The 57,671-nt window shown below is 62.0% G+C and carries 45 protein-coding genes and 4 pseudogenes (1 of these 49 only partly in view); 27 read left to right on the top strand and 22 right to left on the bottom strand.

Annotated elements, in window-relative coordinates; translation table 11 throughout:
* Positions 1-971: the 5' portion of an XdhC family protein gene (locus KEM60_RS12370; protein WP_255574573.1), read on the bottom strand. The gene continues 196 nt to the left of window position 1, outside the view; 971 of the gene's 1,167 nt are visible here — the first part of the coding sequence; its start codon is at positions 969-971; the stop codon falls past the left edge of the window.
* Between the two features lie 86 nt (positions 972-1,057).
* Here KEM60_RS12370 and KEM60_RS12365 point away from each other — a divergent pair, with 86 nt between their 5' ends.
* The 3 genes and pseudogenes from KEM60_RS12365 to KEM60_RS17000 all read left to right on the top strand — a co-directional run.
* Complete coding sequence (locus KEM60_RS12365; protein ID WP_219107906.1) at positions 1,058-1,777, top strand: RHS repeat domain-containing protein; 720 nt, start codon at positions 1,058-1,060, stop codon at positions 1,775-1,777.
* A gap of 57 nt (positions 1,778-1,834) precedes the next feature.
* The gene (locus KEM60_RS12360) at positions 1,835-2,149 is read left to right on the top strand and encodes a transposase (RefSeq protein WP_219107905.1); all 315 of its coding nucleotides are present in this window, start codon (positions 1,835-1,837) and stop codon (positions 2,147-2,149) included.
* Positions 2,146-2,694, top strand: a pseudogene (locus KEM60_RS17000) (IS3 family transposase); the annotation flags it as partial. The gene KEM60_RS12360 and the pseudogene KEM60_RS17000, both read left to right, overlap by 4 nt.
* Positions 2,695-2,761: 67 nt before the next feature.
* On the opposite strand, the gene KEM60_RS12350 reads toward KEM60_RS17000, so the two are convergent.
* Positions 2,762-4,138 (bottom strand): IS30 family transposase, encoded by a 1,377-nt coding sequence (locus KEM60_RS12350; protein ID WP_219107904.1) that lies wholly within the window; start codon positions 4,136-4,138, stop codon positions 2,762-2,764.
* 61 nt (positions 4,139-4,199) lie between these two features.
* Here KEM60_RS12350 and KEM60_RS12345 point away from each other — a divergent pair.
* Positions 4,200-4,517: pseudogene (locus tag KEM60_RS12345) on the top strand (integrase core domain-containing protein); the annotation flags it as partial.
* 270 nt (positions 4,518-4,787) lie between these two features.
* On the opposite strand, the gene leuS reads toward KEM60_RS12345, so the two are convergent.
* From leuS to KEM60_RS12310, 7 genes and pseudogenes are all read right to left on the bottom strand, one after another.
* Positions 4,788-7,187 (bottom strand): leucine--tRNA ligase, encoded by a 2,400-nt coding sequence (gene leuS, locus KEM60_RS12340; protein WP_219107903.1) that lies wholly within the window; start codon positions 7,185-7,187, stop codon positions 4,788-4,790.
* Positions 7,188-7,229: 42 nt separating this feature from the next.
* Positions 7,230-7,427: pseudogene (locus KEM60_RS12335) on the bottom strand (ISL3 family transposase); the annotation flags it as partial.
* A 213-nt stretch (positions 7,428-7,640) separates the two neighbouring features.
* The gene (locus KEM60_RS12330) at positions 7,641-8,150 is read right to left on the bottom strand and encodes an adenylyl-sulfate kinase (protein WP_255574662.1); all 510 of its coding nucleotides are present in this window, start codon (positions 8,148-8,150) and stop codon (positions 7,641-7,643) included.
* A 221-nt stretch (positions 8,151-8,371) separates the two neighbouring features.
* A complete protein-coding gene (locus KEM60_RS12325) occupies positions 8,372-9,589 on the bottom strand; it encodes an acetyl-CoA carboxylase biotin carboxylase subunit family protein (RefSeq protein WP_219107901.1) in 1,218 nt (405 codons plus the stop codon).
* A gap of 101 nt (positions 9,590-9,690) precedes the next feature.
* Entirely contained in the window at positions 9,691-10,935 is a 1,245-nt protein-coding gene (locus KEM60_RS12320; protein WP_219107900.1) for an MFS transporter, read from the bottom strand.
* Positions 10,932-11,771 carry a sulfotransferase domain-containing protein gene (locus KEM60_RS16995; RefSeq protein WP_219107899.1) on the bottom strand — a complete coding sequence of 280 codons (840 nt, stop codon included), beginning with the start codon at positions 11,769-11,771 and terminating at the stop codon, positions 10,932-10,934. Before KEM60_RS16995 ends, KEM60_RS12320 begins: the two co-directional genes overlap by 4 nt.
* On the bottom strand, positions 11,768-12,982 hold the full coding sequence (locus tag KEM60_RS12310) for an acetyl-CoA carboxylase biotin carboxylase subunit family protein (RefSeq protein WP_219107898.1): 1,215 nt from the start codon (positions 12,980-12,982) through the stop codon (positions 11,768-11,770). Before KEM60_RS12310 ends, KEM60_RS16995 begins: the two co-directional genes overlap by 4 nt.
* Before the next feature lie 134 nt (positions 12,983-13,116).
* Here KEM60_RS12310 and KEM60_RS16990 point away from each other — a divergent pair, with 134 nt between their 5' ends.
* Entirely contained in the window at positions 13,117-13,935 is an 819-nt protein-coding gene (locus tag KEM60_RS16990) for an NAD(+) diphosphatase (RefSeq protein ID WP_370626364.1), read from the top strand.
* A 1,239-nt stretch (positions 13,936-15,174) separates the two neighbouring features.
* On the opposite strand, the gene KEM60_RS16985 is transcribed toward KEM60_RS16990, so the two are convergent.
* The 6 genes from KEM60_RS16985 to KEM60_RS12275 form a co-directional block, all read right to left on the bottom strand.
* On the bottom strand, positions 15,175-15,999 hold the full coding sequence (locus tag KEM60_RS16985) for an inositol monophosphatase family protein (RefSeq protein WP_219107896.1): 825 nt from the start codon (positions 15,997-15,999) through the stop codon (positions 15,175-15,177).
* Positions 15,984-17,276 (bottom strand): pyridoxal phosphate-dependent aminotransferase, encoded by a 1,293-nt coding sequence (locus tag KEM60_RS12295; RefSeq protein WP_219107895.1) that lies wholly within the window; start codon positions 17,274-17,276, stop codon positions 15,984-15,986. Before KEM60_RS12295 ends, KEM60_RS16985 begins: the two co-directional genes overlap by 16 nt.
* 247 nt (positions 17,277-17,523) lie before the next feature.
* A complete protein-coding gene (locus KEM60_RS16980) occupies positions 17,524-18,324 on the bottom strand; it encodes a phosphocholine cytidylyltransferase family protein (protein WP_219107894.1) in 801 nt (266 codons plus the stop codon).
* A gap of 10 nt (positions 18,325-18,334) precedes the next feature.
* Positions 18,335-18,829, bottom strand: coding sequence for a gamma-glutamyl-gamma-aminobutyrate hydrolase family protein (locus KEM60_RS16975; RefSeq protein ID WP_219107893.1), 495 nt, complete (start codon positions 18,827-18,829; stop codon positions 18,335-18,337).
* A 110-nt stretch (positions 18,830-18,939) separates the two neighbouring features.
* The gene (locus KEM60_RS12280; RefSeq protein WP_219107892.1) at positions 18,940-21,252 is read right to left on the bottom strand and encodes a PEP/pyruvate-binding domain-containing protein; all 2,313 of its coding nucleotides are present in this window, start codon (positions 21,250-21,252) and stop codon (positions 18,940-18,942) included.
* A gap of 37 nt (positions 21,253-21,289) precedes the next feature.
* Complete coding sequence (locus KEM60_RS12275; RefSeq protein WP_255574568.1) at positions 21,290-22,072, bottom strand: class I SAM-dependent methyltransferase; 783 nt, start codon at positions 22,070-22,072, stop codon at positions 21,290-21,292.
* 136 nt (positions 22,073-22,208) lie between these two features.
* On the opposite strand from KEM60_RS12275, the pseudogene KEM60_RS16620 reads away from it, so the two are divergent.
* Positions 22,209-22,622 (top strand): annotated as a pseudogene (locus tag KEM60_RS16620) (ISL3 family transposase); the annotation flags it as partial.
* On the opposite strand, the gene KEM60_RS12265 reads toward KEM60_RS16620, so the two are convergent.
* Positions 22,525-23,619, bottom strand: a complete 1,095-nt coding sequence (locus KEM60_RS12265; RefSeq protein ID WP_255574661.1) for a M13 family metallopeptidase N-terminal domain-containing protein — start codon at positions 23,617-23,619, stop codon at positions 22,525-22,527. The pseudogene KEM60_RS16620 and the gene KEM60_RS12265 overlap by 98 nt on opposite strands.
* A gap of 340 nt (positions 23,620-23,959) precedes the next feature.
* Positions 23,960-24,961, bottom strand: coding sequence for an IS481 family transposase (locus KEM60_RS12260; RefSeq protein WP_219107888.1), 1,002 nt, complete (start codon positions 24,959-24,961; stop codon positions 23,960-23,962).
* Positions 24,962-25,204: 243 nt separating this feature from the next.
* On the opposite strand from KEM60_RS12260, the gene KEM60_RS12255 reads away from it, so the two are divergent.
* A complete protein-coding gene (locus KEM60_RS12255; protein WP_219107887.1) occupies positions 25,205-25,558 on the top strand; it encodes an Imm8 family immunity protein in 354 nt (117 codons plus the stop codon).
* Between the two features lie 744 nt (positions 25,559-26,302).
* The gene (locus tag KEM60_RS12250; RefSeq protein ID WP_255574567.1) at positions 26,303-27,277 is read left to right on the top strand and encodes an MFS transporter; all 975 of its coding nucleotides are present in this window, start codon (positions 26,303-26,305) and stop codon (positions 27,275-27,277) included.
* Positions 27,278-27,559: 282 nt separating this feature from the next.
* Here KEM60_RS12250 and KEM60_RS12245 read toward each other — a convergent pair whose 3' ends face one another.
* The 3 genes from KEM60_RS12245 to KEM60_RS12235 form a co-directional block, all read right to left on the bottom strand.
* A complete protein-coding gene (locus KEM60_RS12245) occupies positions 27,560-28,603 on the bottom strand; it encodes a dihydroorotate dehydrogenase-like protein (RefSeq protein WP_219107885.1) in 1,044 nt (347 codons plus the stop codon).
* A complete protein-coding gene (gene nifJ / locus KEM60_RS12240; protein ID WP_219107884.1) occupies positions 28,600-32,244 on the bottom strand; it encodes a pyruvate:ferredoxin (flavodoxin) oxidoreductase in 3,645 nt (1,214 codons plus the stop codon). The genes KEM60_RS12245 and nifJ overlap by 4 nt, the downstream gene beginning before the upstream one ends.
* Positions 32,245-32,329: 85 nt before the next feature.
* Entirely contained in the window at positions 32,330-33,217 is an 888-nt protein-coding gene (locus tag KEM60_RS12235) for a putative RNA methyltransferase (RefSeq protein WP_219107883.1), read from the bottom strand.
* 127 nt (positions 33,218-33,344) lie between these two features.
* On the opposite strand from KEM60_RS12235, the gene thrS reads away from it, so the two are divergent.
* The 4 genes from thrS (at position 33,345) to KEM60_RS12215 (ending at position 37,026) form a co-directional block, all read left to right on the top strand.
* The gene (gene thrS / locus KEM60_RS12230; RefSeq protein ID WP_219107882.1) at positions 33,345-35,369 is read left to right on the top strand and encodes a threonine--tRNA ligase; all 2,025 of its coding nucleotides are present in this window, start codon (positions 33,345-33,347) and stop codon (positions 35,367-35,369) included.
* Positions 35,370-35,496: 127 nt separating this feature from the next.
* Positions 35,497-35,958 carry a GNAT family N-acetyltransferase gene (locus tag KEM60_RS12225; protein ID WP_219107881.1) on the top strand — a complete coding sequence of 154 codons (462 nt, stop codon included), beginning with the start codon at positions 35,497-35,499 and terminating at the stop codon, positions 35,956-35,958.
* A gap of 82 nt (positions 35,959-36,040) precedes the next feature.
* Positions 36,041-36,604, top strand: a complete 564-nt coding sequence (locus tag KEM60_RS12220; protein WP_219107880.1) for an HIT domain-containing protein — start codon at positions 36,041-36,043, stop codon at positions 36,602-36,604.
* 5 nt (positions 36,605-36,609) lie between these two features.
* Positions 36,610-37,026, top strand: coding sequence for a thiol-disulfide oxidoreductase DCC family protein (locus tag KEM60_RS12215; RefSeq protein ID WP_219107879.1), 417 nt, complete (start codon positions 36,610-36,612; stop codon positions 37,024-37,026).
* A gap of 141 nt (positions 37,027-37,167) precedes the next feature.
* Here the strand turns inward: KEM60_RS12215 and KEM60_RS12210 are convergent, their stop codons facing one another.
* Positions 37,168-39,276: an elongation factor G-like protein EF-G2 gene (locus KEM60_RS12210; protein ID WP_219107878.1), complete on the bottom strand. Its 2,109-nt coding sequence runs from the start codon at positions 39,274-39,276 to the stop codon at positions 37,168-37,170.
* A gap of 182 nt (positions 39,277-39,458) precedes the next feature.
* Between KEM60_RS12210 and pgsA the strand changes: the two genes are divergently transcribed.
* The 15 genes from pgsA (at position 39,459) to KEM60_RS12135 (ending at position 56,226) form a co-directional block, all read left to right on the top strand.
* Complete coding sequence (gene pgsA / locus KEM60_RS12205; RefSeq protein ID WP_219107877.1) at positions 39,459-40,076, top strand: phosphatidylinositol phosphate synthase; 618 nt, start codon at positions 39,459-39,461, stop codon at positions 40,074-40,076.
* Positions 40,073-41,068 (top strand): phosphatidylinositol mannoside acyltransferase, encoded by a 996-nt coding sequence (locus KEM60_RS12200; RefSeq protein ID WP_219107876.1) that lies wholly within the window; start codon positions 40,073-40,075, stop codon positions 41,066-41,068. Before pgsA ends, KEM60_RS12200 begins: the two co-directional genes overlap by 4 nt.
* Positions 41,068-42,252 (top strand): glycosyltransferase family 4 protein, encoded by a 1,185-nt coding sequence (locus tag KEM60_RS12195; protein WP_219107875.1) that lies wholly within the window; start codon positions 41,068-41,070, stop codon positions 42,250-42,252. The genes KEM60_RS12200 and KEM60_RS12195 overlap by 1 nt, the downstream gene beginning before the upstream one ends.
* Complete coding sequence (locus KEM60_RS12190; RefSeq protein ID WP_219107874.1) at positions 42,249-42,857, top strand: hypothetical protein; 609 nt, start codon at positions 42,249-42,251, stop codon at positions 42,855-42,857. The genes KEM60_RS12195 and KEM60_RS12190 overlap by 4 nt, the downstream gene beginning before the upstream one ends.
* Before the next feature lie 187 nt (positions 42,858-43,044).
* A complete protein-coding gene (pdxS, locus tag KEM60_RS12185; RefSeq protein WP_219107873.1) occupies positions 43,045-43,941 on the top strand; it encodes a pyridoxal 5'-phosphate synthase lyase subunit PdxS in 897 nt (298 codons plus the stop codon).
* A gap of 179 nt (positions 43,942-44,120) precedes the next feature.
* On the top strand, positions 44,121-45,617 hold the full coding sequence (locus KEM60_RS12180; protein ID WP_219107872.1) for an amino acid permease: 1,497 nt from the start codon (positions 44,121-44,123) through the stop codon (positions 45,615-45,617).
* Between the two features lie 175 nt (positions 45,618-45,792).
* Complete coding sequence (gene pdxT / locus KEM60_RS12175) at positions 45,793-46,413, top strand: pyridoxal 5'-phosphate synthase glutaminase subunit PdxT (protein WP_219107871.1); 621 nt, start codon at positions 45,793-45,795, stop codon at positions 46,411-46,413.
* A 70-nt stretch (positions 46,414-46,483) separates the two neighbouring features.
* Positions 46,484-47,254: a YebC/PmpR family DNA-binding transcriptional regulator gene (locus KEM60_RS12170; protein WP_219107870.1), complete on the top strand. Its 771-nt coding sequence runs from the start codon at positions 46,484-46,486 to the stop codon at positions 47,252-47,254.
* A 161-nt stretch (positions 47,255-47,415) separates the two neighbouring features.
* Entirely contained in the window at positions 47,416-47,994 is a 579-nt protein-coding gene (ruvC, locus tag KEM60_RS12165; RefSeq protein WP_219107869.1) for a crossover junction endodeoxyribonuclease RuvC, read from the top strand.
* The gene (gene ruvA / locus KEM60_RS12160) at positions 47,991-48,593 is read left to right on the top strand and encodes a Holliday junction branch migration protein RuvA (protein ID WP_219107868.1); all 603 of its coding nucleotides are present in this window, start codon (positions 47,991-47,993) and stop codon (positions 48,591-48,593) included. Before ruvC ends, ruvA begins: the two co-directional genes overlap by 4 nt.
* A complete protein-coding gene (gene ruvB, locus KEM60_RS12155; RefSeq protein ID WP_219107867.1) occupies positions 48,590-49,669 on the top strand; it encodes a Holliday junction branch migration DNA helicase RuvB in 1,080 nt (359 codons plus the stop codon). Before ruvA ends, ruvB begins: the two co-directional genes overlap by 4 nt.
* Positions 49,670-49,930: 261 nt before the next feature.
* Positions 49,931-51,973 (top strand): protein translocase subunit SecD, encoded by a 2,043-nt coding sequence (secD, locus tag KEM60_RS12150; RefSeq protein ID WP_255574566.1) that lies wholly within the window; start codon positions 49,931-49,933, stop codon positions 51,971-51,973.
* A complete protein-coding gene (gene secF, locus KEM60_RS12145; RefSeq protein ID WP_219107866.1) occupies positions 51,970-53,232 on the top strand; it encodes a protein translocase subunit SecF in 1,263 nt (420 codons plus the stop codon). The genes secD and secF overlap by 4 nt, the downstream gene beginning before the upstream one ends.
* On the top strand, positions 53,229-53,780 hold the full coding sequence (locus KEM60_RS12140) for an adenine phosphoribosyltransferase (protein ID WP_219107865.1): 552 nt from the start codon (positions 53,229-53,231) through the stop codon (positions 53,778-53,780). The genes secF and KEM60_RS12140 overlap by 4 nt, the downstream gene beginning before the upstream one ends.
* Positions 53,781-53,952: 172 nt before the next feature.
* Positions 53,953-56,226 (top strand): bifunctional (p)ppGpp synthetase/guanosine-3',5'-bis(diphosphate) 3'-pyrophosphohydrolase, encoded by a 2,274-nt coding sequence (locus KEM60_RS12135; RefSeq protein WP_219107864.1) that lies wholly within the window; start codon positions 53,953-53,955, stop codon positions 56,224-56,226.
* 117 nt (positions 56,227-56,343) lie between these two features.
* On the opposite strand, the gene KEM60_RS12130 is transcribed toward KEM60_RS12135, so the two are convergent.
* Positions 56,344-57,671 (bottom strand): DUF349 domain-containing protein (locus KEM60_RS12130; protein ID WP_370626363.1); only part of this gene is annotated, 1,328 nt, incomplete at its 5' end.

The following is a 57,671-nucleotide window of genomic DNA, read 5'->3' as shown; positions in this document are numbered from 1 at the left end:
TCGGCGTGCGTACGGCGGCTTCCCATGGCTCCGATATAGCGGGCAGGTCGACGTAACGCCTTGACCAGCAATGGAATGTCGAATTTGGGGTCATGGGTGAGGACGCATAGGACGGTGCGTTCATCGAGGGTGACCTGATCAAGGTGTACATGTGGCCACGCCACGACGACCTCGTCAGCATCTGGGAAACGTTGAGGGGTGGCAAAAACGGCGCGGGCGTCACAGACGGTGACGTGGTATCCGAGGAATGAGCCAAGGCGGGCGAGGGCTGCGGCGAAATCGATGGCCCCGAAAATAATCATCCGCGGTGGGGGAACGTAGGCCTCGACAAAAACAGTGACGTCGGTCAGACAGTGTGGCCCTTCGCCGCCGAGTTGGATTTGGGCGCTACGGCCAGCAGCGAGTTGCCCTTGGGTGGCGGCGCGTACGGCGTGCTCCAGTTCGCCTGTCAGCCCAGTGTCCGCAGGTGGGCCGGAGGTGGTGGGGTCGGTGATCAGGAGGCGGGCGCCCTGATGGGGGCCGGTGATGAGAGTGGCGACGGCAGCAGCGTGACCGTGGTCGATGGCGTCAGTGAGGGCCGTGATGAGGCTGCGGAGGTTGTCGTCGACGCGGGTGACGAACAATTCGATGGTGCCGCCGCAGGTCAAGCCCACGGTGAAGGCTGATTCGTTGGCGACGCCGTAACGGACGCGGCGGGGTTGGCCGTCGCTGAGAACGTCGCGGGCGACGTCAATGACGGCCCCTTCGACGCACCCGCCGGAGACGCTGCCGATGACGTCCCCGTCAGTGGACAGGGCGAGGGCAGCTCCGAGTGGGCGGGGGGCGGACTGCCAGGTCTCGACGACGGTGGCGAGGGCAAATTCGGTGCCTTCAGTGCACCACTGCCTCAGGTCGCTGATGATGTCTTTCATGACCGGCTCCTCTTCCTGCGCTCCGGCCCATGACGAGATGACCGGGGTAGTGCGTGTCACGGCGACTCAGGCACCGCCGGTGACTCTCCGTAAAGTATCGGAGAGATCAGCTGATGTGAATGGGGGTTCAGTGGAGCTGGTGGGGCGTGGGTCAACACGTGCGATACGGCTATGACCCCAGCGGGTTACTCACTTGGAGCGAAGACCAAGACGCCACAGGAACAGCCGGGGTACGGCGGGAGTTCACGTACGACCCGACCGGGCGACTCCTAAACGCCACGATCGGTGATCACGCCCCCGGATCACTGACCATCACGCGTGACGTGCTGGGACAGGTCACCCACGAATCATGGATCACCCCGGGAGCATCCACTCCAGCCCCTGGCAGGTCCGACACGACAGCAGCAGTCATCAACGTTTCTTCCTCCTACGACCGGGCAGGCCGACTCGTGCGGCAGGTCACCCCAACAGGCCGCGTCACGACCTGGGGATATGACGACAGCGGCGTGATGACACGAGTCGTGGCAGGCCGATACGCGATCAACATCGACATTGACACCGCAGGCCAGGAAACCTCCCGACACGTGGTGGCAGCACCCGAACCAGCCCAGCCCACAACGGTTTTCCCTTCCGGACTGAACATGGGCCCCACCATCGCTCCCACCCAGGCTGCCCCACCAGCTCAAACCCCACCAGGGATGGGTTTATCCATCACCTCAACCTGGTCCGCTGCCGGACGCCGACTCTCCCACCACGCCGTAACATCACCCCCAGACAACCCCGCAGGGCGGGCTTCTCCCACCGATGCGCTACCAGCCATCGCCGGAGCGTCATACCAGTGGAATCACACCGGTGACTGGGGTTGACCCCGTTCGGCGGACATCCGGACTGGCCAGGATGACCTGGCGGGAGAGGATGTTGTCATGGGTGCAGCCAGGAAGAAGTTCACGCCGCAGTACCGGCGTGATGCCGCGCATCTGGTGATCGACACAGGCCGCACGATTCGTGCGGTGGCACAGGAGATCGGCGTGGGCGAGCAGTTGCTGGGCCGCTGGGTCGCCGCGGAACGGGCCCGGATGGAGGACCCGCCTGCGGCTGTCGACATCAACGAGCGCGCCGAGTTGGAGCGGCTGCGTGCGGAGAATGCGCAGTTGCGGATGGATCGGGAGTTCCTGAAAAAAGCAGCGGCCTTCTTCGCGACGGAGAACGCGTCGAGCCCGACGTCGCGTTCGCAGTGATCCACGAGGAGAAGGCCCAACCTGCCGCGAAGCGTCCCAGCGTGGCGCGGATGTGTGAACTGCTGGGTGTGTCCCGTTCGGGGTACTACGACTGGGCCGCTCGTCAGGGCGCCGAGCCGGGGCCGCGGGCGAAGCGTTACCTCGAGGTCCGTGCCCTGGTAGTCGCTGCGCACGAGGAGTCTGACGGGGTCTATGGCGCCCCGCGGATCACTGCTCAGCTGCGCGCTGACGGGGAGAAGGTGGCCACCAAGACGGTGGCCAAAGCGATGCGCGAAGAGGGGATCGCGGGTGTCAGCCCACGGCCGTGGCGACCAGTAACCACGATCAGTGACCCGTCTCCGCACGCGATCCCGGACCTGGTCAGCCGACGTTTCGACATCGGCGAACTCAACACGGTGTGGACCTCGGACATCACCTACCTGCCCACTGGGGAGGGGTGGCTGTACCTGTGTGCGGTCCGCGACGGCTGCTCCCGGCGCGTGCTGGGATACGCCTTCAGTGACAGCCTGCACACCGATCTGGTGGAGCGGGCAGTGCGGCGTGCCGTGACGTTCCGTGAGAGCTTCGCCCCGGGCGTGATCCTGCATGCCGATCGCGGCTGCCAGGGCGGATTCAACGGGTCGTCGCAACACCGGCTTGTTTGGTCAACAGTAGATGTTCGTTCATTGCTTCGGCTGGTGTCTTCCAGCGGAGTGCTTTTCGTGGTCTGGTGTTCAGCGTGTGAGCGACGGCGTCGAGGTCTTCGGCGGCCCAGCGCGAGAGATCTGTGCCTTTGGGGAAGTACTGACGTAGGAGCCCGTTGGTGTTCTCGTTCGTGCCTCGCTGCCAAGGGCTGTGGGGGTCGGCGAAGTAGACCGCGATTCCGGTCTCGACGGTGAACGCAGCGTGGGCGGACAGTTCCTTGCCGCGATCCCAAGTCAGTGAGCGGCGCAGCTGGGCGGGCATGGTGCTCATCGTTGATGCCAGTGCTCTGTTCATCGAGACGGCGCCGTAACCGCCCAGCGCTGGCCCGTTCTTGACCCGCTCGGTGATCCCGTAGCCCTCTTCGCGGGGCAGGTGGACCAGCATCGTGAACTTGGTCTGACGCTCCACGACGGTGCCGATCGCGGAACGCTGCAGGCCGATGATCAAGTCGCCTTCCCAGTGCCCGGGCACTGCTCGATCCTCAACCTCGGCGGGCCGTTCGCTGATCATCACGTCACTGGTGACGTGCGCTCCGGGCTTGTTGCGGGTACGGGCTCGCGGCACCCGAAGGGCCCGACCCGTCCGCAGACAGGCGACCAGTTCACGCTTGAGCGCGCCGCGACCCTCGATGAACAGCGCCTGATAGATCGCCTCATGGCTGATCCGCATGGACTCATCATCCGGGAAGTCGATTGGAAGCCGGTTCGCGATCTGCTCGGGGCTCCACGCCAACGACCAGCGGCGGTCTTGTCGCCGCGGCTTGTTCCGGCCCTTCCAAGGACCCGTGAGCGGCCCGGTGACCACTGAACCATCCGCCCGACGAACCCGCCCGGACAGCCGCTCCTGGACGTACTCGTGGAGCTGTGGATTGAGGACCAGCTTGGCCGTCTTCGGCCGACGGGCTGCAAGCTCGGCCTTCCATTGCGCGACCCCGGCCCGATACTTCAACTTCCCGCTGCGAGTGGCTGCATTGCGCCGCAGCTCGCGCGAAATGGTTGACGGTGCCCGGCCGAGCCGGCGAGAGATCTCCCGCACGCCATGATCCTGGGCTTTCAGCAGCGCGATCTCTTCGCGCTCAGCGAAGGACAGGTAGCGACCCGAGAGCGCATCAAGACTGATCGAGGGCATGCCGCCACGCTCTCGAAACCACCTCGACCCCACCGGACCCGACACGCCGACCGCCACCGCGGCCTCCTCGCTAGAGAGGCCATCAGCGACCTTGCGCCAGAATGCCTGCTCAATCTCGCGACGAATCGGTGGATGCCCCGGGGACCGCATCGCCGGTCGCCCAGTCAGAGTCACCATCCAGCCTGCTTGTCGTCCCACACACACCTCCATCGTCGGGGTGTTGCTTCGACGGGTTGAACCCGGTCAATACACGAGTATCCGGTTGACCGAGCATTTGGAGACCGCGCAGATCGCGGCCTCGATCGGGTCCGTCGGGGACGCGTACGACAACGCTCTCATGGAAAGTGGGAACGGGCTCTACAAGACCGAGTGCATCCGCACGACGATCTTCCATCAGGGCCCGTACAAGACCATCGCCGATGTCGAGTTCGCCACCGCCGCCTGGGTCGAGTGGTACAACAACCGCCGCCTGCACTCATCGATCGGTAACATCACGCCCGTACAGGCCGAACAGGCCTACTACGCTGCCCTGGCCCTCCAGGGCCAGCCACTATAGGAGCGGCGGACAACCGGGGCCGATTCATTCCGAACGAACACCACCAGGCGACCCTACCCACACCCCGGGGTGTGTCACCTCGCGCACCCACGAGGCCCTGAACAGCAACAACGTCCACCCGAAGGCGAAAACCAGCTCAAGTGGCACGAGTCAGGCTGGCCACGCACGATCTTGAAAAAGTGGCGCACTTCGCCCGCCCACAAAGCTTGAGTGAGAATTGGCCGTGATCGAATCGGAGAGACAATCCCCGGAAGGAAGGTGGGACGCGGATTACTCCGTAACTACAAGATTCACAATCTTGCCGGGTACGTAAATGAGGTCGCTGATATTCCTGTCGCCCACAACCCGCGTGATCGCCGGATTATCGTCGATGAGCGCGCGGATCTGAGCCTTGCTCTCGTGTCCCTTGACGTGTAAGCGTGCCCGAATCCGGCCATTAACCTGTACGGGGATTTCTCGCGCCGCAGGGGCGGGGATTAGGTGCTCGTTGTGTTGCGGCCAGCGCTGAGAATGAATCGAATCGGCGTGACCAAATGTTTCCCAGAGTTCCTCAGAAAGATACGGCAGGAACGGCGCAAGGAGGAGGCAATAGACATCCCTTGCCTGACTCCATTCCTCACAGGACATCGAGTCGCGACTGCTTTGCAGCCAGTTGCGTAGTGACATCAGTTCAGCGATGGCAGTATTGAATTTCAAGTTCTCGATACTGGTGCCTACTTTTGTGATCGCGCGGTCGAGGGTGCTCATATCAATGCTGCCGCCTACGGCCGATGGGCTTGGCCCACTGAGCAGGTTCCATACGCGATCTGTAAACCGCACCATTCCGGATAGTGCCTTGTCGCTAAAGTCTCCCCCTACTTCCCAAGGGCCGCAAAAAAGCAGGTATCCCCGCAAGTTATCGGCCCCCACTCGATCAAGATATTCATCTGGGTTGATGACGTTCCCGCGACTTTTGCTCATCTTAGCGCCGTCTTTAATGACCGTACCGTGGAGTCGCAGTTTAGTGAATGGCTCTGGAAATTCCAGATAACCCAGTTCGTAGAGTGCGCGAGTAATAAATCGAGCATAGAGATGGTGTCTAGTAGAATGCTCGCGGCCGCCGCTGTACATATCAACCGGAAGCATATGGCGAGTATTCTCACTTGACCATGGCTCGTTGGCGCACCTGATGGAAGGATATCTCAGGAAGTACCAAGATGACTCCACGAATGTATCTAGAACGTCTGTTTCTCGCTGCGCGTTGCGCCCACACCGCGGGCACTCCGTCTCAACGAAATCCTTCACAGTGGCAAGAGGTGAACGGCCATCTCGGTTCTGATCAACGCAGTGAAAGCTGGGGAGGGTGATGGGAAGATCCGCCTCAGGGACGGGGACTTCCCCGCATGATGGGCAATAGACGATAGGGATGGGTGAGCCCCAGTATCGCTGGCGGGACACAAGCCAATCATGGAGTCGATAGTGGGTCGCAGGACGTCCTTGAGATGCACGGATCAAGTCGTCAGCGATCTGTCGCTGGGCCTCCTTTAGGCGCATACCTGAGTATCGTGCGGAGTTAACTAGGATTTCACTGTCCTCAACGAGCTCCAGCACCTTTGGGCCAGGAATACCAAGGCTGTCGGCCACTCGCGCGTCCCGCTCATCGTGCGCGGGGACACCCATCACTGCCCCAGTGGCATGGCTAGCAAGCACGTAATCCGCCACTATGACGGGCACTAACGCGCCTGTTAGTGGGTGCACAACGTGGGCGTCGGTCTCGACTCCTACGGGTCCGCTAGTGGCCGAAAAACGATCACTACTACTGCGGCTCTTGTAGGCCGCGACGTATGCTTCGATCTCAGACCTATTTGACGAGGCTTTGGCGATTTCGGGGACGTTGGGGTGGAGGGGGGAGAGCGCGACAAACGAGACGCCGAAGATAGTTTCGCAGCGTGTGGTGAAGACGTCGAGTGCTGTCGCGCTATCGCTGTCCTTCAACGCGAAGCGGACCTCCAGTCCTTCAGTTCGGCCGATCCAATTTCGTTGGAGTCGTTTAGCGTCGTCGGGCCAGTCGAGTGAATCGAGGCCCTCTAGGAGTTGGTCTGCGTAGTCGGTAATCTTCAGGTACCACTGGCGCATGGTCTTATTTGTGATCTGCGAATCGCAGCGCTCGCATTTATCGCCATCCACCTGCTCGAAAGCCAGGACGGTGAGGCATGACGGGCACCAAATCACCGGAGACTCTTTGCGTTCAGCGAGGCCGGCCCTGTAGAGCTGTAAGAAAATCCACTGTGTCCAGCGGTAATACTCGGGATCGTCCGTTCGAAGTTCTGTATCCCACGTCCAGTTGACTCCGATTCGTTCGAGCTGTCGCTTGTAATTCTTGGTGGCGCGGTTGGTGACGATTTCGGGGGACTCGCCCGTTTTCATTGCGTAATTCTCGGTGTGGATGCCAAAAGAGTCCCAACCTATCGGCTGAAATACCTGACGTCCATGCATGGAATGGTAGCGGCCAAGGGTGTCCGCACCGGAGTACGTGTATACGTGGCCAACATGAAGGCCCTCGGCTGAGGGGTAGGGGAACTCCACAAGGTTATAGAATTTCCGGGATGGATCTAGTACCGCACTGCGCGAAGCGGCCTTCCAGCGGCCATTCCACTTCGTTTCGACTGCTGAAAAATTGTAGGTGCCCATCGGGTCCTCCAGGTAAAGTCAGGCCGCCAGTCTAGCGCACGCGTGGGCCAACTCCCGCACCGTAGTGTCCCGCACCCGTCCTTCGCAGCCGCAGCGTCGGCACCAGCGGTCCTCGGCGACGACGCGGCAGGCCAGCACCGCCTTGTAAGGTTCCACGCGTTGCCCCACGGCCCGCAGTCCAAGGTCGTCCAAGCCGGTGAAGGTGGTCAGATCGGGGTCGGTGAAGGTAGCGTCGCGCATGTCGAGGTCTTCCAGATGGTGAGCGTCAGAACTTCCATCCTCGGGAGACCTCGACGTCTATCCCGGGACCGACGCGCCCCGCCCCATCGACCCTGCCGCAGCTCGACCTACACCCTCAACTGGGAGGAGCCAGAATACTCACTCAAGCCGGCGAGGCACGCACCGGCTGACACCGCCCAGACTCCACGCCACAACGACATACCCGTACCTCTTTCAGGGGCGGATAAATCCTCGCTCTAACAACATCTCAACAACCGTATTCCCAAGCTGATCTACAGACGCCTCCCCGCCGTTCTGAAGGACTAAGTCAGGATTAAACGGCATCTCCGGCAGAATATCACGGCCCATCACGTCTCTCGTCGTCCGATACACGCCCTGGCTGTCCCGATCACGGCGCACACCATCCGGAGCGTCAACGAGAATCTCAACATAGTTGATATTCAATGCCCTATTCGCTTTATGAACGTCATGAAACAGTGACACGGTAGAGACAACTACAATCTTTCCCTGCTTCGCCAACACTCCAGCCAGCGATGCGTAGAAGTAGGCGAGTTGCCTCCGCTCCTCACGACTAAATCCCATATGGGACGGCAGTATCTCCCGAAGCGAATCACCATCAAGGTGAATGCCCCGACCGCGAAGTCGCGCATCTGCCGCCACGCACCGACCGATTGTCGTCTTCCCCGCCCTCGGAAGACCCGTCACCCAGACCACTGTACCCATTTGACTCGACATACGAACTTCACCTCATCCGATACACGCATGCTTGTTCCTGCAATCTCGATCCTGGGAGTAGGACAATCAACCCTGTTCACCTAAACCCGAAACACATGAGCAGACAAGCGCGGACTACTTTTGACTAACCCCCCGAAAACATCGCCCCTAACCACCCACACCCGGAGTGTGCCGCACCGTCAGTTCCATGACTGCACCAGGCTCAAGAGTCACGCCTCGTCGTCTACATGAAAGCGCACCTTTGCGCGCGCCGCCTCCGCGAGCATCGCCGCCTCCCGGTGACTGCTAGCCGTCACCAGCAGAATCGCAAAGAAATTCTCCTTGTGCTGGCTCACCGCATGGTAGGGCGAGATTAGAAGCGCGTCCCGAACGCCTGGGAGTGCCAATACGTCCTCCTGAGACGAATCAATGATGACCGTACCAACCTCCTCCGCTTCGATTGTCTCCATGCGCAGAGCCAGACCATCCGCTCGACTTTCCTCTTGGGAGGGAGTGCGCAGACTTGAAGGAATCCAACAAGAGACGAGCGACGCAAGAGGGTCAATTCCAGTCGCCAGCCGAATAGCCGACATATAGACATGCCCCCCGGGCCGGACATTTATCTCAATGAGTTCAGTGTCCTCCGCTTCGCATCGGGCCTCAACGTGAAGCCACCCGCTATCGGCGCCCACGTGCTTTGTGAGAATGGAAACGACCTCGGCGACCTTGATCCCGGCCTGCTGAACCATGCTCGATGGCGGCCAGGAAACAGAAACGTCGTGAACTTCTTCTCTTCTGCCCGATTTTTCCGCAACGAAGAGAGGACGGAACCCATCCTCTGTGAGGGGGCCGTCCACAGAAAACTCTGTACCGGCAATGAAGCCCTCCAACAGGATCGTCTTTGACGGACCCAGCGTTACCGTTACACGGTCACGATATCGCAACAGATCCGTGCGTCCATGCAACACCTCCACCTCCTCAGAGGCTCCAGACCGCGACGCTGGCTTGGCAATAACTGGGAAGCGAGGAGGTGACGCCTGCGACAGCTCGGACGCCGGTAACGCCTCGAACCAAAGAGAGGACAAACCCAGTGCGGCAAGGGCTTCGCGAACCTGACTCTTATCTGCAAGACGAGTATGGCCCCACCCGGGGCCAGGCAGCCCGTAGTATTGGGTCAGTTCTACATGCCAACGCGACAGTGACTCCAAAAGGTTGAAGACCCCGATCGGCTGCAGCTTCAGCTTGGCAAGTCGCTCGAAGAGGACTTCGGGGCTCTCAGTGTCCCAGTCGATCACAACGTGCTCGTCAGCATTCGGTGCGTCCAAATCCTGCTCAAGGTTCGACAGAAGCACCAGGGGTATACCCAGGGGGCGAAGTCGATCCGCAAGCAGGCGGATACCACCTGCATGATCACGTCCCATTAAAACAAAGACTGAACCTTCCACCATGCGACTAATCCCTTCACTTGGACGGACTTAGACTTGTTCGCGACCGAGCCATAACCGCAAACTGCGAGCACTCGGGGTGATCCCTAGGAAGACGTTGCGCGCTAATGCCCCTCCGGACGCGCCGCTACATCGTCCACAAATTGCAGTCCGCGGATCGACGGGCGAGTTGACACGAGCAGGGCGCCGACACTGGCGATCACGACACCCGAGCACAATACGGCAGAGCTTCCAAACTCTTCGGCAGCCGGGGCGGCCAAACCGTAACCGAGCGGAAGCAGGGCGAAGCTAACCAGCGAATCGACTGCTCCTACGCGAGATAAGCGGTCTGACGAAATATGTTGCTGCAGGAGTGTGAACCAGAACGTCGCTGCTATAGCAAGCATGGCGCCATACAAAGCTTGGAATATGCAAAACAGCCAGCTGGGTGCCTGTAGCACGAGCGCGATCGACGAGACGGCGATCGACAAAGGGGCAGCAATCGACGTCAGCCGCAGCGGATACCGTGGACGGAAGCGGACGGCGCATGTCGAGCCGAGCAGTGCACCTACGCTAGTGCAGATAAGAGCTGCAGCCCAAGCTGCCTTTCCTCCATATACTTTATCCGAAATAAACGGCGCTAGCGCCAGGAAAGGCGCCACGACAAGGACGATTGAGATCGCGTCCCACGCAACCTGGGTCACGAGCCAGCGGTGCCGCACCAGCTCACGCCAGCCAAGCATGGCTTCCGCCAGAAACGGTTGTCGGGACTCTCCCCCCCGAGAGGGGGCCGCAATCCGGAATAAGCAGACAGCCGATGCCAGGAAGCTGACGCCGTCAGCCACAAAAGCAGATCCAGCCCCAAGCGACAACGCCAGAACTCCCGCTGCTCCCGGGCCAATAATCCCAAGGAGGTCCGTTGCCATTGCTAGCCACGCATTTCCCTGCCGGAGCAAATGTGAGGGTAGCAGATCAATGACCATCCCCATGGATGCAGGCCTAAATAGAGAGGTGGCGACTCCCGAAATGACGGCTAGAGTGCACAGATGCCATACTTCGGCGATTTCCATCCAAAGCAGCGCCCCGGTAACCAGCTGTGTCATAGCTCTGACGATGTCGCAGGCGACCATGAGCGATCTACGGCCCACGAGGTCTGCGAGCGTTCCTCCTACCAGCAGACCCACGAGTTGTGCCGCCGTCTGAGCTGCCAGGACTTGCCCAACGGCTAGCGCGGACCCGGTGATAGCAGACACGGCCAGGACAGTCGCGAATGGAATTAGGGCATTTCCCGCCTCAGAACACACAACGGCTAACCAGTAGCGTCGAAACTCTGGAAAAGTGAGAGGCGCCCCAGCAGAGTCACCGCTCAACGTACTTCCCCCGCCACGCTACCTACGTCATAACCGAATTGCAAGGCTACGTCCCGCGCATCCGATTCCTCGAAATGCGCGGCCCTGCCGACTGTGTACCATTCCCTCCACTCGCCAGGCTGCCCTCGGCGCATGACTCGACGCGAATCGGCGCACGTGCGGTCCTCATGTCTTCTCATCGACTCAAACGAAGATTGATCGGCCGCAGCTCGTAGCACTGCTTCATCAGGGATTGGCTGTCCGAGTTTCCGCAGCATTCGGGATACGACCGCGACCGGTTCCGCTTTGAGTTCTTCAAACCGCACAACCGCCTTGGTAGGTAATTCCGTCAGGGCACACAGCCAAACCCGATGGAACTGTGCCCAGTGCTGGGCGGGGGGTAGGCCGAGTGGGTGCGGCTGGGCCATGAACTCGTCAAACTCGCGCTCCTCGCCCTCCTCTGAGAAGGCCCTGCGCCAATTGTAGTATGAAAACAACGTGTCCCGTGGGTCCCGCACAAGGAGCACGGCCGACCGCAGTTCTGGGAAGTCCTGAGGTGAAAGATGTGTCTTTACCCAGACTCCAGCGGATCTACCTTGTGCCTCTGTGCCAGCGCTGTCCTGAGCGTGGTACCCCGCTATCCGACTGCGATACAAGATCTGGTCAGGGAAGGCAGAAGTGCGACCATCACCACCCACTCGCTCGGTATAAGGATCCAAATACCCAAAACCACTGCAGATCAGGAGGTTCCCGAGATAGGCCGCGCCGGCGCCTGGATAGCTCGCGACCGCAATCGATTCCCCAGTAAAGTTGGCGAGATTCTCGCGATGACGCCTTATCGGATCAGCTGCTCTCATAGCTCACGCTCGCTTCTAACTTTAACCTCGGTATTCGCGACGAGCTCGTCAAAGAAATTCAAAACAGCGGAAGTGTCGTCGAGAGCGACATAAACCATCACCGTCTGGCCATCTCCGACGCCGATGAAATGGGACAGCCCTAGATCATAAGAGGCAGCCACGCCGGGCTGCTGCGCAAGCGAAGGAGGGAGAGACACCTGCAGCTCGTGTCCCGCTAGCTCCAGGGGAAGGCATGGTGTGAGGAGCGCTGTGCAACAGTTAGGAACTGGCGGCATCGCCTCACTCCCGCCGAGCGCCTGGTCAATAAGGAGATCGACCAAAGAGTAGCCCCACGCGTCAAGCATTGCCATTGTGCCGCCCCCCGGGCGGCCATTCACCTCGATGATCCGCGGCCCCTCGGAAGTAAGCTTAAGCTCCGTGTGTAGGACACCGTGCTTTACCCCCAAGGCCTCGGCTGCCGCCTCCACCATCCGCCAAACCTCGGCCAGACGGGAGGCGGGCAGTATGGAGGGAGCAAGGTGACCATTCTCGCGAAATCCAGCAGCAAGCGGTAGCTTGTCCATTGTCACGAGATGGGTTGGTCGGCCGCCGGTGATGGCGCTGTCCACCGAGACGTAATCGCCCAGACGGTCTTCCAACTCTCCGTACCACTGGCCTCCACCCGACAGCTGACTCTCCAGGACCATCCGGGGCTCATCCGCGTCTAGGATTGACCTATATTGGCCTGATGCGAAGCTTGTTGTGGCGTGTTCCCATGCTTCATACAACGCATCCAAAGACTTCACGGAGGATGTGAGCAGGCTCCCGCCACCGCGAGCTGGCTTGAGCACTGCCGGCAAACCAACGGCGTCGACTGCCGCAGCCAACTGACAGCCATCTGTTATCTCCACAAAGCGCGGTACCGGGATCCCCTTATCGGCGAGAGCCCGCCGTTGAGCTACCTTATCGGTCAGCAAATTAGCGACGCTTACGCTATGGCCGGGGAGGCCAAGGGCTTCGGCGATGTGGGCCGCCGCAAGCAGACGACCCTCGCTGTAGAATGCCACCGCCGCGAACGGATCGCGTTCGTGCTCTTCGACCGCGACCTCAACCGCCTCGGCGATGCTGTCAGCGTGTAGCATGATGCCTCGCGCGGACATTGCTTCGGCGTCGGCATCGCTGTACTGTTGCTTGGTGTCGCAAAGGAATGTGACATCATAGGTACCGGACATGTGCGCGACAGCGTAGGCAGCGCCAGGGCCGCCTGTACCAGGCAGCCACAGAATACGGCGGCGTTGCGTCGGCATGGTAAATCCTCTCCTCCCCCATAGGGGGACGTTCTGCGCCTAGAAGTGAAAGAGTCTTCATGATACCGGAACCACCCGGGGGACCGGTCCAGACGGTGGTGGTGAATGGCACTCACGTCTGGGCTACTCCTTCTGGACGCATCCAGTGGGTGCCAGCCACGGCGATCGACGGCGGGACTTGGTTTCGGCTAAACACACCCAGCCCGGCTGGGTGGTGCGTGCTCGTTGACACCGATCCTCGAGTGAATGGACACTGGACGCGTTTCCCGGATCTGACTGAACCGGCCTCCCACGTCGCTGCACAAGCGATAAGTCTTAGCGCATGGTGGGCCTCTAACACATTCTGCCCCCAGTGCGGACTGATTCTCGCGCCCCAGCAGGGGCGCGAGGTCCGCTGGCGCAATGGCCGCCGATGCGCCGGATGCGGCCACGTGTCGTGGCCGCGACATGACCCCGTGGTAGTGGTCCTCGTCAAGCATCGCGATTTGCAGAACCAACTGCGTATTCTGCTCGTTCGTCGCCCGGGGTGGGAGCCAGAGCGTTGGTCGCTGGTCGCCGGCCACGTCGACGCCGGAGAAAGCTTTGAGACCGCGGCGTTGCGTGAGGTAGCAGAAGAGACCGGTGTCATCTGTACAGATGTCCAATGCGTGGCCTCGCAGCCTTGGCCGGTTCCCAACGAATTGGTCATGGGACTGGTAGCCACAACCCCCGACTCGGAGGCCCCTCCACCTCACGTCGTAGCGCACGAAGAGTTGGTGGAGGCTAGGTGGTTTACAGCCGCGGAGATAAAACACAAGGACGGCGAGAGGCTCATACTGCCGGGCGAGTGTACGATGAGTCGGCAGCTCGTCGACCGGTTCCTTCGACGCGAGAAATAGTATCGCGATTGAGACTTTCACTGGCCTGGCCAAATCATTCTACACAGCTGGTCGCGCCAGGCTGCATTCTTTCTCACGCCAGCATCGAAGGTCAAACTAGGACCGACGCGCGAAACACAGACAAGCGACTCGCCGCGAACGATCACGCTCACCGGAGCGCCAATATACTTACTAAAATCAACGCGGCTGGTCACTTTGCGCCTCACACGATCGTCGACAGCGACGCGGGCACCCCAGGCTGCACACTGCACAGCCACGGCCTGCGCTGCCGCAGTGTCACGCGCCGCACACGGGACTACTATCACATCAAAGGGGCGCGTGAGAGGGGTCAGGGCAAACCCGCGATCGTCGCGTGTCTGATCGAAACAGGAAAACAACAATCGGTTCGTGCAGACGCCAGCGGTCATTACAAGCGGATGCCTTGAGACGTACTCGGTATCCCGATAAGTCGCGGGGACTTCAACCCCATCTGTGTAGTGATAGCCGACGGACAGACTCAGCCCCCGTCGCCCGTCGGGAAGCCGAATATCCCCATCTACGCTGGGGGTGGCCAGTTCGCTTGCCCCTCCTGATCCGCGGGCTTGGTGAAGCTCTACACTTGCGAGTCGAGCCACTTCAAAGAGCGCGGCATCGAAAAGGTCCAATTCCTTCTGCACTGACTCCGCCGAGATTGCACGTTCAACGAGCGATAGTGCCCCGACGAGTCTAAACTCACGCCCCGTCAACAGTGACTTCGGCCTGGACGCTTGCCGGTAAATTCGGGTGGCGAACGACTGACGCAGCGGAAGCTGATGATGAGAGATCTCGAACTCTGAGGCCAACCTCGCTATCATCATCTCGGGGGTCGAAATCAAGTGATGCCCCTCAAACACTCCCCCGAGACGACAAATCTTACTCTCGAACTGGCTGCCGACAGGTTGCCCCTGCTCGAGATCCCTGTCGGGCACGATTGCGGGTAACTGGATCTCGTAGAATCCTCGACGATCCAGCGCGTCAAGTAAAGCGCGCTCGAGTCGCTGGAGCACGGCGGTACCCACAGGTGTCCATGACAGTAGCCCCGCGCCAGCTCGTGAGCACAAAAGACCATGGTCAAGTAGCGACGCTGTCCGCGCCTCATGGTAGTGGGGCGGAGTTGTTAGAGCAGCGGAGGCAACCTGGCGCGAAAACGTGGTGATCCGGCCACGGGTCGGCGCAGGGCCATCATCAACCGCGACGCCATGTGCGCAGAATCCTGGCACCTCACTCACCGCCCCGTCTGGCTGAGAAGAAAGACGTTTCATCAGGCGGCAGGAAGTTGGGCACGAACCCGGCTGGTGCTTTCGAAGACACCCCTAGAATACCCCTCGAATCAAGCCCTGCCCGAAACGGAGCGCGATCCCAGTCAGTAACAACGCACCCGCTTCGCCTAGCGAGGTAGACCCCGGGCAGATGGTCCCACGGGCGGGCACGCCGGTAGGCGACCGCATCGACAAGCCCTGCCGTCAGGCTGGCCCAGTCAAGCGCGCAAGAGCGTGTTCCTCGGTAACGGATTCCCGAGGCTTTCAGTTGAAGCTTATGACCTTCCTCGAAATCGCCGTCTGCAATCACTATGCGTTCGCCGTTTGACGCTCCCTGAGGCTGTTTTCCCCAGAAACCTAAGGGTGACACTTCAGAGGCATCCACACCCCACGGGTAAGCGGGAAGATTAATCCAGGCGCCGATGGGGAGCCCTGCCTGGCAAAGCGCAACTTGTACCCCCCAGGTATCCTCCCCCGCAATGAAAGAGCGGGTACCGTCGATTGGGTCCACTACCCAAGTGAAGACCGACTCGTCAGTGCCCTTCAAGGCATCGCCCCAACCTAGTCCATCTTCTTCAGCTATAATGCCTGCAGTCGGCGACACGTTCTTGAGTCCGCGCAGAATCTCACGCTGGGCCCATAGGTCAGCATCCGTAACCGGCCCTTCTGTGCTTCCCTGAAGGACTTTAAACGAACCTTTCTTCTGCCTTTTCAGAAGCTCCGCTCCGACCCGGGCAATAAGTGACCGGATCGTCACGTGCTCAGCCGGACTTAGCGCGACAGACATGGATGTTCCTTGACCCACCGGACGACACGGTTCAGGCCTTCAAGAAGGAGGGGCTCCTTGAGGCAGGGACTAACTCGCATCATACCGTCTGTGTCGCCCATAGTTAGAATGCCCGGGAGTAGCGACACTCCGGCCTCATCCGCTAAACGTGTATACAGCTGATAGCTATTCATGTTGGCGGGCCGAGTAACTAAATTGATGGAATATTCAGGGGCCAGCACCGGAATCCCAGCCTGACCAAGAACTTCCACAGCAAGCTCCCGATGATGGCGTACCGTCGTGTTCAGAGACAAGCGCGTTTGTATGTAGTCATCCCGCGCGAACAGCCAGCGCGACTCTGTCACGCCGTAGTCATATCTCAAACGATCCAGGTCGGTGTCACCACCAGTACGTAAACTGATTTCGAAGAGAGCGTACATCTCGAGCAACAGATACAGAAGCGACGGAGGCCCCCCGTAGGTGGTCGATGCGTGCACATAAAACCTACGGATGAACGTATCGTCAGCGACCATCCAACCACACTTCACCCCCGGGGCCGCCCATAACTTCGAGAGACTTCTGACTGCGATGACGCGGCGGTCGGCGCGGGCAGCTGTCAGTTTCACTTCAGGCCCAAACGCATCGTGACACTCGTCCAAGAGTAGGAATGTATGAGGTGGGAGCGCTGCAATCACTCGTGCTACGTCAGCCTCACTTACCCGTTTTCCCCATGGATTGACCACAGTCTGAAGCAGTACCAGGTCCGGCTTTCGAGAGTGAATAGTCTGAATCAGACTGTCGACGCTGACCCCGTTTGAGGTGAGCTGAGTCGGTGCGAGGTGGACCCGCATCTTGCGTGCCAGGGCAGCAATGAGAGGCGGGTAATTCGGTATCGCTGCTACGGCGACGCCCTCGGGCTTGCCGGACTCCTGCGCCATTTCAAGTAGAAGGTCTGCAATAGATGCAATCGCGGCCGTTCCCCCGAGTACTACTGCAACGTTTTTCTCGGTGACCAGGGGCATGCTGCAGCTACGCATTGTCTCCAGTTGTGCAAGTGCGGCCCTTGTCGACTCACGCCCGAGGCTGTCGGAATACCCATACCAGTTTTGGTCCAGCGCGAATCTGACGCAGTCTTTGAGAGACGCCGGTAGGCCAAAGCACGCCTCATCAAAAGAGCCACTAGAAAGAACAAGTGGAGGATTGACCTGACGTGCGCCGTACAGATCCTCTCTGAAGAAGTGGTCAAAAATGAGCTTGATCACCGCCGGAACGTTTCGTTCCGAAGCAGCGTCGAACACGCTGGCGCAGGCTGTGCTGCTGGGGCATGTGGCGGCAAGCCCCCGGGTACGCCGTAGAAAGGCTTGAAACAGTACTTCCGGTCCCGCGCCCGGCGGGACAGTTGCAGCGGCTTCGGCAAGCTCCTGCAAGAAGGCGTGAGATTGAAGGGGAGGCTGGGTGCAAGCGCCAAACAACTGGGACGACGTGGTGTCGTGGGGCGAGGGGGTGAGTGAACTGAAAAGTGGGGGCTTTTGGTGGTCAATGAGATTACTGGTGCGCACGGTGGACCCTCGCCGTTGAGGCGCTGTGCGCGCTGCCTGCAAGTGAAATTTCAGCGTCAATTTTCGCTAGTGCCGTCGCCCCCAGGACAAGATCGTCAGGCCTGTCAAACTCCCACCACGGGCCTCGAACAGCGTAAGTCGCTACCCGCAACCCCGCTTGAACTGCTCTATTCAGAGCGTCGGTCATATGGCGAGGTTGGGAGGTTTGAGTCAGAGCGCAGAAGTCCATCCAGCCCTGTGGGGTGAAGCGAATTAGTCCCATGTACTGCCCCTCCACGTCCGCTATAGTCGAAGGATGGGATCCGATTTCCAAGAGATCACCTCCGCCGTCCCTCGTAAACGACTCAGCATCTGCCAGAGGGTCCGCAAACCGTTCTGACCACTGTTCTAGCCACTGTTCGTCGTAGGCGATGGTAATGGGGGCCGACGAAAGTGACAGACGGTAGGCATCTAAAGGGGCGTAGACGATGTCTCCATAGGACACGAGGCACGACTCCTCCTCTAGCCAAGATGCAGCGCACCGTAGCGAATCGACCATCGATGTTGTTGCCCAGAAAGAGTTGTGAAACTGATGCAGTGGCTTACCGGCGTCATGTAGATACGTCATCACCGAGTCGGCTTGCCACCCAGTGACGACAGCAATATCGCTCGCACCGGCCGCGCGGAGAGCAGCGATCTGGCGCTCGATAAGTGGAGCGCCAGCGAGTTCTACGAGCGCCTTTGGCCGATCGGCCGTAGCGTCTTCCAAACGGCTCCCACGGCCTGCGCAGAGAATGATGGCACGCATGTTATTCTTTCTATATCGGTTGAGGGAACCCAGAGGAAAAGATGCCTCGGAAGAGTTCCACATCGTCCAGGCGGTAGGACGACTCCCGCTCAGGGTGCCACATCATTGCCGCCCAAGGGAGAGTCTCATGGATCATCGACTCAACACAGGCGCCGTGGCGTGATGTCTCGATCCATCCGGGTCCGACGTGATTAGCCCCATACCTGTGAAAGCTGTTCACTATGCGCTCTTGGCCGTCGAGCTGATGGCGGACAGCGACATGTCCGGATACCTCATGCAGCCGAACTCCCGAGGCATGCTGGAGTACCTGCATCCCTCGACATACTCCAATGAGGGGGATCTTGAATCGGGCGGCGAGGTCGAGGAGCATCTGCTCAACGGATTCGCGCTCCGGGTCACCAGCGCCGTACGCAGAAAGGTCACCTCCTCCCGTGAGTAGAATTCCGTTAGGCTGCACGTTATGGAACAGGTTGGATACGATGCGGGGATCGTTGGGTAACGGCATGAGAGCATAGCCGCATTGTAAGACGAATTTGCGCCAGGAGACGTCTAGCCCTTCGCGGACTTCACCGTACGGGTCATTGCGCAGAAGCCTCTGAGTGGCAAAAATGATCTTCACTGCAGTATTCTCACCGTCTGAGCCCCGCAGTCCAACTCAAGACGGGCAGCGGCTCGAAGCCGGTTAAACATCTGCTCGCCGGTTCCGGTCATAGTAGGCACATGGAATTCTCGGGCACGTATAGCCATGTGGGAATTAACCCCCCCGTATGCGGTGATCAGGCCAGCGACACCGCGTGCAAATATCCAGTCATAGCCCGGGTCGGCGGAACGAATGAGAGCGATTCGGCACTCAGGGTCGGCGCCCGACTCAATATCTGCCACGTCCGCGATGACTCGCTCGCAGGTAATAAAGTTGGGTTTACTGGGCGGTAACTGCATGCACCAAACATCTGCTGAGTCCGCAACGAGTGGAGGCAGTACGATCTGCTGGGCGCGATGCCACTGTTCGCGACCCTCTGCGGCTAGTTCCGCCAGCTCCATGGCGTCAGGGTTGCGCAGTATATCATTGAGACTGAGATGGCTTGCATCGTCTATGGACAGGCCGTGATCGTGCGCGTAATATTTGATGGAAGTCAGGGCATCGCTCACATTGCGAGTAAATGCTAATTTGCTCGTCTCCCTCCCTCGCACTACCTGCTGAGCAAAGCGGACTAATGTCAGCGCATCGAAGTCAAGTCCGGCCCCACGGAGTGCCTTAGAAAGCTCATCTAGGGGGATGGGTTGCTCTGTCAAGGCGCGCAGCGTCTTCGGTGGCTCGGGCACCGCACCGCCGAAATACCTGTCGAGACCCTCGTCATAGCGGGGTGACAAAATATCATATGTTCCGGGCCGCAGGTGCCCGTAGACACGCAGAAATTCGTCCCTGTCTGACTTAAGCTGTTCGACGAGGTCGCTTGTAACTCCACCTGCGGCGCTAGCCAGCAGGCAATCACGCTCGGCCGCCGTTAGGGCGCCAACCTCAACCGCTTGGGCCAGCAGCTCCGTGGCTATAAACGCGGCGCGGGCCAGGCCGGCGAAGGGTTCAGTGCCATATTTCCGGCAGGGGTCGAGTAGCTGTTCGATTCGAGTAACGGTCCCCTCAGGCGCCTTCAGTGCGCGTCGGGTATTTCCAGGGAGGCTGCGAATGGCCTGCTGGTCAGCGCGCCATGGCTGCGTCCCATCGATCAGGTCGTTAGTCAAGGCGATAAGTGCGTTTCTGATTTCGGTTTGCTCTTTGCCCGTGAAGTCAGGCGCGAGCTGCCGTTCCATCCGCGCATTGGATGCAGGCCCCCACATCGAGTGCACAACGTCGAACTCCAGCTTGTCGTGGAGCTCAGGGTGACTACGGAGCGCAGCTATATAATGATCTGCTAGGCGTCGAGTAAGTAGAGGCGGCAGCGCTGCTGGTATTAGGGAGGCGCAGCTTGTTCGCACGTCGATATACGGCAGCCCTTGGATTTCCACTAAAAGGGGAAATCCCGTGAGGTCCTTATAGCCGTATTTCATTCGTGAATGGGCCCAGACACGATCAGTAACCAGGTTTCGGTAGAGTGATGTCGCTAGGCGGCGGGGTCGGGTGCCGATAATTTCCGCGGGGTTCCAATCTGGCATGATTCCGAGAAGCGTCGGCCCGTTCCCGGCGGGATACTGTTGGTGAGCCGGTCTATCACGTGAAGGATTCAGGTAGTACTTGACATCTCGGGCTACTGATGTCAGAAGCTGGCTAGCAGCGGGTGTGGGTTGGGTCAGACCCGCCAGAGGGCGCACCTGTAAAATAACCGTTCCCCAGCGGGGGGAAACAGCAAACTCCACCTCGAAGGGAACCTCCATTAGAGTGTTTAGGGCGTCGAGGTCAAGCAGTAGGTCATCCAGCCTGGCATCGATCCTCCGCCGCTCGGCGCCGTGCGCAATGTAATAGGTAATGACGTGTCCAGTTCCGGACGTGACAGCGGTCGTGTCGGCGCCAGCTGAGTAGTTCAATACCCAGTAAGGTCCTGAACGAACGTGATCTAAGGATGAGGCCACGCCACTTAAGAGTGCGTCGCGCACCATTGGCTGCACTAGCACCCGTTCCGAGGGGTCGCGAAGCAGGCGACGGTCATAGGATTTGAAGACCTTGTCGATTGCGTGCGTCAGCGCGCTCCGGTCACCGACTCGCAGGACGGTGTCGAAAACGCCAGCATGAGAACCCTCCAATGAGTCTTCGCTAGACGCTGAACTGCGCACCGCGTAGCCGTCGACCCACTGGCGAGCTTCGATGTCGTCAAGGCATTGTTCTGGGTCCTCATGCCACGCGGAGCGCGTAATCGTGAGATGCGGGAGAAATGCTCCCTCGCGCAGGAACGGCCGCAGAGCGGCCAACGTTGCTGCTTTGTCTCCGATCAGCAAGCTGAAGTTCAGTAGGTTGCTACGCGCAGCGGAGCCCTTAGGCGCCTTCATTGGTGCGGCTACGCGCCAGCCAGACGCGCGTGGTGTAGGGAATGGAGATGGTTTGCGGAAGACCCTCCAAGGACCGGTTAATATCGCCGATGATGTCGTCAAACGCCGCACCTGCCTGACGCTGAACAGTTGCATGTGAGCGCCAGCCATTGGCCCACCTATCGCGATCGACGAGGTGCACCTGTCGACCTTCGAGGTAAACACACTCGTCGAACAAGCCGCTTTTGCGGATCTCAGAACTTTGATCGGATCTGCGAATACCTGGGTCGTACTCTGGGATGTGCGAGCGGATTATGGACTCAATACCTGCCTGCAGTGGGTCTTGAAGGTCTCGATGGTTCCACATGCAAATAAACCAGCCCCGGGGGCGCAGCAATCGCGCAGCCTCAAGTAGGGCTAGTTGTCGTTCAGTGACGTTAAATGATGAGCCAAACGTGACTGCGTCATACGCGCCGCTTGAGAGACTCGTTTGCTCCCCGGTGCCGTTAAACCAGCGTACTGATTCTCCTGTCGCGCGGTCGCCGCCAATTCGACGCATGGCATCGTTTGGCTCGACAGCGTCGACCTTTAGGCCGCGCGCGGTGAGCGGCACCGTCAGGTGACCTGTTCCTGCCCCAACATCACACACGCGGTCCCCTCTACGAAGACCCGCGACCGCTACGACAGCATCAAGCGCTGAGTCGGAGTAACCGGGACGGTCTGCATACGAGGACGCAAGGGACGTATAGTCCCATTCTTGTCTGGTAGCTGCTTGGGATATCGCTGACACCTGTACTCAGCTCCAGTTCCTTCTCGTACGACTCGACTCGACTCGGGGGACCGCGTATCAGCCTAGACGCAGAGGAGGGATCGCGGGGGTCGCTGGGCGAAGCTTGTTCCTAACGTCGCATCTGGAAGACCTCGACATGCGCGACGCTACCTTCGCCGACCCCGATCTGACCACCTTCACCGGCTTGGACGACCTTGGACTGCAGGCCGTGGGGCAACGCGTGGAACCTTACAAGGCGGTGCTGGCCTGCCGCGTCGTCGCCGAGGACCGCTGGTGCCGACGCTGCGGCTGCGAAGGACGGGTACGGGACACTACGGTGCGGGAGTTGGCCCACGCGCCGCTGGGGTGGCGCCCGACGACCTTGCGGGTGCGGCTGCGCCGCTACCGCTGCACCGGCTGCGGGCACGTGTGGCGCCAAGACCTCTCCTGCGCGGCGTCGCCGCGGTGCAAGCTCACCAAGACGGCTCTGGCGTGGGCGCTGGAAGGGCTCGTGGTCGCCCACCTGTCCATGGCCCGCATCGCCGACGCGCTCGGGGTCGCGTGGGACACCGACGTGCGGGGTCGACGTGGGCCTGGACCCAGGCGTGGGCGAGGTCCATGGGCAGGTTCGCCTGGACCCCGGCGACGGCGCGCCGCCAAGCGGGGGTGGGCTCGGACTGCCCGGCCACGGTGCAATCCCGGAACCGTGTCGCCAGGTCGTCCAGCTCGGTGGTGAGCAGGTGGGCGCGGTCGGCGAGGACCCGCCAGCGCAGGAACGCCCGCCAGTCCTTCAGGGGCAGCTCGTCCAGGAGCCGGCCCAGGCCGGCGGCGTAGGAGGGCTGGCAGAGGTTCCACACGAACCGCGGCGTCAGGGCGACGTCGGGAACGGAAAGGCCCTGCGCGTACCCGCCGAGGTCGAGGCCGAGCGCGCAGGCCGTACTGGCCAGGTCGGTCCACGGGTGGGGGTGGTGCAGGGCCTCGTCGCTGTCACCCTCGGGATCGGCCCATGCGACGGCGACCAGGGCATCCTCCACCCGCAGGGCTGCGTCGGCGTCACCGACGGGTAGCCCTGCGGCGGCGTGCAGGGCACGAGCGTGCGTCGCGAGGTCGTCCCGGTGCCGTGCGTGCAGGCGCGGGGGCAGCGTCGTGCCGGCCTGGAAGAGCGAGACCTGCCAGCGGGTCGGGTCGTCCTCGCGGGGCAGGACGTGGACCTCGAACGGGCCGGTGACGCCGTCTCGCTGCAGGCACCCCCAAGCAATGAGCACGTCGTCCGGCCCGGCGACCGCCGCCGCGGCGTCGAGCTCGTCACGGACCGGCTCGATCCCCACCCTGTCGCGGGTGGTCGTGTCCGTCCACAGGCGGTTCAGCGTGGCGACGGCGCAAGGAGCGTCCTGGTCGCGCACGATGGCGGCGAGCTCGGCGGCGACCTGTGCCCGCTTGGCGTCCGAGAGCCCGTACCTGGCGCGGTCGGCCGGGATCGGGTCCGAGGCCGCCCAGGAGTCGTTCACCCACCCCCACAAGTCATCACGGGGCGACACTCGGGCGGACAGCTCCTCGACGGGCACCATCGGTTCCATGGCCACACCCTACGAACGCCCACACCATCAAGCCTGCTGAGACGACGCCCCCGCCCAACCTCCCGTGTTCGACAGTTGAGGGCGACCATGAACTCGGCGGCTATCTGGCTTCCGAAGGACCGTGCGTGACCAGGACCACGACTCCAGCTTCACCGTACGAGAGTGATGTCGGACACACACGACCGTCGGCGCGTGCTCAGACTGCTCAGTTTTAAGCCGTCGACATCTGCTCAGTTTTCACCCGCCGTTGACAGACCCGTGAGCAGCGGTGTTGGTTCCACAAGATCGCCAACGTGTTGAACGCGTTGCCGAAGTCGGCCCAGGCCGGCGCCTAGGTGTACTTCCCCGTGACGTTGTGAACGCGTTCTGAGGGGGTTTGGCCGTCGATGCCGGTGTGGGGTCTGTGGTGATTGTAGTGATGCAGCCAGGTCTCGTAGGCCGCGGCTCGTTCGGCTTCGCTGGTGTAGGGCTTGGCGTATGCCCATTCGGCGGCCAGAGTGCGGTTGAACCGCTCGACCTTGCCGTTGGTCTGCGGCCGGTAGGGTCTGGTCCACTTGTGCTTCACGTCCTGTCCGAGAGCGTCAACGAAGGCGTGGGATCGGTAGCAGGCGCCGTTGTCGGTCATCACCGCGGTGACCGTGACGCCCAGGCCGGCGAAGAACGCGTTTGCGCGGGTCCAGAACCCGGCCGCGGTCTCCTTGCGTTCGTCGTCGAGGATCTCCGAGTACGCCACCCTGGAGTGGTCATCGACGGCGTGGTGCAGATATCGGTACCCGCGAGAGCCTGCCGCGCCTGCCCGTGCGGTCTTGTCGCGGACCGAACCCGCGGCACGGTCCTGCGCGGACCCGCGCCCGTGGGCGCGCCAGCCGCCGCCATCGGGGATGCGGCCTTGCTTCTTGATGTCCACATGCACCAGCTGGCCCGGTGTGGCGACCTCGTACCGTTTCGGCTTCGGCTTGCGGACCGGCAGCCCGGTGGCCTGGTCGATGTTCGCAAGCTTCGCCATCCCGTACCTGGCCAGTACCCGACCAACCGTGGAGCGGGCAAGGCGCAGGTGATACGCGATCCGATGCGGACCCCACCGGCGAGTGAACCGCAACGCGACGATCCGCCGCTCGGTCTTGCGCGGCAACCGGTTCGGCGAGGTCTGCGGCTTGGAGCTGCGGTCGGTCAGCGGCAGCCCGGCTCGATACCGGTCGACCCACCGCTTGGCGGTCGCCGGCGAGCACTGGAACCGTTCCGCTGCTCGCCGCAGCGACCAGCCCCGGTCCACGACGAGAACAACAAGACGACGACGCCCCTCTGGCCTCAAAGGCGCGTTAGCGTGAGACACGAAGACCTCCGTGGTCAGGATGCGAGTGTGGTAACCCACATCCTGCCCGGAGGTTTTCGCTACCTCAGCCCTTCACAACCTGCCGGGGAAGTACAGCTAGCGATGGGAAGTGGCTTAGCAAGGATGGGCTGCGCCGATGGTGGCAGCCGAGCTATCAGCTCAGGCTGGATAAGTGGCAGTCCCACTTCGAGTCTCGCTGGGAGTCCTCATGACGAACGGGCACTTGGACATCTTGGAGATGCCGTGAGGGCGGCAGTTCGCTGGCTTGGCAGTCTTGATGTCGACGATCTCGGCACTTGGGCTCCTGAGTGCGAGAACTGGGAGGTGGGGGTGCGCATCCTGGCCGGTCCAGAGGGTGGACTGGGCGAGGAGTCGTTCGATGTAATCGTGTGCAACCTGGGCTGGTTGGCTGAGAAGGTGAGTCGTGACACGGTCGTCGACGGCCGTCATCGGCTGGTTGTCGAGCGCTTCGATTGGCCGGTGCTGAGGTCGTACATCGAGAGACATGTGCGGCAGTGCGAAGGCGCGACTTGGGTTGAGGTCGCGGAGAAACTCGCTCGGTTCGGCCATTGGGAGTTCGAGGACTACCAGCCCTGAGCTTCGTTCAGCTGGCGTTGTTGATGGCGGAGCGGACCTGACGCGGGTACTCACCCTGACCCTTCGAGACACGCACGCTCTCCTCACGTGGAAGACAACACCCACCGGCAGCGACATACCTGGCACGGTCATACCCACATGCAAGAATCAGCCCCATTCACGCGGCAACAACACCAGCTACGCCGACACCACCCCCCCATGCAACATCCGGGCTAGCACGACGCCGCTGCAACGTCCTGTAAGCCACGCTCTATGACGGCACCCTCCACCAAAGCCTCCACAAATACAGCGGATTGATCAACACCATAGGAAAACACCCAGACTACGACAGACCCCGCTACTCTCCCTTTGTGGGAACTGATGCACCTGTCCGGAAGTCAGGTGCCTTCTGGTGCCCCACTAGAAAGAGTAATCATGAGCGACAAGCAGGATGACATCCATTTCGACTGCAATGAGATTGCGGACCCGGAGATGGCCAAAAACCTGTCTTCGGAACTTGCGCTGATCCGTAGAATATGCGAGTGAGTGGCATGGAAGGTCAAAACCGCCGCTGCCCACGATCATTCAGATGAATTCCAAAGTAACACGACCCATCCTATTGGGTGCTATTCTGGCATCCTCCACATGCTACTTTATGGCAGTTCCGCTTCTGCCTCTATATCTGGCACAGATAGACCCGCGATCACCCCTGGCGGGGCCCACCCTGGCGATTTCATTCATACTTAGCGGTATATTCTCTCCCCTGTGGGGCAGACTAGCCAAAAAAATGGATCCAAATCGATGCTCATCAGATCATCATTGATGATCTGCATGGCTTACGCTCTATGTGCATACTCCACCAATGTGTCCAGTCTCTTCGCTTCCAGGTGCCTTGCTGGCGTTGCCTCCGGCTTCGTTCCGGTAGCCTCAAGTGCTCTCGCTCAAATTAGCAATCCTGAAACAAGAAATCGAGACCTCTCATGGATAACATCCTTCAGGACCGCTGGCGCCCTTTCAGGACCAGCCCTCGGAGCTGTCCTCGTCTGGAGGACCAACAGTTTCCGCTTGGCCTTCTTAGCATCGGCACTGCTCAGTCTCATCACGCTCGGCGCCGCATTAATTGCACCTAACGTCAAGGCCGAGCCTGAGCTTCAGTCAGCCGAACCGCAGGCCAGACAGTCATTCTCCACGTTGGTCTGGATCCCCATTTCCGTCATCTTTACTTTGACGATTTTCTCGATGCTCATAGGGACCTGGCTCCCCTTAACTCTGTCCCGCATTTCTGGCGCTATTTCCGCGGCGCCGGTTTTGGCAACCATATCAACCGCTGCGGCCCTTGCAACCATGATGCTGGCGCCACTCTGGGGGCGACTGGCAGATGCCAACAAAACTGGGGCAGTTCTTCTGGCCACGCTCATTGCCCCCATTCCACTCACCTTAGCGCTCAACCTTACCGGTACCCCGCTGGCGATTGGCCTCGTCATAGTAGCTATAGCCATAGTCGGAGTCGACAGTATTGGCCTCCTAAGCGGTGAGGCAACCAAGCGACTCCCAGATCAAGACATCGCCCCATTTTTCGGATGGTCAAATACGGCAACACAGTTTGGGAACGCCTTGGGTGTGGGTCTAGCTCCGATACTGATGGAATATTCCCACGCGCTACCTATTGCCGCCTCAGTCGCCCTCGACGTAATATCGGTTATTCTGATCATCGCCATGTTGAGGGGTGCGAAGGGCTAGGAGAGTCATTCGTGCCCCTCTTAAGCGGATCGTCAATTCCTTTCCGCCTGTGCTGGTAGGAAATATCTTGCCGGACCAAAACTCAGGACACTGGTCACCCATTCGATCAACTTTCAGACCTGGGCACATTCCATTTCTGAAATATTTCAGAACTCCGAGGATTACATGTATGGGGGAGAGGTGCACATTTCAAGCGAGTTGCTTCGGATTATCACTCGACTCGAACTTAATCAACTCGGCTGATAATCATCATCGCCACAAAAACCCTCGTGAATAACGCCCTCAGTTCTCTGGCGACCAGGTGGTGATGGCCTGGACGTATTGTGCGCGTTCAAATTCACCGGGGTTGTCCACCGAGGACAGGCTCATGCTGCCGCGCAGCTGTTGCACCGAGTCGTATTCTCGCTCGGCCATCCAGGACTGTAGTCCTTCCACTAATTCGGTGATTTTCTGCGGTCCGTGTTGCAATAACGTTGACGCCAGGTAGACGCTGTCAGCCCCCACGAGCAGGGTTTTGATGACGTCGGCGCTGCTGTGCACACCACCGGTCGCTGCGAGGCTGATGTGGGGCAGTTGGCTGCGCAGGATCGCTATCCACCGTGTGCGTAGCCGTAATTCTCCCGGGGTGGATAGCGCCACTCGCGGGACCACCTGGAAGTTGTCGAGGTCGAGGTCGGGGCCGAGGAAACGGTTGAACAGCACTAGTCCGTCTGCGCCGGCGTCGGTGGCTCGCGCTGCGAAATTAGATAAGGACTGGAAGTTTTGGCTGAGTTTCACCGCTAGTGGTACGTCGATCACCGATTTCACTGATTCGATGATGTGCAGGTAGCGGCTCTCCACGGTGTTGGAGTCTTCTGCTGGGTCGGTGTTGACGGCGTAGAGGTTCAGTTCGATGGCGTCGGCGCCGGCTTCGGCCATGATCGCGCCGTACCGGGCCCAGCCGCCTGGCTGGGTGCCGTTGACGCTGGCGATGACGGGGATGGACAACGCTGCTTTGGCTTCTTCGACCAAAGTGACGTGTCGTTCTGTGCCTAGTCCGGACGCGTCGACGTCGGAGAGGGGCGCGGATTCGAACTCGGCGAAGGCGTCACCGACGTCGAGGAGTTTCATCGACTCGAGTTCTTCTGCTTCGACCTCTTCCTGGAAGAGGCTGGGCAGTACCACTGCTCCTACTCCGGCCTGCTGTAGTTCGAGTAGTGAGTCGACGGTGCGGGTCAACGGGCTTGCTGAGGCTACGAGTGGGTTGTGCAGTGCGAGCCCAAGGTAGGAGGAGCTCAGGTCGGGTCCGGCGAGCGCGGTTTCGGCGGTGTCGGGGGAGGTGGTCATGATTTCCGTCCTTCCGCGGGGCCGGTGGGCAGGGTGCTGTCTGCGGTGGGTGAGGCTGTTGGTGTGGCAGCGGGGTCGCTGCGGTCGGCGGGGAGGGCTCGTTTCACGTCTGAGACTTGGCTGTAGTAGCGCCACCGTTCGTCGACGTCTTGTTGTGCGAGGGCAAACAGTTCTTCTGCGCGTTCGGGGTTGCTGCGGCGGAGCATGGCGAATCGGGCTTCTTGGCCCATGAAGTCGGCGACTGCTCCGACGGGGGCTTTGGAGTCCAGTCGCAGCGGTTGGGCGTGTTCTTCATCGCTGGGCCGGAATCGGTAGAGCGGCCAGTATCCGGTGGATACTGCGTCGGCTTGGTGGCTCATGGAGGTTTCCATGTCGATGCCGTGGGCGATGCAGGTGGAGTAGGCGATGATCAGGCTCGGCCCGTCCCAGGCCTGGGCCTCCAACAGGGCGCGGATGGTTTGTTGCTGGTTGGCGCCTAAGGCGATTTGGGCGACGTAGACGTTGCCGTAGGCCTGGGCGATCATGCCGAGGTCTTTCTTCGGCGTGCCCTTGCCGGAGGCCGCGAACTTCGCCGCCGCCCCGCGCGGGGTCGCCTTGGACGCTTGGCCGCCGGTGTTGGAGTAGACCTGGGTGTCGAGGACCAGCACGTTGACGTTGCGGCCGGAGGCGAGGACGTGGTCGAGGCCGCCGTACCCGATGTCGTAGGCCCATCCGTCGCCGCCGATGATCCACACGGATTTGTCGACGAGTTCGTCGGCGAGGCTGAGCAGTGCCACGGTGTCGGGGTCGGTGCGTCCGGCGAGGGCGGTCTTCAGCTGGTCGACGCGTCCTCGTTGTGCCTGGATGCCGCCTTCTGCGGATTGGTCGGCGTGGAGGAGGGCGTCGGCTAATCCGTCGGGCAGGCTGTCACGCAGGTGGGTCAGGTAGCGGCGGGCTTCGGAGTTTTGCTGCTCCCAGGCTAGGCGCATTCCCAGTCCGAATTCGGCGTTGTCTTCGAAAAGGCTGTTGCTCCAGGCGGGTCCGCGACCGGCGGTGTTTTTGGCGTACGGCGCAGTGGGCAGGTTGCCGCCGTAAATGGAGGAGCATCCGGTGGCGTTGGCCACGACCATGCGGTCTCCGAAGAGTTGCGTCAAGGTGCGGATGTATCCGGTTTCGCCACATCCTGAACAGGCCAGGGAGTATTCGAAAAGTGGCTGCAGTTGGGCGACGCCTTTGACTTGGTCGTGTCGCACTGCCGTCCGGTCGATTTCGGGGATGGTGAGGAAGAAGTCGAAATTAGCGCGTTCGTCCTGCAGGTGGGTGCGCCGGTCTTCCATGTTGATTGACTTGTGTTTCACTTCGGTTTTGCTGCGGGCCGGGCAGATGTCGACGCAGACTCCGCAGCCGGTGCAGTCGTCGGGGGCGACTTGCACGATCAGCTGGTGATCTTTCAAGGTGCGGTCGCGGTAGTTTTTGGAGGGCAATGTCTGGGGGGCGTCAGCCAGGGCTTCGGTGGGCATGATTTTGATGCGGATGGCAGCGTGGGGGCACACGACGGCGCATTTGCCGCAGTCGGTGCACAGGTTTGGGTCCCAGATGGGGATCTGTTCGGCGATGCCGCGTTTCTCGAATTTGCTGGTGCCAGTCGGCCAGGTCCCGTCGACCGGCAGCGCGCTCACCGGCAGGAGGTCGCCTTCGCCGCGCAGCATGGTCGCGGTGACTGTTTTAACGAAGTCGGGTGTCTCCGGTGCCATCGGTGGCATCCGGTGGATGTCGCCTCCGGCCTGAGCGGGAACGGGGAGGGCTTCGAGGGCGTCGATGGCCATGTCGATGGCTGCCCAGTTGCGTTCCACGATGGTGCGGCCGCGCTTACCGTATGTCTTGTCCACGGCTGTTTTGATGCGGGGGACTGCGTCCTCCTGGGGGACCACGCCGGAAAGGTAGAAGAAACAGGGCTGCATGACGGTGTTGATGCGTTTGCCTAGCCCGGCTTTCTGGGCGACGGCGAGCGCGTCGATGACGTACGGTTTGAGGCCGCGGTCGATGATGATGTGTTGGACTTCGATGGGCAGTTTTGCCCATGTCTCGGTCGCACCGTAGGGGGAGTTAATGAGGACGGGGGCGCCGGGTTTGGCGATGTCGAGGGTGGTCATCTGCGACATCAGGTCGAATTGGTGGATGGCGACGAAGTCGGCTTCATCGACGAGGTATGCCGAGTCGATGGGTGTGTCACCGAAACGGAGGTGAGAGACGGTGGTGGCGCCGGATTTGCGGGAGTCGTAAACGAAGTAGCCCTGGGCGTATCGGCCGTCGTCTTCACCGATGATTTTCACCGAGTTTTTTGAGGCGCCGACGGTGCCGTCTGATCCCAGGCCGTAGAACACGGCGGAGAGCGCTCCGGTGGTGGGGCGGAATGTCGAGTCGACGTCGAGGGACAGGTGGGTGACGTCGTCGGTGATGCCGACAGTAAACCTGGGTTTTGGTGTGGGGCGGGCGAGCTCGTCGTAGACGGCTTTGGCCATCGCCGGGGTGTATTCCTTGCTGGACAGTCCGTATCGGCCGCCGACGACGGTGGGCATGCCGTGGCTGAAGTGGCTGCTGTGTTCGGCGATGGCGACGAGGACATCTTGGAAGAGGGGCTCGCCGGTCGCGCCGGGTTCCTTGGTGCGGTCCATCACTGCGATACGACGGACGCTGCGGGGGAGGGCTTCGATGAGTTCAGTCACCGGGAACGGGCGGTACAACCGAATCGTGGCGACGCCGACCTTGCGGCCCTGCGCTTGCAGCGCGTCGACGGTCTGGCGGGTGGTGCCCACCCCTGATCCCATGATGATGATGACGTCTTCGGCATCGGGGGCGCCGTCGTAGTCGACGAGGTGATAGCGCCGACCGGTGCGTTCAGCGAGTTCGTCAAAACATTCCGCGACGATCTGGGGGGCAGCGTCGTAGAACGGGTTGCAGGCCTCACGGGCTTGGAAGAAGACGTCGGGGTTTTGGGCGGTGCCGCGTAGCACTGGGGCATCAGGAGTCAAGCCGCGGGCACGATGAGCGAGGACGTCCTCTTCACGGATCAAGGCGCGCATGTCGTCCTGATCCAGCAGTTGGATCTTGTTGACTTCGTGGCTGGTGCGGAAACCGTCGAAGAAGTGGACGGCGGGGACTCGGGAGCGCAGCGTCGCGGCGTGCGCGACCAGCGCCATGTCCTGAGCTTCTTGGACCGATGATGAGCAGAGCATCAGCCAGCCGGTCATCCGGGCGCTCATGACGTCTTGGTGATCACCGAAAATGCTCAATGCGTGGGTGGCCAGGGTTCGGGCGGCCACGTGGATGACCGCGGGGGTGAGTTCACCGGCGATCTTGTACATGTTGGGGAGCATCAGCAGCAGGCCTTGTGAGGCAGTGAAGGTGCTGGCCAGCACGCCTTTGGTGACGGCGCCATGCAGGGCGCCGGCGGCGCCACCTTCGGACTGCATCTCCACGACCTCTGGGACGGCGCCCCACAGGTTGGTTCTCCCGGCGGCGCTCCAGGCGTCGGCTGATTCGCCCATCGCCGAGCTAGGCGTGATCGGATACACCGCGATCACTTCGCTCAGCGCGTGCGCCACCCGAGCTGCCGCGTCATTGCCGTCCATGGTCGCCCAGCGCGTCGGTGATGTCTGCACGGGACCGCCTCCTCTGCCTTGAGATACCGGCAGTATTTCACCGTTGATGTCTTGTTGTCACAAGATAAGGTTGCCCTAACTTCAGCTAAAGTCTCGATGAAGTGCCGTGGTCTGACGGTGACATGTCTGCCCGATAGCAGGTCACCGCCACCGAGCAGGTCACCACCACCGGTGACGTCCATGAGGCCACCTGCTCTGCTAGAGCCTCCCGATTGACGTGGAATGCCGAGGGCCCCATCAACGCCAGATCGTGCACGGCCGCGCCATCCAGCAGCATCGTCCGCCGTACCACCACCGTGTTTTCCCGGACGAACCCTGACAGTGCCTCGGCGACCCGGGCCTCCTTATCCGGGTCGACCGCGAGTAAACCCAAGGGCCCCTGCAGTTGCTCCAGGTGATCTGGGCCCGGGGTCACCACCACCAAACGGCCCTCTGGCGCCAGGACCCGACGTAACTCCGCTCCGTGGCGGGGGGCAAAAACGCACGTCGCTACCGTCGCTGCCCCATCGATCAAGGGCAGCGACTCCCAGACATCCGCCACCACCGACCCCAACTGTGGATGCGCCTTGGCGGCCCGTCGCGCAGCCGCCACTGACACATCCACACTCACCCCTGACCAGCGAGGCCAGCCTGCCAACAGCTGCGCGGCATACCACCCTGGACCGCCACCCACATCGAGCAGGACACCCTGCTCGGAGACGTCTCCCAAGCAGTCACGAATAGCTGCCACCACCGGCAGATAATGTCCGCCGCTCAGGAAAGATAACCGGTGCGCCACCATCGCTGCGTCATCACCCTGATGGCGGCGACGACCCGCCAACAAACTCACATGCCCCTGCCGTGCCACATCGAACATGTGCCCGGAATCGCAACCCACCCGCGACGGCTGCACCCCACTGCCTGTGCCGCTGTGCCCCGTCATCGCGCCGTGACAGATCGGACAACGCAGCATCGGAATCACAGCAGCAAGCATCCGACCAGCCTAACCAGGGGTCGCCGTACCCGATGGAATCAATGAGGGCAGCTGAAGCCCCACGGGATACCCTGGTGCAGGTGTGCCATCCCGGCCACTTTCGCCGCCCCATCTGAGGAGAGCCGACGTGCCCAGCCAGATCACCGTCAGAATCGCCGGAGCCGAGCGAGCGGTGGCCGAGGGCACTACCTACGGCGACCTTTTCGACGGCGCCAAAGACATCATCGCAGCCAAGGTCAACGGCGAGGTCCACGACCTCTTCCGGGAAGTCCAAGACGGCGTCGACGTCACACCGGTCTTGCTTCACAGCGACGACGGCATCGACGTGCTCCGACACTCGGCCGCTCACGTCCTCGCCCAAGCCGTCCAAGAGATCAACCCCAGCGCCCGCCTCGGGATTGGCCCGCCCATTCGAGACGGCTTCTACTACGACTTCGACGTGGAGACCCCCTTCACCCCGGAAGACCTGAAGAAGCTCGAAAAAACGATGCAGCGCATCATCAACTCCGGGCAGACCTTCCGTCGCCGCGTCGTCACTGAAGACGAAGCCCGCGAACTGCTCAAGAACGAGCCCTACAAACTCGAACTGGTCGGTCTCAAAGGCGGCAACACCAACGGTGATGTCTCGGCCGTGGCCGAAGGCGCCGAAGTGGAGATCGGCGGCAACGAGCTCACCGTCTACGAAAGCATCGACCGCAAGGGCGATGTCGTCTGGTATGACCTGTGCCGTGGCCCGCACGTGCCCTCCACCAAAGTCCTCGGCAACGGCTTCAAAGTGATGCGCAGCGCCGCCGCCTACTGGCGTGGCGATCAAAAGAACGCCCAATTGCAGCGCATTTACGGCACCGCCTGGCCCAGCAAAGATGAGCTGAAGGCCTACCTAACCCGCCTGGAAGAAGCTGAGAAGCGCGACCACCGCAAACTCGGCGCCGAACTCGACCTATTCTCCTTCCCCGACGAACTAGGCTCCGGCCTGCCGCTCTTCCACCCCAAAGGCGGGGTTATCAAAAAGGAAATGGAAGACTACGTCCGCCAGCGGCACATTGACGAGGGTTTCCTCTACGTCGGGACCCCGCACATCTCCAAGGACGGGCTGTTCCACACCTCAGGACACCTGCCGTACTACTCCGACACCATGTTCCCGCCGTTGCACGTCGACGAGGAACGCGACGCCGACGGCAATATCACTCGCGCTGGATCGGACTACCGACTCAAAGCGATGAACTGCCCCATGCACAACCTCATCTTCCGGTCCAGGGGTCGCTCCTACCGCGAACTGCCCATGCGGCTCTTCGAATTCGGCACCGTCTACCGGTATGAAAAATCCGGCGTCATCCACGGCCTTACCCGTCTTCGCGGCTTCACCCAAGACGACAGCCACAGCTACTGCATGCCTGAGCAAGCAGGCGACGAAATCAAACACCTGTTGAACTTCGTGCTGTCCTTGCTGCGTGACTTCGGGATGGACGACTTCTACCTCGAGCTGTCCACCCGCGACCCACAGTCCGACAAATTCATCGGATCCGACGAGGACTGGGCCGAAGCAACCCGCATCCTCGAAGAGGCCTGCACCTCTACCGGTCTCGAGCTAGTCCCCGACCCGGGCGGCGCCGCCTACTACGGCCCCAAGGTCTCCGTTCAAGCCCGAGACGCCATCGGCCGCACCTGGCAGATGTCCACCATCCAATATGACTTCAACCAGCCGGAACGTTTCGGTCTGGAATACCAGGCACCAGACGGCACCCGCAAACGTCCCGTCATGATCCACTCCGCGAAGTTCGGCTCCATCGAGCGGTTCCTGGGTGTCCTCGTCGAGCACTACGCCGGAGCTTTCCCGGTGTGGCTGTCCCCGGTCCAGGTCACCTGCATCCCGGTCGCCGAGGAATACCAGCCATACCTTGACGAGGTAGCCACCCGACTACGCGCTGAAGGTGTGCGCGTGGACGTCGACTCCTCTGACGACCGTTTCCCCAAGAAGATCCGCAACGCCAGCAAATCCAAAGTGCCCTACGTGCTCATCGCTGGTGAAGACGACCGTTCCGCTGGAGCGGTGTCCTTCCGGTTCCGCGACGGCTCACAGGAAAACGGCGTGCCCATCGACGCCGCGGTCGCCAAGATCGTCGCAGCGATCCGCACCCGCGCGCAGGTCTGACCGGGACATCACAGGCGGCTTCTTCGAGTGACGACACGTCACTCGAAGAAGCCGCCTGCCCTGTTCACCGACGCCACACCTGTGCTTTCATGCCACTGTGGGAGCTGACCAACGCCAGCTGACCCAGGTGACGCCCGCCGAGTGCAGCGACGCCTTCGCGCTCGCTGCCCTGGAGATTCAGCGTCACCGGGAGCACGGCTGTGTCGGAGAGCCAGGTTTCCTTGACCGGTACGCCGACGCCTGGCTGGCGGAACGAGAACGGCGTCCCTCCTGGCTCGCCAAGACACTTGATGGCAGACCTGTGAGTGCCGTCATGTTGCATCTGGTGTCTCCGTTGCCGAAGCCTGGGCGGGTGGGGCGCCCCTGGGCGCACCTCACCACCCTCTACGTCAGTCGTGATGCGCGCCGTAGTGGTGTCGGGGAGAGCCTCGTGCATGCCGCTCTGGACTGGTGCAGTGACCGTCATGTCCTCTGGATTCAGTTGAGTAGCAACGTGACTGCTGCGGGCCTCTACCGGCGGGCAGGTTTCCGGCCAGTGGGCGATCGCCTGCTATATCTCGCACCCCACGAGCGCCTCACACCCCCGTGACCCTCAGGGGGGTGAGCACACGGCAAGGACGCACCCGCACGCTGCGAAGTGCCGCCCTCAGCCGCTGGTTAGGATCAAAGACATGACCACGCCGTACGAGGAGAATGCCGTCACCGATGCCGCGCCGGAAAGCGATTTCACGCGGGTCGATGATGGTTTTCAACGGTTGTGGACCCCGCACCGGATGGCATACATCTCAGGGGAACGCCCCAGCGCCGACGCGGGCGAAGGATGTCCGTTCTGTGCTGCGCCCGGTAAGGACGACGCTGACGGATTGATCGTGCACCGCGGCCGGAGCTGCTTCGTGGTGATGAATCTTTTCCCTTACAACCCCGGACATGTCTTGATCTGCCCGTATCGGCACGTGGCGTCGTACATCGACCTCACCGTGGCGGAGACAGCCGAGTTTGCGGACCTGACTCAACGTGCGGTCCGCGCATTGCAGCGTTCGTCTCGACCCCAAGGTTTCAACCTCGGCATGAATCAGGGCAGTGTCGCTGGAGCCGGCGTCGCTGCGCACCTGCACCAACACGTCGTACCTCGATGGGGTGGGGATGCTAACTTCCTGCCGATCATCGCCCAGACCAAAGCGTTGCCCACCCTCCTGGAGGACGCTCGCCGCTCTCTCGTCGAAAACTGGCGGTGAGTGCGATGTCTGCTCCGCAGGACCCATTGGGTGTCCCGCCACGAGTGCGTCCGGTGCTGGTTTACGACGGTGACTGCGGGTTTTGTACGTCGTCGGCGCGCTGGGCGGCCCGCACCTCAGGTGGACGGTATGACGTGACCCCCTGGCAGCAGGCCGATCTGAGTGCCCTCGGCCTGACCAGGCAGGAATGTCTCACCGCTGTCCGGTGGGTGGACACAGACGGGACACCTGCTGCTGGCCACCTGGCCATCGCTGCCGCGATGCGCCACGGAGACCGTTGGCTCGCACCGTGGGGGATGGTGATGGCCAGTCGACTAGTGGATCCTGTTGCGGCTGCTGTGTATCGGTGGGTGGCAGCTCACCGGCATCAGCTTCCTGGTGGTGACGGCAGCTGCGCCTTGCCGAGCGATCAGCCCACCTGATAACGCTCCTCCTGGGCATTGACGTCTTGTCAGGAGGGGCCGCGTCAGGAGGGGCACAGACGCGATGATCTCTCCGTCAAGCGTGATGGGGTCGGAACGTTGTCCCGGCCCCATCACGCCGATGCCGCACCGTCAACGCGGTCACTCTTTGGTCAGATGCTCCTTGACCAAAGTGGTGGGCATCTGTTCGTAACCGACCATCTGCCGGGTAAATGAGCCAGCCCCGTGGGACAGCGAGCGCAGGTCCACGGCGTAGCGGGAGAGTTCCAGCTGGGGGACCTCAGCTTTGATGACGGATACCCCGTCTTGATCTCCTGGTTCCGTGCCTTGAAGGCGGCCGCGGCGGCCTTGAAGGTCGGTCATCACAGCGCCGACGTAGTCATCGGAGACGGTGACAGTGAGCAGGTCGACGGGTTCGAGCAGGGTCGTCGTCCCGGTTTTAGCAGAGGCTTCCTTCAAAGCTAGAGCGCCAGCCATCTGGAATGCCGCGTCCGAGGAGTCAACGGAGTGCGCTTTGCCGTCGTACAAGGTGACCTTGACGTCCACCATCGGGTAGCCAGCGATGACACCTTTCTCGAGTTGTGCCCGGACACCTTTTTCGACGGAAGGGATGAATTGTCTTGGCACTGAACCACCGACAACTTTGTCGATGAATTCCACCCCGGCGCCGCGCTCGTTGGGTTCGACCGAGATGTCACAGACCGCGAACTGGCCGTGACCCCCTGACTGTTTGACATGGCGTCCGTGTCCGCTGGAGGAGCCGACGAAGGTTTCCCGCAAGGCGATGCGTAAGGGTTCGACGGAGACGTTGACGTTGAGTTTGTTTTTCAACCGGTCCATGACCATGTCGGCATGGGTTTGCCCCATCGTCCACAGCACGACCTGGCTGGTTTCCGCGTTGTGTTCGACCCGCAGTGAGGGGTCACCGGCGGCGAGTCGCTGCAGCGCCGACGGCAGTTTGTCCTCGTCGGAGCGGGTGGCGGCGCGTACCGCTACCGGCAGGAGCGCGTCGGGCATGTCCCAGGGCTCCATGACGAGGGGGGATTCCTTGTCGGAGAGGGTGTCAGAGGTTTGCGCGGTGGGGAGTTTGGCGACGACTGCGAGGTCTCCGGCGATGGCGGATTCTTTGGGGCGCAGGGTGTCTCCGAGGGGGGAGCTGAGTGGCCCGACTTTGACGTCCTCGTCATGGTCGTGGTGTCCCTCAATCTCGCGTCCAGACATGGATTCCATGTGTCCGGAGACGTGGATGAGAGCGTCAGGGGTGAGGGTGCCGCTGAAAACGCGGACGAGGGCGACGGCTCCGACGTAGGCGTCAGAGGTGGTTTTGACGACTTCAGCGACGAGCGGGCCGGTGGGGTCGGCGTTCAGGGTGGGGCCGTCGGCGCCTTGGACGGTGAAGACGCGGGGGAGGGGGTGGAGTGTGGGTGGGGGGAAAGCGTTTTCGATGAGGTGAAGGAGGACGTCGATGCCAGCGCCGGTGCCTACGGAGAGGGGGAGCACGGGGTGGAAGGTGCCGTGTGCGACGGCTTTGAGCAGGGCAGCTTCGATGACATCGAAGCTGATGTCTTCCCCGCCGAGGTAACGGTCGAGCAGGGTGTCGTCTTCGGCTTCTTGGATGATGCCTTCGAGCAGACCGGACTGATAAGTGTCGAAGATGTCGATGTGTTCGGGGCCGGTTTTGCGCACGAGACGTTCGGGGCCGGTGTAGTCGTGGACTTCGCCGAGGACGAGGTCGACGGTGCAGTCCAGCGAGCCGTCCTTGCCGACGAGGGGGACTGCCAGGGGCATGACGCCGTCGCCGAAAACGTCTTGGCATTCTGCGAGGACGGATTCGAAGTCGCCGCGTCCAGCGTCGAGTTTGGTGATGGCCACGGCTCGAGGCATGCCCACGGCGGCACATTCGTGCCAGAGCCGTCGGGTGCCTGCGTCGACGCCGTCTGCTGCGGAGACCACGAAGAGTGCAGCATCAGCTGCTCGTAGTCCGGCGCGCAGGTCGCCGACGAAATCGGGGTAGCCGGGGGTGTCGATGATGTTGATGACCACGTCACCATGGGCCACCGCGGCCACGGACAGTTGGGTCGACCGGTCGTCGCGTGCCGGTGGGCGATACCCGGCGGTGGTGGTGACGAGCAGATGGTCGAACAATCGTGTCTTCCCGGACCCGCTGGGTCCGACGAGCACGACATTGCGCAACTGGTCCGAGGACGTGGCGACGGGGGACGACGTGGTGGTAGATGCTCTGCCGCTCATGCCCTTACACCCTGCTACGGGTCTGCCTCCGCGACAAGGACTTCGGCGGGAAAAGGTCTGATTGACAGGTCACATCCCGTGCCACGCGCGTCGGCGTGTCGCATGGAAGTCGGGGGTGGGCGGGCAGGTTGGGGTGTGGCTCGGGCGTCCGGGACGCTGGTGATCAGTAGTCTGGGGGCACCATGTTGAACCGATTCGCTCGCGCCTTCATCACCCGACTGCTCACTCCTGTTGCCCGGCTGGCCCTGAAGTGTGGGCTGACCCCGGATGCGGTCACCATCATCGGCACCATCGGTGTCTGCTTGGGGGCGTTGGTTTTCTTCCCCCGACACCAGTTCCTAGCGGGCACGTTGGCGATTGTGGTGTTCGTGTTCTCTGACACGTTGGACGGCACAATGGCTCGGCTGTCTGGGCGGGCTAGCACGTGGGGAGCCTTCCTGGATTCCACCTTGGATCGGGTCGGTGACGGCGCGGTGTTTGGTGGGTTGCTGTTGTGCTTCGCGGCTCGGCCGGACGGGATGTTGACCGCCTGGTTTGCGTTGGCCTGCCTCGTGTTTGGTTTTGTGACCAGTTATGCGCGCGCCCGCGCAGAAGGCTTGGGGGTGTCCGCAGCGAATGTCGGGATCGCCGAGCGCGCTGACCGGTTGGTGGTTGCCTTGGTCGCGACTGGCCTGACTGGCTTGTTTGATCTGCCAGACATGGTGCTCACCGTCACCTTGGGAATCTTGGCGGTAGCTAGCGCCATCACGGTGCTGCAGCGGATGGCTGCTGTGCGGGCGCATATCGTTGCGGCCTCGTGAGGTGGGCTGAGCGGGCCTCGTTGTGGGCTTTCCGGGGGGGATGGTCGGCGGTGCGCCGGTTGCCATCTCGTACGGCGTACCGGCTTTTTGACACGATTGCTGACGCCGCTTACGCCCGGGATGTCCAGGATGTACGCCGATTACGGGCCAACTACGCGATGGTGCACCCATTGATGTCGTCCCCGGAGTTGGAGTCAGTGGTGCGTGCCGGGATGCGTTCGTACTTGAGGTATTGGTGCGAAGCCTTCCGGTTGCCGGAGTTCACGGTGGAGCAGGTGCGGGCCTCGGTCCGTGCTGTGGGGACCTCAACGGCGGAAGCTGAGCTGCAACAAGGTCGTTCGGTGGTGGCATTTTTGGCGCATATGGGCAACTGGGATCTGGCGGGAGCGTGGTCTGGGTCGTCGTTCGCTCCCGTCACCACCGTCGCAGAGCGGTTGCGCCCGGAGGAACTGTTCGAGGAATTTCTCTCGTTCCGCACCAGATTGGGTATGCATATTGTCCCATTGACCGGCGGGCCTGCACCGTTTCCGTTGCTCGTGGAGGCGGCCCGCGCCGGTGGGCGGTTGATTCCGTTGCTGGCGGACCGAGACCTGTCCGAACGGGGAGTCCCAGTGACCTTTTGCGACCGTCCAGCACGGATGGCCGCTGGACCGGCAGCGGTAGCTGTGGCTTCTGGGGCCAGGTTGTATCCGGTGTCGGTGCATTACGAACCGGTGCCGGTCGCGGTGGTTCCTTCCGGATGGCGCGCGGTAGTGACTTTCCACGACGAGGTCACCGATCCAGGGGCGGGATCAACCCGGGACCGGGTGGCTGTGATGACGCAGGAGTGCGCGTCGGTGTTCTCGGCGGTGGTGCGGGAGCACACGGCAGACTGGCACATGATGCAGCAGGTGTTCACCGGTGAGGCGGTGCTGGGAGGTCGGGATGGGATCCCCCGCGGCGCAACAGGGCCGGGCGACCAGACCGGACCGGTCCCCGACGAGGTGATGTGATGCGGGTCGGGATTGTGTGTCCATACAGTTTCGATGTCCCGGGGGGCGTGCAGTTCCACGTGCGGGACCTCGCGGAGCACCTCATTGGTGTCGGACATAACGTGGAGGTCTTGGCTCCGGCGGAGGAGGACACTCCGTTGCCGTCGTACGTGATCGGCACCGGACGGGCCGTGCCGATTCCGTATAACGGGTCGGTGGCACGGCTAGCTTTCGGCCCGAGAGCTGCGGCGAAGGTATCGCGGTGGTTGGAGCAGGGACGTTTTGACGTGGTGCACATCCACGAACCGATTGCACCAAGTTTGTCGATTCTCGCGTTGTGGGCGGTGGAGGCCCCCACGGTGGCGACTTTCCACACCAGTTATGTCCGCAGCAGGGCGATGCAGGCGGCGTACCCGATGGTGCGAGGGGCGTTTGAGAAGATCCACGGCCGAATCGCGGTGTCGGAGGCGGCACGGGAGACCGTCATCACCCACGTCGGTGGCGATGCCGTGGTCATCCCCAACGGCGTGTTCGTGGACCGATTTGCGTCGGCGCCTCCCGCACCGCAATGGCAGGGGTCACCGCATGCCCCGACCGTGGCCTTCCTAGGGCGGATCGACGAACCTCGCAAGGGGTTACCGCTGCTGTTGGAGGCGTTACCTGCTGTGGTGGCTCGTCACCCGGGGGTTCGAGTGCTGGTCGCTGGGTACGGCGACGTGACGGCCGCGCACGGTCGCGTCCCAGCGTCGGTGCGGAGCCACGTGGAGTTCCTCGGTGGGATCGACGATGCACAGAAAGCGTCGTTGCTGACTTCGGTGGACGCCTATGTGGCGCCGCACCTGGGTGGCGAAAGCTTCGGGATCGTGTTGGTGGAGGCGCTGGCAGCTGGGGCGCCGGTTGTTGCCAGCGATCTCGGTGCGTTCCATCGGGTGTTGGATTCGGGGCGGGCGGGGCGGTTGTTCCGCAGCGGTGATCCAGCCGATCTGGCACGGGTATTGGGCGACGTGCTGTGTGACACTTCGGGACGCGAGTCGCTGCGCAAGTCTGGGCGGAGTTATGTGCGCCGGTATGACTGGGCGACCGTGGCGGCGGATGTGCTTGCTGTCTACGAGACGGTGATTGAGGGGACTTCCGCTGTCGCTGATCGCGAGGTGTTTTCCCCTCGGATGCTGTTACGCCGTTCTGAGAACGGAGGTGTGCGGTGAGCGTGGTAGAACTGGTCACCCTCGTGGTGACGGTGCTGCTGGCTTTCGCCTGGTACCTGACCTACACCGCAGCTCGATTGCACCGGTTACACACTCGCGTTGAAGGCACCTATGCGGCATTGGATGCGCAATTGGTACGACGAGCTGAGGCGGTCCTGGAGGTCGCCAACAGTGGGGTGGTCGACCCGGCAGGCGCGCTGATCCTGGCTGGTGCCGCCACCGACTCGGTCGAGGGTGGTGAGGCGGATCAAACGGCCCGAGAAGCGATCGAGAGCGACCTCACCCAGGCGATTCGTCTGGTCCTGTATCGCGACGACGAGGGCGACCGCACACCAGACGGCGAAGGGGTGCTCGCCGCGTGGGCTGGCCCACCAGAGGACGGCACGGGCACGGAAGACAGTGACCAGGCCGTCGGGCGAGCTGTGGCCCAGCGGCTGGTGTCATCCGGTCAGCGGGTCATCCTGGCACGCCGGTTCCACAACGACGCGGTGATCGACGTGCAACGCCTTCGACGTAACGTGCTGGTACGAGCCTTTCATCTGGCGGGGCACACGGACGTGCCTCGGACGGTGGAGTTTGACGACGATCCCGGCGCCGGAGGCTGACCTTCGCAGGCCGAGATCTCGGATGTCGAGGCGGGCAGATGCAGACTACGACTAGGCTTCGGCAACGGTGCCCTGCCGGTGTGGAACTGGCGGGCCCGGCCCAAGGGGGCCTGCCGAGGCGATGCCATCGCCCGGGGAGGATCGGCCGATCCGTGACGATCCGGCCAGCAGCAGAAAGGCGATCAAGGTGTCCGACCACACCCCTACCACCGGAACGTCCCGCGTGAAGCGTGGCATGGCCGAGATGTTGAAGGGCGGCGTCATCATGGACGTCGTCACACCGGAGCAGGCGAAGATCGCCGAAGATGCCGGTGCGGTGGCCGTCATGGCTTTGGAGCGGGTTCCCGCCGATATTCGTGCCCAAGGCGGCGTGTCCCGGATGAGTGACCCAGACATGATCGCCGGGATCATTGAGGCTGTCTCCATCCCGGTGATGGCTAAAGCCAGGATTGGACATTTCGTTGAGGCCCAGGTGTTGCAGAGCCTCGGCGTCGACTACATCGACGAGTCTGAGGTGCTGACCCCGGCTGATTACGAAAACCACATCGACAAATGGGCCTTCACTGTGCCTTTCGTCTGTGGGTCAACCAACCTGGGGGAGGCATTGCGTCGGATCACCGAGGGTGCCGCGATGATCCGGTCAAAGGGTGAGGCCGGCACCGGTGATGTCTCCAACGCGACCACCCACATGCGAGCGATGCGCAAGGAAATTCGCCGCTTGCAAAACATGGCCGAGGACGAGCTGTACGTCGCCGCGAAGGAGCTTCAAGCGCCGTACGAACTGGTCAAAGAGGTCGCTCAGACCGGCAAGCTGCCGGTCGTGTTGTTCACCGCTGGCGGGATCGCCACCCCGGCCGACGCCGCCATGATGATGCAGCTCGGCGCGGAGGGTGTCTTCGTGGGCTCGGGTATTTTCAAGTCCGGCAACCCGGCCCAACGAGCAGCTGCCATCGTGAAAGCCACCACCTTCTACGACGACCCCAAGGTCATCGCTGAGGTCTCTCGTGGCTTGGGCGAGGCCATGGTCGGCATCAACGTGGATGAGATTCCGCAGCCGCACCGCCTCGCTGAGCGTGGATGGTGACATATCTCACACACGGTGGCTGATCCAGCAACGATCAACCATCGCAGGACGTCTCGGCCTGTGACACAACCCGGCCGAGACGTCCCACTGCACGCACAACGGGACCAACGTCCAGGTTCCCCATCCCAATTTCGGGGAAGCTGTCGCACGACCACTCGACCACAGCGCAAGGTTCTCCCATGACATCCATCGGCACCGGGGAAGGAACACCTCCCACACGCCCCGGCGAAGACTCAGAGCGTCCCTCGCAGGAAAACCTGACGATGCACGACTCCGGTGACTCCGGTTACCACAAGACCCTCACTGCCCGACAGGTCCAGATGATCGCCATCGGCGGCGCCATCGGTGTGGGCCTCTTCCTCGGTGCGGGCAAACGACTGGCCATCGCTGGCCCCTCGCTGATCCTGTCCTACGCCTTCTGCGGCGTCATCGCGTTCTTCCTGATGCGAGCCCTCGGCGAGCTCGTCATGCACCGCCGCTCCTCGGGCTCATTCGTCTCCTACGCTCGCGAATTCTTCGGCGACCGCTGGGCCTATTTCGCCGGCTGGATGTACATGCTCAACTGGATGACCTCTGGCATCGCCGAGATCACCGCTATCGCCACCTACTTCTCCCGCTGGACCAGCATGCCCCAGTGGATCACCGCCCTCATCGCGCTCGCCGTGGTGCTGGTCATCAACCTGCTCAGCGCCAAAGCCTTCGGAGAGCTTGAGTTCTGGGCAGCGCTCCTCAAAGTCGCTGCACTGGTCACCTTCATCCTGGTGGCCACCTTCCTGGTCCTCACCCAGGCCAACATCGGCGGACACCAGGCTGGCTTGCACAACCTGACCTCACCCGACGGTTTCTTCCCCAACGGCGACATGCTCGCCTTCGTGCTGGTCATGCAGGGTGTCATCTTTGCTTACGCGACCATCGAGCTCGTCGGCACCGCCGCCGGCGAAACCCAGGACGCCGAGAAGGTCATCCCCAAGGCAGTGCGCGCCGTGATCTACCGGATCGCGTTCTTCTACGTCGGATCGGTGTTCCTGCTGGCCTGCCTGCTGCCTTACAACATGTACAAGGGCACTGAGTCACCCTTCGTGACCGCCTTCGGTGCCATGGGGTACAGCTGGATGGGCGACCTGATGAACCTCATCGTCATCACCGCCGCCCTGTCATCCTGCAACTCCGGCCTGTACTCCACCGGGCGCATCCTGCGATCACTGGCTTTCGCTGGTGAAGCCCCCCGGTTTACCGGATACATGAACAAGAACGGTGTCCCTGCCGGCGGCATCCTGTTCACCGCATCGGTGTACTGCCTCGGCGTCGTCCTCAACATTGTGATGCCCGCGCATGCCTTCGAGATCGCAGTGGAGACCGCTGCCGTCGGCATCGTGTGGACCTGGGGCACCATCTTTGCCTGCCAGATCGCCCTGCGGAAACGCATCAACGCCGGCCAGGCAGCGCCGACCTCATTCCCCATGCCCGGCGCGCCGTACACCTCCTGGATGGGCATCATCGCCCTCGTCGGGATCATCCTGATCATGATCGCCGACCCCGGCGCCAACAACTTCAACCTGTACGTCCTCGCAGCTGCCGGAGGCTTCATCGCTGTCCTCGCCGTCGCCTGGCCGTTCGTGGCGAAGAAGAAGGCCAGCAACCCGGCGCTGCAGAACGCCTCGGAGATCAGCTTCTGATCGATCGCCGACAATGAGATCACGCTGACTGCGGGGTGGGACTGGTCAAGCCAGGCTCACCCCGCATCGGGCTATCCCGGCGCCTGGGCCCTACCCCACTCGCACCCAGACGGCCCAGCATCACCCGGTAGCGAGCGCCCTCGGACGGTTCCGCAACTCCACGCCGCGGGCAGTAATGTGCCCCCTCGTGAGCACACCACTAATCGGGGTCCTGGCCGTCCAAGGAGACGTCCGAGAGCACGCCCACGCCTTGGAGCGGGTTGGCGCCCGCACCTGCGCCGTACGTCGTCCTGAGGAACTCACCGCCGTGGACGCGCTCGTCATCCCCGGCGGTGAATCCACCGTCATGGATAAACTCGTACGGGCTTTTGGCCTCCAAGAGCCCTTACGGGAACGGCTACGCGACGGATTGCCGGCGTATGGCTCCTGTGCGGGCATGATCATGCTGGCCGACCGCATCGCCGATGCTCGCCCCGATCAGGAAACCCTCGGCGGACTGGACGTCACCGTGCGCCGTAACGCCTTCGGCCGCCAGGTCGACAGCTTCGAAACCGACCTCCAGGTGGAGGGCATTGTGGAGCCCGAACGCCCCCTACGGGCGGTATTCATTCGCGCACCATGGGTGGAATCCGTCGGACCACAAGCGCAAGCGCTCGCCACCGTTGAGCACGGTCCGGCCGCCGGTCGTGTGGTCGCCGTTCGGCAAGGATCTTTGATCGCGACGTCTTTCCACCCGGAGATGGGTGGAGATGACCGGGTGCATGCAGCTTTCGTGCAGATGGTGCGCTCGGCGTAAGATCGACGAGGTTTCCCCCGGGTCAGCCGCCGTCGGGGGTTGACAAGGAACGACAGGGAGACGACTAGCGATGAGTGGCCACTCCAAGTGGGCGACGACCAAGCACAAAAAGGCCGCGATCGACGCCAAGCGGGGAAAGCTCTTCGCCAAGTTGATCAAAAACATTGAGGTCGCAGCGCGGACCGGTGGGGGAGACCCTGCTGGTAACCCGACGCTGTACGACGCGATTCAGAAGGCCAAGAAAGCCTCTGTGCCCAACGACAACATTGATCGCGCGGTCAAGCGTGGGTCCGGCGCGGAAGCGGGTGGCGCCGAGTACCAGAACATCACGTACGAAGGCTACGCACCTGGTGGGGTCGCGGTCCTGATCGAGTGCCTCACCGACAACCGCAACCGTGCCGCCTCCGAGGTGCGCGTCGCCTTGACCCGCAACGGGGGCTCACTGGCCGACCCCGGTTCGGTGTCTTACCTGTTCACTCGCAAGGGCGTCGTCATGGTGCCCAAAGCGCAAAAGGATGGGGAAACGACCGAAGATGCTCTGCTTGAGGTCGTCCTCGACGCTGGCGCTGAAGAGGTCGAAGACTTCGGTGACAGCTTCCGGATCATGTCTGAGGCAACCGACTTCGTCGGAGTACGCACTGCACTCCAGGACGCTGGAATCGACTACGACTCCGCCGAAGCTGAGTTCGTGCCGAGTGTCGAGGTGGCCCTGGACGTTGACGGCGCTCGCCGGATGATGCGGCTGGTTGATGCCCTTGAAGACAGCGATGACGTGCAGAACGTCTGGGTCAACGGGGATGTGAGCGACGAGGTCGCTGCCCAACTCGACGCCGAGGACTGAGTTTCCGCCGCGTTGACGTGCTCTGAGCTGTTGGGCTCGGGTCGAGACATGTGTCCGCGCCGCACCGGTGACCCACTGGTGCGGCGCGGCGCTGTCTGACGGCACCCGAGCCGCAGGTAGGGTGTTGCTAGAACAGATGTGCGACGACAGGAGGCCGATTGATGCGGGTGCTGGGAGTTGATCCTGGGCTCACCCGGTGCGGTCTCGGTGTGGTCGAGGGTGAGCTGGGTCGGTCATTGACCATGGTGGACGTCGGGGTGATTCGTACCCCCGCACAGGAGCCCATCGCGCGCCGGTTGTTGGCGGTGTCAGAGCACATCGATGAATGGTTCGATCGATACCAGCCGGATGCTGTCGCGGTAGAACGGGTCTTTGCCCGCCACGATGTGTCCACCATCATGGGGACAGCTCAGGCCAGTGCTATCCCGTTGATCGCAGCTGCCCGGCGGGGGCTGCCCGTGGCGATGCACACGCCTAGCGAAGTCAAGGCCGCCGTGACCGGCAACGGCCGGGCGGATAAGGCTCAGGTCACCATGATGATCACCCGCATCCTTCGGCTGTCGCAGAGCCCCCGACCTGCCGATGCAGCGGATGCTTTGGCACTGGCGGTGTGTCATATGTGGCGTGGTGGCGCGCAACAACGTTGGGCCGCTGCCGTTGCGGCGCAACAGCAAGATCGGCCTGCACTGTCAGGCGGGACGGGGCCTCGCCGTGGGGTCAATAGGAAGGTAGCTCGATGATCTCCTCTGTGACTGGTCGCGTCACCTCTGTGGGTCTTGACCAGGTCGTGATCGAGGTGGGTGGCGTCGGATTGACGGTGCGGACCACGATCGGCACCGCTGAGGGATTAGCTCTTGGGGCGGGAGCGACCTTATCGACGTCGTTGGTGGTCCGGGAGGACTCGCTGACGTTGTATGGTTTTGCGACCGCCACCGAACGCGACCTCTTTGATGTGGTTCAGACGGTTTCAGGGGTGGGTCCCAGGCTGGCATTGGCCATGCTGGCAGTACATCCGCCTCAGGTGCTGTGCACCGCGATCACCACCGGTCAGGTGGCGGTCTTGACGAAGGTGCCAGGGATCGGCAAAAAGAGCGCCGAACGACTGGTGCTGGAGCTTCGGGACAAGGTGTCGGGGTGGGCGAGGTCCAGTAGCACAGTCGAGATAGCGGCAGAGTCCGACCAGATGGACTGGTCAGAGCAGGTGCTGCAAGCTCTGGTGGGGTTGGGCTGGTCGACAAAGCAAGCTGAAGGGGCGATGGCTCGAGTCGCGCAAGCACCACATGCCCCATCCTCGGTCCCGCAAGCCCTTCGCGCGGCTTTGCAGGAGTTGGGCCGATGACCGAGCCGGAGGCTACGACGGATGGGTCGTACGACGCGACGGCGCGAGTAGTGGACCCTGTGGTTGGGGCGGATGACGACGAACAACGGGTCGAAGCCGCTTTGCGTCCCAGACGGCTGGCTGATGTCGCCGGTCAGGACCGAGTGTGCGACCAGTTGGGGCTGGTCTTAGAAGCTGCCCGGCGTCGGGGTTCTCCGCCGGACCACGTGTTGCTGTCGGGCCCGCCAGGGTTGGGTAAGACGACCCTGGCGATGATTGTCGCCGCAGAGTTGGAAGCGCCGATCCGGATCACCAGCGGCCCAGCGATCCAACACGCTGGAGATTTGGCGTCGATCCTGTCGAGCCTGACTGAAGGCGAAGTGCTCTTCCTTGACGAGATCCACCGGATGAGTCGACCGGCCGAAGAGATGCTCTATCTAGCGATGGAAGATTTTCGGGTCGACGTCATCGTCGGAAAGGGCCCAGGTGCGACGGCAATTCCGTTGGAGTTGCCGCCTTTCACCGTGGTAGGAGCTACCACCAGAGCTGGATTGTTGCCTGCGCCTTTGCGGGATCGTTTCGGTTTCACCGGTTATCTGGATTATTACGATGTCAACGATCTGGTGAGTATCGTTCGTCGATCAGCCTCATTGCTGGGTGTCTCAGCGCATGAGGACGGAATCTCGGAGATCGCGCGTCGATCACGGGGCACACCGCGGATCGCGAACCGGTTATTGCGCCGGGTGCGTGACTGGGCTCAGGTCCATGGGCGGGATGTCGTCGACTATGAGGCGGCGATGGCGGCGTTGGAGTTGTTTGATGTTGACCCGCGCGGTCTGGACCGTCTCGACCGCGCGGTACTAGAAGCGTTATGCCGACGGTTTGGTGGCGGACCAGTCGGGTTGACCACCTTGGCTGTTGCGGTGGGAGAAGAGCCTGACACCGTGGAAACAGTCGCCGAGCCCTATCTCGTGCGTGAGGGGTACATGCTGCGCACCCCTCGCGGTCGGGCCGCCGCAGGGCTGGCGTGGGCTCATCTGGGGCTGACGCCACCGCCGACAGCGTGGGGTGCAGCGGAGGCCACGCTCGACCTCTGATTCGGGGAGGAGAGGGATGGTAGTGCAGCACAGAATGGCACTGTCGCCCCTCGGAGAACCTTTGTCCTGAATGGGTTTTCAAGGCAGTTCCCGGACGCGACGCGATACATCTCACGTCGCTGTTCGGCGGGGCGTGTTGGCGCGCAACAGAGCACGTCACCTAAACTCGCTCGGGTGCCTGCGCAAACCCTCGGGGGAGCGTGGGTCCGGCGCGGCCCCGAGAAGGGTCACGACCCTGGCGCGATGCGAGGACCTCACACGATGGCGAAGAACCCATATCGGCGTAGGCCGATCCGTACGTTGATTGCGATGTTCGTGATCACGCTCGGCCTCACCGGATTTCTCGGTGCGGTGCACACCTGGGGGGAGGCCCAGCTGACTCCAAAGCTGGGTCTGGACCTCGAAGGTGGGACCCAGATGGTCCTGCAACCACTGGTACGCCAGGGGCAGGAGGTCAATGCCGAGGAGCTGTCCCGAGCGGTCGACATCATCCGTAAACGTGTCGACGGCCAAGGTGTCGCCGAGGCGGAGGTGAGCACCCTCGGCAACAATGTGGTCGTCACCGTTCCAGGCAAAATCACCCAGGAACAACAGAAGGCGCTAGAGCAGTCCAGCCAGATGCGGTTCCGGCCGGTGCTAGCCATCCTGCCGACTGGAGAAGGTGCGGGAAACCAACCGAGCAACCCGGCAACGCTGCCCGGCGCTAAAGAGCCTCCGGCTGGCAACCCATCCTCGTTGCCGGGAAAGCCGTCCGGGTCGGCGTCGTCGAGCGCTCCGGCAGCCTCGTCGCCAGCCTCGGCGTCCGCTAAGCCGAGCGCGTCCCCATCTGCGTCAGCTTCCACCAGCGCTGCCCGCGGAGTCATACCCCAGGGAATGGTCCAGGGAGAAGCTGCACTGGCGCCTGCTGCAGATCCCACCACCCCTGCGGCCTCAGCAACGTCGAAGGCGGCCCCAACCAGCGCGGGAACGAGCGCTCCAGCCACCCCGGCGGCCCCAAGCACCCCGGCCGCACCGTCCAGTTCAATGGGCAACCCCTTCCGCAGCGCCCCGCCGAATCCGTTGGCACCCGGAGAGACCCCTAAGTGGTCGGACTCGTTGAAGAACGACCCCAAGCGTCTGGCCGAATACGCCACCAGTCAGAGTTGGCTCGGCCCCCAGCTGCAGCAGCAAGTCATCTCGTTGACCTGCCCGCAGAAGGATTTCGATCCGACGAAGGAAGACCTCACCAAACCGTTGGTGGTATGCGGTAGCCCAGACCCGCGAGCTGACCACAAAGTGACGGAAAAGTACGTCCTCGGCCCATCGATCCTCACGGGTGACAGCCTGTCCGATGCCAGCTCCGGCCCGCAGACCACCCAGCAGGGCGCTACGACCGGCAAATGGGTCGTGCACCTGAAGATGCAAAGCGGCCATGCCACAGATGTGTACGCCGGAGTGAGCCAGCTCATGGTGGGCTTGCAGGCCCCGCGGAACCAGCTCGCTGTCGTCTTGGACAACCGGGTAGTTTCCGCGCCGTACTTCTCCTCTCCGATCCTGGATGGGTCAGCCGAGATCAGCGGCAATTTTGATGCGGATTCTTCGAAGCTCCTTGCGGATCAGTTGAAGTTCGGTGCGTTGCCGATGTCCTTCCAGTCCCAGGAGTTGCAGAGCATCAGCCCGACAATTGGTGGCGATCAGCTGTCCAAGGGTTTGATTGCTGGTGCGATTGGCTTGCTCCTGGTCATCATGTATTCGATGGTGCAATATCGCGCGCTGGGCTTCGTCACGGTTGCCTCCATCGCGGTGGTCGCCTTGCTGACCTACCTGACCATCACCCTCTTCGGGTGGAGCCAGAACCTTCGCCTGACTATGGCCGGTGTGACCGGAGCGATCGTCGCTATCGGTACCACCGCGGACAGCTTCATCGTCTACTTCGAGCGAGTCCGCGACGAGATCCGTGAAGGTCGTGCCTTGACCGCTGCGGTAGAGACCGGGTGGGACCGCGCAAAACGCACCATCTTGATTTCTGACGCGGTGAACTTCCTCGCGGCGGCGGTGCTCTACGCCTTGGCTGCGAGCAACGTGCGTGGCTTCGCGTTCATGCTCATGTGGACGACGATCCTAGACATTGTCGTCACCTTCCTGTTCACTCACCCGCTGCTGTCTTTGCTGGTGACCACCAAGTTCTTCGGCGGCGGTCACCCTTGGTCCGGTCTGTCACCGGAACGCCTGGGCGCGGTACCCCGCTATCGCGGGCGCGGCCGGGTGTCGACATCAGCAGCCACGAGGGACGGCGCCGGTCAGGCCAAGGGAGCGACGGCATGAACATCGCCACATTCGGTAATGATCTCTACACCGGACGGCGCTCGATCGACTTCGTCGGTCGGCGTAAGACCTGGTATCTGATCTCGTTGGTCCTGTTTGTCCTGGCTGTCGCGGGGTTGGGTGTTCGTCAGCTCAACCTGGGCATCGAATTCACCGGGGGCTCGGACTTCCGGGTCGCGTCAGTCTCAGCCGACGCGATGAATAACTTCGAGAGCAAAGCTCGAGAGACGGTCGCCAAGACCGGTGGCGTCGAGGGCGCCAAAGTCACCCAGGTCGGCAACTCTGACGTCCGGGTGGAGACCGGCCGGTTGGACGCCGACAAAGCGACCACGGTTGCCAACAGTCTGGCGCAAACCTTCGGGGTGCCTCACGATCGGGTCACCACCAGCGTGATTGGCCCGTCCTGGGGTGCTTCGGTGAGCAAGCAGGCCTTGCAGGCGTTGGCCTGGTTCCTCGTGTTGGTGTCCGCCGTCTTAGCGATATATTTCCGCACCTGGAAAATGGCGTTGTCCGCCCTGGTGGCGCTGTTCCACGACATTTTCATCACGGTCGGTATTTATGCTCTGGCTGGTTTTGAGGTGACTCCGGCATCGATGATCGGGTTCTTGACGATTCTCGGATACTCCCTCTACGACACAGTGGTCGTCTTTGACAAGGTCCGGGAAAATACCACTGAAGCGATCGGCAGCGGCCGACGTACCTACTCAGAGGCTGCGAACCTGGCGGTCAATCAGACGCTGGTCCGGTCAATCAATACGACCGTGGTGGCGCTGCTGCCTGTCGCTGCGATCCTGGTCATCGGCATTGTGGCCATTGGGCCTGGCACCTTGGTTGACCTGTCGCTGGCGTTGTTTGTGGGTATCGCGGTCGGGGCGTACTCCTCCATCTTCATTGCCACTCCGTTGCTTGCGCACTTGCGGGAGCGTGAGCCGAGCATGCAGGACTTGGCACACCGGGTGGAACGGCGTCGGCAGCGGGCGAAGGTCCACGCGAACGCCACCGGTTTTGATGTCGCTGACGAGGCAGCGGCGCCGGGTGACGATGCCTCAGGCTCAGATGCGCAGAGCAGCGAACCGGGACGTCGTACGACGATCGCTGATCGCAAGCGGGCGGCTCGCGCTGCCGGTCGTGTCATTCCCCACGACGATGATGACGACGACGATGCGCCACGGACCGTCACCGGTCGGCGTATCCACCCGTCATTGCAGTCCGGTGGTCCCAGGAACCAGCCGCGTCGGGTGCCGAGGTCGAAGCGATGACCACGGCAAGGCCAGCTCCCGAGGCTGGCTCCGTGGCGGAGTTGGTGGCTTCTAAGCTGCGTGAAATCCCGGATTTCCCGGTGGCGGGAGTGTTATTCCGAGACTTCACGCCGTTGCTCGCTGAAGGTGCCGCGCTCCGAGCTGTAGTGGACGACATCGCGACCCGATATCGCGATCGGATTGACGTGGTGGTCGGGATTGAGGCGCGCGGCTTCATCCTGGGTCCTGCGGTGGCCTGCGCCCTAGGGGTGGGTTTTGTGCCGGTCCGTAAGGCTGGCAAATTGCCGTGGCAGGTGCATGCCGTCGATTACGACCTGGAATACGGTCAGGCGACGATCGAGATGCATACCGACGCACTGCATGGCCAACCCCGGGCGCTGGTGATGGACGACGTCCTCGCCACTGGTGGGACGGCGGCTGCAGCGTGCGAATTGGTGGATCGGGCTGGCGGTGAGGTGGTCGCCGTTGAGGTCGTTATCGAGTTGGCAGAGCTGGGTGGTCGCGCTGCCCTCGAAGGTCGGACCGTGAGCTCAATGCTGACCTTGTGACCATGCCGCCTATGATCAGATCATGGACACAGTCGAGCCCTCCTCTGAACGGCAGGGCTCGACTGTGTCTGGTGATCAGAGCGGGCCACGAGCTGCAACCTCGGTGAATCAGCCTGCAAATCAGGCCATTCCTGCACAGTCTCATCCTGAGGCTCCCGGGCCGGTGGGCGTGATGCCCACTGCTTCACCTCCGGCAGCGCCGGTGTCTTCCTCATCGCGTGTCCGGGCTCGGCTGGCGCGTTTCGGGGGTCCGCGGCATCACACCAACCCAGCGTTGGAGCCTTTGCTGCGTGTCGTTCGGCAGACTCATCCGCGAGCGGATATCGCGATCATTGAGCGGGCTTACGAGGTCGCGGAGCGTGCCCACGACGGGCAAATGCGCAAGAGCGGCGACCCGTACATCACTCACCCGTTGGCGGTGACGCTGATCCTGGCGGAATTGGGCATGACCCCACCAACGTTGGCAGCCGCTTTGCTGCACGACACGGTGGAGGACACGGCGTACTCTCTGGATGACTTGCGCCGTGACTTTGGTGACGAGATCGCGATGCTGGTCGACGGCGTCACCAAACTGGAAAAGGTGCGGTACGGCGAGGCGGCTCAGGCTGAGACAGTCCGCAAAATGGTCGTGGCAATGGCCCGGGATATCCGAGTCCTGGTGATCAAACTTGCCGATCGACTACATAATGCTCGGACTTGGCGCTATGTCTCATCGGCATCAGCGGAGAAAAAAGCCAAAGAGACCTTAGAGATTTATGCCCCGCTGGCGCATCGGCTGGGCATGAACACCATTAAATGGGAGCTGGAAGACCTGGCTTTCGCCACGCTCTATCCCAAAGTATACGAAGAGATCGTCAGGCTGGTCGCCGAGCGGGCCCCAGCGCGCGATGAATACCTTGCTCAGGTCAAAGCGCAAGTCGCTGACGATTTAAAGGCTGCCCGGATCAGTTCGGTGGTGTCAGGGCGACCCAAGCATTACTACTCGGTGTATCAAAAAATGATCGTCCGAGGTCGTGATTTTGAAGACATTTACGACCTTGTTGCGGTGCGTGTCTTGGTCGATTCGGTCCGTGATTGTTATGCCGCATTGGGTGCGATGCATGCCCGTTGGACGCCCATGCCGGGGCGCTTCAAGGACTACATTGCGATGCCGAAGTTCAACATGTACCAGTCATTACATACGACAGTGCTCGGCCCCGGTGGTAAGCCTGTAGAGATTCAGATCCGTACCCACACGATGCACCGACGCGCCGAGTATGGTATTGCCGCCCACTGGAAATATAAGGAAGACGGCACTAAGGGTGACGGCGGCCGTGATGACACCACGGATATGGCGTGGTTGCGGCAATTGCTGGAATGGCAGAGGGACACCAGCGATCCGGGTGAGTTCCTTGAGTCTTTGCGCTTTGAGATCAACACACGTGAGGTCTATGTCTTCACCCCTAAAGGGGGTGTGGTGGCATTACCGTCGGGGTCAACATCCGTCGACTTTGCCTACGCCGTGCACACTGAGGTGGGGCATCACTGCATCGGTGCGCGAGTCAATGGCCGCTTGGTGCCGCTAGAGAGCCCACTCGACAATGGCGACATTGTTGAGGTGTTGACCAGCAAGGCAGATGGCGCCGGTCCGAGCCGTGACTGGTTGATGTTTGTGAAGAGCCCTCGGGCGCGCAACAAGATTCGGCAGTGGTTCAGCAAATCGCGGCGGGAGGAGGCGATCGAACAGGGGCGCGACGCGATCGCCAAGGCGATGCGAAAGCAGAATTTGCCGCTGCAGCGACTGATGAGCTCCGAAACGATGCACGACGTGGTGCAGCAGCTGCGTTTCCCCGACATTGACAGCTTGTATGCCGCGGTCGGCGAGGGCCATCTGTCGGCGCAAAGCATCGTGGAGAAAGTGGTGGCCGTCCACGGCGGCGCTGATGGCGCGACCGAGGACCTCGCGGAGGCGACGGTCCCTGGGCGCTACCGCTCCCGGAAACGCACCGACCCAGGTGTGGTGGTGGTGGGCACCTCCGATGTGTGGGTCAAGTTGGCGCGGTGTTGTATGCCGGTGCCAGGTGATCCCATTTTGGGGTTCGTCACCCGGGGCAGTGGGGTGTCGGTGCACCGGACCAACTGCACGAATGCCGCCACCTTGCAAAGTCAGCCTGACCGGTTGATCAACGTGGAGTGGTCACCATCAGCGTCGAGCCTGTTCTTGGTGGCGATCCAGGTAGAGACGTTGGACCGTAATGGGTTGTTGTCGGATGTGGCTCGGATCCTGGCGGATCATCACGTGAATATTTTGTCGGCGACCGCGCAAGCATCTCGGGACCGGATGGCCAGTCTGCGATTCACGTTCGAGATGGGAGATCCGGGGCATTTGGATCACGTCATCAAGGCAGTACGTCGCATCGACGGGGTGCTGGATGTATCCAGAGTCAATGGGACTCGTCCGTCCTGATCTGGGTGTGGTGCCCTCGCGAGTGCCGCGATGAGCTGATGGAGAGACACCGAACGGGTCGGGCTGGAACGCGATGAGCGTCCCGGCCCGACCCGTTTCAAGCTGGCTAGGGCAGTGTCAGTTGCCGAATTCAGCGAGTCCGCTCCGGGCCTGGGCGAGCCAGGCTTCGCGGGCTTCGAGTGCTTCTTTGGCTTTGCTGATGCGGCTGCTGTCACCGCTGGCTTCTGCTTTGGCGAGGTCTTTGCGCAGCCCTTCGCAGGCGGCTTCGAGCTGGGTGACTAGGCTCTGGGCGCGCGCGGCGACTTCAGGGTTGGTGCGCTGCCACTGCCGGTCTTCCGCGTCCCGGACGGCGGATTCGACGCGGCGCATCGCTTTTTCGATGCGGTCCACGTCGGCGCGGGGGACCTTCCCGGCGACATCCCATTTGTCCTGGATTGCTCGCAGTGCCTGTTTGGTGGCGGTCAGGTCGGTGATGGGCAGCAATGCCTGAGCTTGTGTGAGGAGCTCTTCCTTGACTACGAGGTTTTGGGCGAATTCGGCTGATTCGACGGCGACGACGTGATCCTTCGCGGTGAAGAAGGCGTCTTGGGCTGCTTTGAAACGGCTCCAGAGGGCGTCGTCATCAGTGCGGGAGGCCCGTCCGGCGTGGCGCCACCGATCCATGAGCCGTTTGAAAGCGCCAGCGGTGGGACCCCATTCGGTGCTGGTGGCGAGGCGTTCGGCTTCTGCGACGAGTTCTTCTTTGGCTGCTTTTGCGGCGGCTTGGGCACTGCCGAGCTGTGCGAAATGCACGCGGCGCATCTTGTCGAAGCCGTTACGGGCCGAGGAGAGTCGGTGCCATAGGGCTTGCTCGGTCTCTCGGTCGAGTTTGGGTCCTTGCCGTTGGGCGGCTTTCCAGTCGTCCAGCAGGGAACGCATCTGGGCGCTACTGGCTTTCCACTGGATCTTCTCTTCGGGTTGGCCTGCGAGGAGTTCGGCCGCTTCGACGATTTCGGTACGGCGCGCCGTCGCGGCTTCGCGTTCTTTGGCGCGTTCGGCTGCTTCGATGGTCTTGCGGGCTTCCACCGCGGTGGCGATGGTCTCCACTTTGGCATGCAGGGCAACGAGGTCACCGACAGCACGGAGGTCGGTGGTGACGGCGCGAAGCTTGGTGAGGCCGTCTGTGGCTTCCTTGGCTGACATCTCGGTCTGTGAGATGCGCTGGAGGAGCAGGTCCGCCTGAGCGTCGGCATCGTCGTACTTGCGAGTGAAGTAGGCGAGCGCTTCCTCGGGGGTGGCGCCGGGGTAGGAGCCCACTTCCTTCTCACCGTCCGGGGTGGTCACATACACGGTGCCGTCATCGGCGACCCGACCGTACTGGGAGGCGCGAACTCCAGGAGTGGCGGGGGTACGTCGGCCTGCCAGCTGGGCGGGGCTGGGAGCCGGAGGCGTTGCCGTTTCTGGGG

Origin of the sequence: Austwickia sp. TVS 96-490-7B, assembly GCF_019331795.1 — a bacterium.
Taxonomy (GTDB): domain Bacteria; phylum Actinomycetota; class Actinomycetes; order Actinomycetales; family Dermatophilaceae; genus Austwickia.
The sequence above is the reverse complement of the archived record's forward strand: the minus strand, read 5'-3'. Positions and strand labels throughout refer to the sequence as shown.

What these genes read in the sequence shown, in the direction of transcription:
- KEM60_RS12360 (WP_219107905.1), top strand. Translation starts at nt 1,835, where the DNA reads ATGGGTGCAGCCAGGAAGAAGTTCACGCCGCAGTACCGGCGTGATGCC.
- KEM60_RS12350 (WP_219107904.1), bottom strand. Translation starts at nt 4,138, where the DNA reads ATGGTGACTCTGACTGGGCGACCGGCGATGCGGTCCCCGGGGCATCCA.
- leuS (WP_219107903.1), bottom strand. Translation starts at nt 7,187, where the DNA reads ATGGGCACCTACAATTTTTCAGCAGTCGAAACGAAGTGGAATGGCCGC.
- KEM60_RS12330 (WP_255574662.1), bottom strand. Translation starts at nt 8,150, where the DNA reads ATGGGTACAGTGGTCTGGGTGACGGGTCTTCCGAGGGCGGGGAAGACG.
- KEM60_RS12325 (WP_219107901.1), bottom strand. Translation starts at nt 9,589, where the DNA reads ATGGTGGAAGGTTCAGTCTTTGTTTTAATGGGACGTGATCATGCAGGT.
- KEM60_RS16995 (WP_219107899.1), bottom strand. Translation starts at nt 11,771, where the DNA reads ATGAGAGCAGCTGATCCGATAAGGCGTCATCGCGAGAATCTCGCCAAC.
- KEM60_RS12310 (WP_219107898.1), bottom strand. Translation starts at nt 12,982, where the DNA reads ATGTCCGGTACCTATGATGTCACATTCCTTTGCGACACCAAGCAACAG.
- KEM60_RS16990 (WP_370626364.1), top strand. Translation starts at nt 13,117, where the DNA reads ATGATACCGGAACCACCCGGGGGACCGGTCCAGACGGTGGTGGTGAAT.
- KEM60_RS16985 (WP_219107896.1), bottom strand. Translation starts at nt 15,999, where the DNA reads ATGTCTGTCGCGCTAAGTCCGGCTGAGCACGTGACGATCCGGTCACTT.
- KEM60_RS16980 (WP_219107894.1), bottom strand. Translation starts at nt 18,324, where the DNA reads ATGCGTGCCATCATTCTCTGCGCAGGCCGTGGGAGCCGTTTGGAAGAC.
- KEM60_RS16975 (WP_219107893.1), bottom strand. Translation starts at nt 18,829, where the DNA reads ATGCCGTTACCCAACGATCCCCGCATCGTATCCAACCTGTTCCATAAC.
- KEM60_RS12265 (WP_255574661.1), bottom strand. Translation starts at nt 23,619, where the DNA reads ATGGTGCCCGTCGAGGAGCTGTCCGCCCGAGTGTCGCCCCGTGATGAC.
- KEM60_RS12245 (WP_219107885.1), bottom strand. Translation starts at nt 28,603, where the DNA reads ATGACCACCTCCCCCGACACCGCCGAAACCGCGCTCGCCGGACCCGAC.
- KEM60_RS12235 (WP_219107883.1), bottom strand. Translation starts at nt 33,217, where the DNA reads ATGCTTGCTGCTGTGATTCCGATGCTGCGTTGTCCGATCTGTCACGGC.
- KEM60_RS12220 (WP_219107880.1), top strand. Translation starts at nt 36,041, where the DNA reads ATGACCACGCCGTACGAGGAGAATGCCGTCACCGATGCCGCGCCGGAA.
- KEM60_RS12215 (WP_219107879.1), top strand. Translation starts at nt 36,610, where the DNA reads ATGTCTGCTCCGCAGGACCCATTGGGTGTCCCGCCACGAGTGCGTCCG.
- KEM60_RS12210 (WP_219107878.1), bottom strand. Translation starts at nt 39,276, where the DNA reads ATGAGCGGCAGAGCATCTACCACCACGTCGTCCCCCGTCGCCACGTCC.
- pgsA (WP_219107877.1), top strand. Translation starts at nt 39,459, where the DNA reads ATGTTGAACCGATTCGCTCGCGCCTTCATCACCCGACTGCTCACTCCT.
- KEM60_RS12195 (WP_219107875.1), top strand. Translation starts at nt 41,068, where the DNA reads ATGCGGGTCGGGATTGTGTGTCCATACAGTTTCGATGTCCCGGGGGGC.
- KEM60_RS12180 (WP_219107872.1), top strand. Translation starts at nt 44,121, where the DNA reads ATGACATCCATCGGCACCGGGGAAGGAACACCTCCCACACGCCCCGGC.
- pdxT (WP_219107871.1), top strand. Translation starts at nt 45,793, where the DNA reads ATGTGCCCCCTCGTGAGCACACCACTAATCGGGGTCCTGGCCGTCCAA.
- KEM60_RS12170 (WP_219107870.1), top strand. Translation starts at nt 46,484, where the DNA reads ATGAGTGGCCACTCCAAGTGGGCGACGACCAAGCACAAAAAGGCCGCG.
- ruvC (WP_219107869.1), top strand. Translation starts at nt 47,416, where the DNA reads ATGCGGGTGCTGGGAGTTGATCCTGGGCTCACCCGGTGCGGTCTCGGT.
- ruvA (WP_219107868.1), top strand. Translation starts at nt 47,991, where the DNA reads ATGATCTCCTCTGTGACTGGTCGCGTCACCTCTGTGGGTCTTGACCAG.
- ruvB (WP_219107867.1), top strand. Translation starts at nt 48,590, where the DNA reads ATGACCGAGCCGGAGGCTACGACGGATGGGTCGTACGACGCGACGGCG.
- secD (WP_255574566.1), top strand. Translation starts at nt 49,931, where the DNA reads ATGGCGAAGAACCCATATCGGCGTAGGCCGATCCGTACGTTGATTGCG.
- secF (WP_219107866.1), top strand. Translation starts at nt 51,970, where the DNA reads ATGAACATCGCCACATTCGGTAATGATCTCTACACCGGACGGCGCTCG.
- KEM60_RS12140 (WP_219107865.1), top strand. Translation starts at nt 53,229, where the DNA reads ATGACCACGGCAAGGCCAGCTCCCGAGGCTGGCTCCGTGGCGGAGTTG.
- KEM60_RS12135 (WP_219107864.1), top strand. Translation starts at nt 53,953, where the DNA reads ATGCCCACTGCTTCACCTCCGGCAGCGCCGGTGTCTTCCTCATCGCGT.